The sequence below is a fragment of the Paraburkholderia sp. JHI869 genome, from assembly GCF_038900775.1.
GTDB lineage: Bacteria > Pseudomonadota > Gammaproteobacteria > Burkholderiales > Burkholderiaceae > Paraburkholderia.
In genome coordinates, this window is the sequence record NZ_JAYMSC010000007.1 from 230204 (window position 1) to 287088 (window position 56885).

At 62.2% G+C, this 56885-nt stretch carries 54 protein-coding genes (2 of these 54 running past the window's edge); 20 read left to right on the top strand and 34 right to left on the bottom strand.

What is annotated here, in order from left to right; genetic code table 11:
- From VSR72_RS15250 to VSR72_RS15265, 4 genes are all read left to right on the top strand, one after another.
- A protein-coding gene (locus VSR72_RS15250; protein ID WP_342953169.1) for an ABC transporter permease subunit crosses the window boundary here: on the top strand, window positions 1-677 show its 3' portion. The gene continues 256 nt to the left of window position 1, outside the view; only the last 677 of its 933 coding nucleotides appear in the window; the start codon falls outside the window, past its left edge; it ends in the stop codon at window positions 675-677.
- Window positions 674-1465 (top strand): ABC transporter permease, encoded by a 792-nt coding sequence (locus VSR72_RS15255; RefSeq protein ID WP_342953170.1) that lies wholly within the window; start codon window positions 674-676, stop codon window positions 1463-1465. Before VSR72_RS15250 ends, VSR72_RS15255 begins: the two co-directional genes overlap by 4 nt.
- An 18-nt stretch (window positions 1466-1483) precedes the next feature.
- A complete protein-coding gene (locus tag VSR72_RS15260) occupies window positions 1484-2551 on the top strand; it encodes an ABC transporter ATP-binding protein (RefSeq protein WP_342953171.1) in 1068 nt (355 codons plus the stop codon).
- 131 nt (window positions 2552-2682) lie between these two features.
- Window positions 2683-3276 carry a cytochrome c gene (locus VSR72_RS15265; protein ID WP_342953172.1) on the top strand — a complete coding sequence of 198 codons (594 nt, stop codon included), beginning with the start codon at window positions 2683-2685 and terminating at the stop codon, window positions 3274-3276.
- Between the two features lie 51 nt (window positions 3277-3327).
- Here the strand turns inward: VSR72_RS15265 and VSR72_RS15270 are convergent, their stop codons facing one another.
- Window positions 3328-4128: an NAD(P)-binding protein gene (locus tag VSR72_RS15270; RefSeq protein ID WP_342953173.1), complete on the bottom strand. Its 801-nt coding sequence runs from the start codon at window positions 4126-4128 to the stop codon at window positions 3328-3330.
- A 169-nt stretch (window positions 4129-4297) separates the two neighbouring features.
- Window positions 4298-4543, bottom strand: coding sequence for a hypothetical protein (locus tag VSR72_RS15275; RefSeq protein WP_342953174.1), 246 nt, complete (start codon window positions 4541-4543; stop codon window positions 4298-4300).
- 288 nt (window positions 4544-4831) lie between these two features.
- On the opposite strand from VSR72_RS15275, the gene VSR72_RS15280 reads away from it, so the two are divergent.
- The gene (locus tag VSR72_RS15280; protein ID WP_342953175.1) at window positions 4832-5137 is read left to right on the top strand and encodes a DUF4148 domain-containing protein; all 306 of its coding nucleotides are present in this window, start codon (window positions 4832-4834) and stop codon (window positions 5135-5137) included.
- Between the two features lie 285 nt (window positions 5138-5422).
- Window positions 5423-5797: a septal ring lytic transglycosylase RlpA family protein gene (locus VSR72_RS15285; RefSeq protein WP_342953176.1), complete on the top strand. Its 375-nt coding sequence runs from the start codon at window positions 5423-5425 to the stop codon at window positions 5795-5797.
- Window positions 5798-5882: 85 nt separating this feature from the next.
- On the opposite strand, the gene VSR72_RS15290 is transcribed toward VSR72_RS15285, so the two are convergent.
- The 6 genes from VSR72_RS15290 to VSR72_RS15315 form a co-directional block, all read right to left on the bottom strand.
- Window positions 5883-7184, bottom strand: coding sequence for an MFS transporter (locus tag VSR72_RS15290; RefSeq protein WP_342953177.1), 1302 nt, complete (start codon window positions 7182-7184; stop codon window positions 5883-5885).
- Between the two features lie 46 nt (window positions 7185-7230).
- Entirely contained in the window at window positions 7231-7830 is a 600-nt protein-coding gene (locus tag VSR72_RS15295) for a peroxidase-related enzyme (RefSeq protein WP_342953178.1), read from the bottom strand.
- Entirely contained in the window at window positions 7827-8342 is a 516-nt protein-coding gene (locus VSR72_RS15300; RefSeq protein WP_342953179.1) for a CMD domain protein, read from the bottom strand. The genes VSR72_RS15295 and VSR72_RS15300 overlap by 4 nt, the downstream gene beginning before the upstream one ends.
- A 95-nt stretch (window positions 8343-8437) precedes the next feature.
- Window positions 8438-9910 carry an NAD(P)/FAD-dependent oxidoreductase gene (locus tag VSR72_RS15305; protein ID WP_342953180.1) on the bottom strand — a complete coding sequence of 491 codons (1473 nt, stop codon included), beginning with the start codon at window positions 9908-9910 and terminating at the stop codon, window positions 8438-8440.
- Window positions 9910-10887 carry a LysR family transcriptional regulator gene (locus tag VSR72_RS15310; protein ID WP_342953236.1) on the bottom strand — a complete coding sequence of 326 codons (978 nt, stop codon included), beginning with the start codon at window positions 10885-10887 and terminating at the stop codon, window positions 9910-9912. The genes VSR72_RS15305 and VSR72_RS15310 overlap by 1 nt, the downstream gene beginning before the upstream one ends.
- A 479-nt stretch (window positions 10888-11366) precedes the next feature.
- Window positions 11367-11999, bottom strand: a complete 633-nt coding sequence (locus tag VSR72_RS15315) for an NAD(P)-binding domain-containing protein (protein WP_342953181.1) — start codon at window positions 11997-11999, stop codon at window positions 11367-11369.
- A gap of 160 nt (window positions 12000-12159) precedes the next feature.
- Between VSR72_RS15315 and VSR72_RS15320 the strand changes: the two genes are divergently transcribed.
- Window positions 12160-12609, top strand: coding sequence for a helix-turn-helix domain-containing protein (locus VSR72_RS15320; protein ID WP_342953182.1), 450 nt, complete (start codon window positions 12160-12162; stop codon window positions 12607-12609).
- Between the two features lie 93 nt (window positions 12610-12702).
- Window positions 12703-13320, top strand: coding sequence for a LysE family translocator (locus VSR72_RS15325; RefSeq protein WP_342953237.1), 618 nt, complete (start codon window positions 12703-12705; stop codon window positions 13318-13320).
- 200 nt (window positions 13321-13520) lie between these two features.
- Here VSR72_RS15325 and VSR72_RS15330 read toward each other — a convergent pair whose 3' ends face one another.
- On the bottom strand, window positions 13521-14366 hold the full coding sequence (locus VSR72_RS15330; protein ID WP_342953183.1) for a 3-keto-5-aminohexanoate cleavage protein: 846 nt from the start codon (window positions 14364-14366) through the stop codon (window positions 13521-13523).
- 330 nt (window positions 14367-14696) lie between these two features.
- Here VSR72_RS15330 and VSR72_RS15335 point away from each other — a divergent pair, with 330 nt between their 5' ends.
- From VSR72_RS15335 to VSR72_RS15345, 3 genes are all read left to right on the top strand, one after another.
- Complete coding sequence (locus VSR72_RS15335) at window positions 14697-17123, top strand: membrane-bound PQQ-dependent dehydrogenase, glucose/quinate/shikimate family (protein ID WP_342953184.1); 2427 nt, start codon at window positions 14697-14699, stop codon at window positions 17121-17123.
- A 180-nt stretch (window positions 17124-17303) separates the two neighbouring features.
- Window positions 17304-18344, top strand: coding sequence for a porin (locus VSR72_RS15340; protein ID WP_342953185.1), 1041 nt, complete (start codon window positions 17304-17306; stop codon window positions 18342-18344).
- 166 nt (window positions 18345-18510) lie between these two features.
- Window positions 18511-20052 carry a methyl-accepting chemotaxis protein gene (locus VSR72_RS15345; protein ID WP_342953186.1) on the top strand — a complete coding sequence of 514 codons (1542 nt, stop codon included), beginning with the start codon at window positions 18511-18513 and terminating at the stop codon, window positions 20050-20052.
- Window positions 20053-20085: 33 nt separating this feature from the next.
- Here the strand turns inward: VSR72_RS15345 and VSR72_RS15350 are convergent, their stop codons facing one another.
- The 6 genes from VSR72_RS15350 to VSR72_RS15375 form a co-directional block, all read right to left on the bottom strand.
- Complete coding sequence (locus tag VSR72_RS15350; RefSeq protein WP_342953187.1) at window positions 20086-20958, bottom strand: glyoxalase/bleomycin resistance/dioxygenase family protein; 873 nt, start codon at window positions 20956-20958, stop codon at window positions 20086-20088.
- 91 nt (window positions 20959-21049) lie between these two features.
- Window positions 21050-22207 carry an alpha-hydroxy acid oxidase gene (locus VSR72_RS15355; protein WP_342953238.1) on the bottom strand — a complete coding sequence of 386 codons (1158 nt, stop codon included), beginning with the start codon at window positions 22205-22207 and terminating at the stop codon, window positions 21050-21052.
- Window positions 22208-22356: 149 nt separating this feature from the next.
- On the bottom strand, window positions 22357-23280 hold the full coding sequence (locus VSR72_RS15360) for an SMP-30/gluconolactonase/LRE family protein (protein WP_342953188.1): 924 nt from the start codon (window positions 23278-23280) through the stop codon (window positions 22357-22359).
- Between the two features lie 11 nt (window positions 23281-23291).
- Window positions 23292-24794 (bottom strand): MFS transporter, encoded by a 1503-nt coding sequence (locus VSR72_RS15365; RefSeq protein WP_342953189.1) that lies wholly within the window; start codon window positions 24792-24794, stop codon window positions 23292-23294.
- 99 nt (window positions 24795-24893) lie between these two features.
- The gene (locus tag VSR72_RS15370) at window positions 24894-25595 is read right to left on the bottom strand and encodes an RraA family protein (protein ID WP_342953190.1); all 702 of its coding nucleotides are present in this window, start codon (window positions 25593-25595) and stop codon (window positions 24894-24896) included.
- Window positions 25592-26584 carry a hydroxyacid dehydrogenase gene (locus tag VSR72_RS15375; protein WP_342953191.1) on the bottom strand — a complete coding sequence of 331 codons (993 nt, stop codon included), beginning with the start codon at window positions 26582-26584 and terminating at the stop codon, window positions 25592-25594. The genes VSR72_RS15370 and VSR72_RS15375 overlap by 4 nt, the downstream gene beginning before the upstream one ends.
- A 127-nt stretch (window positions 26585-26711) precedes the next feature.
- On the opposite strand from VSR72_RS15375, the gene VSR72_RS15380 reads away from it, so the two are divergent.
- Window positions 26712-27677, top strand: a complete 966-nt coding sequence (locus VSR72_RS15380; RefSeq protein ID WP_342953192.1) for a LysR substrate-binding domain-containing protein — start codon at window positions 26712-26714, stop codon at window positions 27675-27677.
- Between the two features lie 30 nt (window positions 27678-27707).
- Here VSR72_RS15380 and VSR72_RS15385 read toward each other — a convergent pair whose 3' ends face one another.
- Both VSR72_RS15385 and bktB read right to left on the bottom strand, forming a co-directional pair.
- Window positions 27708-28559 carry a 3-hydroxybutyryl-CoA dehydrogenase gene (locus VSR72_RS15385; RefSeq protein WP_342953193.1) on the bottom strand — a complete coding sequence of 284 codons (852 nt, stop codon included), beginning with the start codon at window positions 28557-28559 and terminating at the stop codon, window positions 27708-27710.
- Window positions 28560-28593: 34 nt separating this feature from the next.
- Window positions 28594-29781 (bottom strand): beta-ketothiolase BktB, encoded by a 1188-nt coding sequence (gene bktB / locus VSR72_RS15390; protein ID WP_342953194.1) that lies wholly within the window; start codon window positions 29779-29781, stop codon window positions 28594-28596.
- Window positions 29782-30074: 293 nt separating this feature from the next.
- Here bktB and VSR72_RS15395 point away from each other — a divergent pair, with 293 nt between their 5' ends.
- Window positions 30075-30677 carry a phosphatase PAP2 family protein gene (locus VSR72_RS15395; protein ID WP_342953195.1) on the top strand — a complete coding sequence of 201 codons (603 nt, stop codon included), beginning with the start codon at window positions 30075-30077 and terminating at the stop codon, window positions 30675-30677.
- Window positions 30678-30695: 18 nt separating this feature from the next.
- Here VSR72_RS15395 and VSR72_RS15400 read toward each other — a convergent pair whose 3' ends face one another.
- Both VSR72_RS15400 and VSR72_RS15405 read right to left on the bottom strand, forming a co-directional pair.
- A complete protein-coding gene (locus tag VSR72_RS15400) occupies window positions 30696-31349 on the bottom strand; it encodes a response regulator transcription factor (RefSeq protein ID WP_342953196.1) in 654 nt (217 codons plus the stop codon).
- An 82-nt stretch (window positions 31350-31431) separates the two neighbouring features.
- Window positions 31432-32094 carry a response regulator gene (locus VSR72_RS15405; RefSeq protein WP_342953197.1) on the bottom strand — a complete coding sequence of 221 codons (663 nt, stop codon included), beginning with the start codon at window positions 32092-32094 and terminating at the stop codon, window positions 31432-31434.
- A 672-nt stretch (window positions 32095-32766) separates the two neighbouring features.
- Between VSR72_RS15405 and VSR72_RS15410 the strand changes: the two genes are divergently transcribed.
- The 4 genes from VSR72_RS15410 (at window position 32767) to VSR72_RS15425 (ending at window position 36790) form a co-directional block, all read left to right on the top strand.
- The gene (locus VSR72_RS15410; RefSeq protein WP_342953198.1) at window positions 32767-33915 is read left to right on the top strand and encodes a porin; all 1149 of its coding nucleotides are present in this window, start codon (window positions 32767-32769) and stop codon (window positions 33913-33915) included.
- 62 nt (window positions 33916-33977) lie between these two features.
- On the top strand, window positions 33978-34970 hold the full coding sequence (locus VSR72_RS15415; protein ID WP_342953199.1) for a hypothetical protein: 993 nt from the start codon (window positions 33978-33980) through the stop codon (window positions 34968-34970).
- 83 nt (window positions 34971-35053) lie between these two features.
- The gene (oxlT, locus tag VSR72_RS15420) at window positions 35054-36346 is read left to right on the top strand and encodes an oxalate/formate MFS antiporter (RefSeq protein WP_342953200.1); all 1293 of its coding nucleotides are present in this window, start codon (window positions 35054-35056) and stop codon (window positions 36344-36346) included.
- Between the two features lie 180 nt (window positions 36347-36526).
- Entirely contained in the window at window positions 36527-36790 is a 264-nt protein-coding gene (locus VSR72_RS15425) for a DUF4148 domain-containing protein (RefSeq protein WP_342953201.1), read from the top strand.
- 103 nt (window positions 36791-36893) lie between these two features.
- Here the strand turns inward: VSR72_RS15425 and VSR72_RS15430 are convergent, their stop codons facing one another.
- From VSR72_RS15430 to VSR72_RS15485, 12 genes are all read right to left on the bottom strand, one after another.
- The gene (locus VSR72_RS15430; RefSeq protein WP_342953202.1) at window positions 36894-38459 is read right to left on the bottom strand and encodes an alpha/beta hydrolase; all 1566 of its coding nucleotides are present in this window, start codon (window positions 38457-38459) and stop codon (window positions 36894-36896) included.
- A gap of 91 nt (window positions 38460-38550) precedes the next feature.
- Complete coding sequence (locus tag VSR72_RS15435) at window positions 38551-39297, bottom strand: carbonic anhydrase family protein (RefSeq protein WP_342953203.1); 747 nt, start codon at window positions 39295-39297, stop codon at window positions 38551-38553.
- 199 nt (window positions 39298-39496) lie between these two features.
- Window positions 39497-40558, bottom strand: a complete 1062-nt coding sequence (locus VSR72_RS15440; protein ID WP_342953204.1) for a maleylacetate reductase — start codon at window positions 40556-40558, stop codon at window positions 39497-39499.
- A gap of 37 nt (window positions 40559-40595) precedes the next feature.
- On the bottom strand, window positions 40596-40892 hold the full coding sequence (locus VSR72_RS15445) for a Dabb family protein (RefSeq protein ID WP_342953205.1): 297 nt from the start codon (window positions 40890-40892) through the stop codon (window positions 40596-40598).
- A gap of 88 nt (window positions 40893-40980) precedes the next feature.
- Window positions 40981-42189, bottom strand: coding sequence for a multiple monosaccharide ABC transporter permease (mmsB, locus tag VSR72_RS15450; protein ID WP_342953206.1), 1209 nt, complete (start codon window positions 42187-42189; stop codon window positions 40981-40983).
- 1 nt (window position 42190) lies between these two features.
- Window positions 42191-43720 carry a multiple monosaccharide ABC transporter ATP-binding protein gene (mmsA, locus tag VSR72_RS15455; RefSeq protein ID WP_342953207.1) on the bottom strand — a complete coding sequence of 510 codons (1530 nt, stop codon included), beginning with the start codon at window positions 43718-43720 and terminating at the stop codon, window positions 42191-42193.
- Between the two features lie 58 nt (window positions 43721-43778).
- Entirely contained in the window at window positions 43779-44849 is a 1071-nt protein-coding gene (gene chvE / locus VSR72_RS15460; protein ID WP_342953208.1) for a multiple monosaccharide ABC transporter substrate-binding protein, read from the bottom strand.
- An 87-nt stretch (window positions 44850-44936) separates the two neighbouring features.
- The gene (locus tag VSR72_RS15465) at window positions 44937-46025 is read right to left on the bottom strand and encodes a Gfo/Idh/MocA family oxidoreductase (protein WP_342953209.1); all 1089 of its coding nucleotides are present in this window, start codon (window positions 46023-46025) and stop codon (window positions 44937-44939) included.
- A 24-nt stretch (window positions 46026-46049) separates the two neighbouring features.
- Window positions 46050-47042, bottom strand: a complete 993-nt coding sequence (iolG, locus tag VSR72_RS15470) for an inositol 2-dehydrogenase (RefSeq protein WP_342953210.1) — start codon at window positions 47040-47042, stop codon at window positions 46050-46052.
- 39 nt (window positions 47043-47081) lie between these two features.
- Window positions 47082-47957, bottom strand: a complete 876-nt coding sequence (locus tag VSR72_RS15475) for a TIM barrel protein (RefSeq protein ID WP_342953211.1) — start codon at window positions 47955-47957, stop codon at window positions 47082-47084.
- A 23-nt stretch (window positions 47958-47980) separates the two neighbouring features.
- Window positions 47981-48904 (bottom strand): intradiol ring-cleavage dioxygenase, encoded by a 924-nt coding sequence (locus VSR72_RS15480; RefSeq protein WP_342953212.1) that lies wholly within the window; start codon window positions 48902-48904, stop codon window positions 47981-47983.
- A 143-nt stretch (window positions 48905-49047) separates the two neighbouring features.
- Complete coding sequence (locus tag VSR72_RS15485) at window positions 49048-49962, bottom strand: LysR family transcriptional regulator (protein ID WP_342953213.1); 915 nt, start codon at window positions 49960-49962, stop codon at window positions 49048-49050.
- Window positions 49963-50316: 354 nt separating this feature from the next.
- On the opposite strand from VSR72_RS15485, the gene VSR72_RS15490 reads away from it, so the two are divergent.
- A complete protein-coding gene (locus VSR72_RS15490; RefSeq protein ID WP_342953214.1) occupies window positions 50317-51360 on the top strand; it encodes a LacI family DNA-binding transcriptional regulator in 1044 nt (347 codons plus the stop codon).
- A gap of 85 nt (window positions 51361-51445) precedes the next feature.
- Here VSR72_RS15490 and VSR72_RS15495 read toward each other — a convergent pair whose 3' ends face one another.
- Window positions 51446-52708, bottom strand: a complete 1263-nt coding sequence (locus VSR72_RS15495) for a porin (protein ID WP_342953215.1) — start codon at window positions 52706-52708, stop codon at window positions 51446-51448.
- A gap of 288 nt (window positions 52709-52996) precedes the next feature.
- Between VSR72_RS15495 and VSR72_RS15500 the strand changes: the two genes are divergently transcribed.
- Window positions 52997-54703, top strand: a complete 1707-nt coding sequence (locus VSR72_RS15500; RefSeq protein WP_342953216.1) for a site-specific integrase — start codon at window positions 52997-52999, stop codon at window positions 54701-54703.
- Window positions 54704-54721: 18 nt separating this feature from the next.
- Here VSR72_RS15500 and bfr read toward each other — a convergent pair whose 3' ends face one another.
- On the bottom strand, window positions 54722-55198 hold the full coding sequence (gene bfr / locus VSR72_RS15505; protein WP_342953217.1) for a bacterioferritin: 477 nt from the start codon (window positions 55196-55198) through the stop codon (window positions 54722-54724).
- Between the two features lie 246 nt (window positions 55199-55444).
- Here bfr and chrA point away from each other — a divergent pair, with 246 nt between their 5' ends.
- Complete coding sequence (chrA, locus tag VSR72_RS15510; RefSeq protein ID WP_342953218.1) at window positions 55445-56680, top strand: chromate efflux transporter; 1236 nt, start codon at window positions 55445-55447, stop codon at window positions 56678-56680.
- Window positions 56681-56690: 10 nt separating this feature from the next.
- Here chrA and VSR72_RS15515 read toward each other — a convergent pair whose 3' ends face one another.
- A protein-coding gene (locus tag VSR72_RS15515) for a DAK2 domain-containing protein (protein WP_342953219.1) crosses the window boundary here: on the bottom strand, window positions 56691-56885 show its 3' end. It continues 429 nt past the right edge of the window; 195 of the gene's 624 nt are visible here — the last part of the coding sequence; its start codon lies beyond the right edge, outside the window; its stop codon occupies window positions 56691-56693.

Sequence of the window (56885 nt, forward strand, 5' to 3'; positions counted from 1 at the left end):
ACTGGATCAGCATCAAGGTGAGTACCGCGTCGGCGGCGGGTGGGGCTGTGCTCGGCCTACTGCTCGCGTGGGCTGCGGTGCTCGGCCGGCTGCCCGGCTGGATCCGCCCGACGCTGTTGACCTTCTCGGGCGTCGCGTCGAACTTCGCGGGCGTGCCGCTCGCGTTCGCGTTCATCTGCACGCTCGGGCGCGTCGGTCTCGTCACGATGCTGCTGCACCGTTACGCGCACGTGAATCTCTACGCGACGGGCTTCAGCATCCTGAGTTTCTGGGGGCTGACGCTCACCTACCTGTACTTCGAAATTCCGTTAATGGTCCTGATCATCACACCCGCGCTCGATGGTCTCAAGCGCGAGTGGCGCGAGGCATGCGACTGCCTGGGCGGCACCGCGTGGCACTACTGGCGCCTCATCGCGCTGCCGGTGCTGTGGCCGAGTGTGCTCGGTGGCACGTTGCTGCTGTTCGCCAACGCGTTCGGCGCGGTCGCCACCGCTTACGCATTGACCGGCAGCTCGCTCAACATCGTGACGATCCTCCTGTATGCGCAGGTGCGCGGCGACGTGCTGCACAACCAGAACCTCGGCTATGCGCTCGCGCTCGGCATGGTCGTGATCACGGGGCTCTCGAACGGCGGCTATATCTGGCTGCGCGCGCGCGCCGAAAGGGGGCGTCGATGAAAGCGCAATCGCGGCTGGGCGCGTGGATCGCGATTGTCGTTGGCGCGCTGTATTTCCTGATCCCGCTCTTCGCGACGTTCGAGTTCAGCCTGCGGATGCGGCGCGGCACGTACAGTTTCGACGCGTACAAAGTCGTGCTGAGCGACCCGAGCTTTCAGGCCTCGTTCGGCTATTCGGTGCTGATGGCGTTCGTGACGATCGCGATCGGCGTGCTGCTCGTCGTGCCGACTGCCTACTGGGTGCAACTGCGGCTGCCGAAGCTGCGGCCGGTGGTCGAATTCGTCACGCTGCTGCCGGTCGTGATTCCGGCGATCGTGATCGTGTTCGGCTATCTGCGCCTCTACAACAGCAGTTCGTGGCTGCCGATGACCGGCAACGAGCGCGCGACCGACCTGCTGCTCGCATTCGGCTACGTGACGCTGGCGCTGCCCTACATGTATCGCTCGGTCGATGCCGGCCTGCGCGCGGTGGACGTGCGCACGCTCACCGAAGCGGCGGAAGTGCTCGGCGCCGGCTGGCCGACGATCCTCTTCAAGGTGATCTTCCCGAATATCCGCTCGGGCATCCTGTCGGGCGCGTTCCTGACCTTCGCCATCGTGATCGGCGAGTTCACGATGGCGAGCCTGCTCGACCGCCCGGCGTTCGGTCCTTATCTACAGTTGATCGGCGCGAACCGCGCCTACGAACCATCCGCGCTCGCGATCATTGCGTTCGTCGTCACATGGGCATCGATGGGCCTGATCCAGGTCTTCGGCTCCGTGCGCGCGGCGGTGGCTCCCAAATCCTGATGTACCGAGGCGTCATTCATGGCATTCCTTGAGATTGAGAATCTGCACAAGTCGTTTGGCGCGCATACGGCGCTGCATCACTTCGACATCCAGATCGAGCGCGGCGAGTTCATCACGTTTCTTGGGCCCTCGGGCTGCGGCAAGACGACGGTGCTGCGCATGATCGCCGGCTTCGAGGAACCGACGCGCGGCGCGATCCGCATTGCGGGCAAGGACATCACGCGGTTGCGCACGCGTGCGCGCAACGTCGGCATGGTGTTCCAGTCCTATGCGCTGTTCCCGAACATGACGGTTGCGGACAACATCGGCTTCAGCCTGAAGGTCGCGGGCCACACGCCAGGCGCAATCAAAAAGCGCGTGGAAGCGATGCTGGAACTCATCAAGCTGCCGCTCTTCGGCGAGCGCTTCCCGTGGCAGCTTTCCGGTGGCCAGCAACAGCGTGTCGCGCTCGCGCGCGCGATTGCCGGCACGCCTGAGGTATTGCTGCTCGACGAGCCGCTTTCCGCGCTCGACGCGAAAATCCGCATTTCGCTGCGCCAGGATATTCGCATGCTGCAACGCGAACTCGGCATCACGTCGATCTTCGTCACGCACGACCAGGAGGAAGCGCTGTCGATCTCCGATCGCATCGTCGTGATGAACGAGGGGCGGGTGGAGCAGGTGGGTACGCCATCGGACATCTATAACTTCCCGCGCACGCGCTTCGTCGCGTCGTTCGTCGGCACGCTGAACCTGCTGCCGGGAACGATCGTCGACGCGACAACGGGGCGCATCGCGGTGGACGGCCAGGTGCTCACCACCTCGCAGCGACTGCCCGCCGACGATGCGGGCAAAGCGCGCCTGCTTGCCGTGCGGCCGGAAGCGATCCGCCTGGAAGCGCCGGCCGCGGGGCGCAACTCGCTCGCCGCGACCGTAGAGGAGATCGACTTTCTCGGCGCCGTAGTGCGCATCCGCGCGCGCGTGAAGGAGGCCGTCGTCTCGCTGGACATCTTCAACGACCCCAACCGCGCATTGCCGGAACGCGGCCAGAGCGTCGCGCTCGGGTTTTCGCATGAGAATCTGCTGGTGCTGGAAGAGGGCGCGTAAGTCATCCCGACGGCGCCAGGGCGGCTCACGAAAAGAAGCGGAAAGATTGCAAATCGGTAATCTCCGCGACATTTTCTGGCAAGCAAGGACGATAAAGAATGTGAGGACCTTGAACTCCCGCCCTGGCCATCATGTTCTCCACACAACCGCGAATTGGCGCCGTTATCGGAACGGCTGCTGCCGTGCTGGTATTGCTCGGCGTAGCTGGTACCGCCTACATGTATTCAGGGCTGTACGACGTTTCCGCAAGCTCGAAAGACAACCCGATCGTCGCGAAGATGTTGCATTCGACGTACGAGGCCTCGCTGCACCGGCATGGCGGAGCCGACGTTCCTCCCGCCGATCTTCTGTCGCTCGAGAACATTCGCGCAGGCGCGCGGACTTACGACGCAAGCTGTGCGCTTTGCCACGGTGCGCCTGATCGGCCATTGAGCGCGGTGGGCGAGGGCATTCAGCCAGGCGCGCCAAAGCTGCTGGCTGCAAGTCGCCGCAACCAGCCCCCGCTGATGTTCTGGGTGATCAAGCACGGCGTGAACATGACCGCCATGCCGTCATTCGGGAAAACACAATCGGACACGACACTCTGGCAGGTGGCCGCATTTCTCTACACGAAGCGCGGCATATCGAAGGGCGAATATGACCGGCTCGTACACGGCGCCGACGATGGACCCAACGCGGCGATTGCGGGTTCGGGAAGCGGCGCGGCCGCGGCAGGCGCCCATTGAGTCTACGAGTCGCGTCGATAGATTCAATTCACATGGGTCAGGCTACTGGCTTCATTTCGGTGTATCCAGCCGGTCTGCGAGCTTGCCGACCAGCGCATTCGCCACGAGCTCCTCGCCGATGACTACGCCGCGCGCGCCTGCGCTTTCGAATAGCTCTTTTCTCAGGGCATTTTCGCTGGGCACGACAATCGCAAGCGACGCGTTCAGCGTATGCGCCAGCAAGGTGATCGCCAGATTGTTATTGCTGTCGGGCGTTGTCACGACCATCGCCTTGGCGCTATCGAGCCGCGCACGCTTGAGCACGTCGTCGAACACGCCCGGCGAGCCAAGCACCACCATCAGGCCGCGATCCACCGCCCGGTGGGCCTGTTCCTGATCGCCCACGACGACGAGCACCGTTTGCCCCGCTTCACGTAAGCGGTTTGCGACCAGTTCACCCAGCGAATGAAATCCAACCAGCACGACGTGATTCGCCAGATGCTCGAGCTTGCGTTCCATAAGCCGGTTCTCCCGATAAATCATCACATCGTCGCTCGATAGCATGCCGGTGAGCCTTGAAATCGCGAATCCGCCAATCACCATGGTCGCGGACATGGCCAGCAGCATGAAGATCTTCTGACTCTGATTGAACGACGTAAAGTCACCGAGCGTCGTGACGAGATTGAATCCGTCCCAGAGGGCCGCAAATACTTTGTCGGAAACGGGTGTACTGGATTGATCGAGCAGGGCCAGCCCGCAGGCCGCGCCCGCGAGCAGCAGGACAAGAAGGGCAATTGTAAAGCGCGCCTGGCGGCGCCATTCCCGAATACGGACACCCCCGAGGCGGGGCTCTTGAACACGAAAGATCCACATCGTTACCTCCGACCCAGACGGAGACCGATTGGCGATTGTGCGTTGCACATGAGCGTGCTGCATGACAGCTAGCGTATCACTCGGCTGTCCGGGCCGATTTCCGCGTGGCGCCAACCGCCTGTCGGCGATTCCCCAACAGTGTTCAGCCAGGTGATGGTCGCGCCCAGACTCACATCATCGCGATGCGCGCCGGGATGCGCTTCGCGTGGATCGCGTCCGGATGGCATGACACCTGCATCGTGTGCCGCACGCCGCGATGGACGGCGGCGGTGCAACTGTGGAGGCTGACGTGGACCCAACGTGGCTGGGTATGGCTGCCGGCATGATCGTGCTTGTTATCGCCGTGGCTGGCGTGACGGCGCACTACCTCCGCGAGCGTCGGCGGGCCGATCTTCTGCGCAACTTCGATCACCATGAATGGTGGCAACGGACCCACGGCGCAGCCTCCACTGCAGGTGGATTCGGTGCAGGAAGCAGGGCCGTGCGAACGGGAACGTGGCGGACGCAACGAGTGGGGCCGCCGGAAAATTGAGTGAGAGCGTATAGAGCCTGCGCACAGGTTCAGTCCAGTCTTGCACGAAGCGAAGGTGCCCGCTTTGTGCAGGGCCTCGTTCGATACAGGAGACATGGAGCAAAGCGGCGTGTTTGTGCAGACAAGAAGGCTTGTCGCACCCTAAGTGGCAATTGTTAGAGGAAACTCATCATGAAATCCCTTGGTCAAACCTTCGTTATCCTTACCATCATGGCCGCACCGGTTGTCGCGTACGCACAATCGAACACCGCCGTGACTCCAGAGCAAGTCCGCGCCGAACTCATCCAGCTCGAGCAGGCTGGCTATCGCCCAGGCGACGGCGACAACACGAACTATCCAGCCGATATCCAGGCGGCCGAAGCACGCGTTGCCGCGCAGAACGGCGCGAGCAGTTACGGCGGAATGGTCGGCGGCGCGTCGGCGTCGGGTGCGCCCGCGGTGGGTGACGGCATGAAGCCGATGTACTTCGGTCAGTAAGCCGTTTGCGTCGACGAAGCCCTTCCTCCTGGCGGAGAAGGGCTCTTCCGGGCGCTGTAAAATGAGGGCCGGACTTTCAGGTCCGTCGTATGAAACCTATAATGCCGCCAGGACGTTGTGCCTTCCGGGCACGCGGTATGCTCGCCTTCTTTGAAAACGATTAACCACCGCTCATTGACTGACATGTGGTCTATGACGCTATCGCCCCGCTGTGTCGGGCTCTTTGCCATCTGCGCTTTACTTTCAGCGTGCGGACAGATTGCGTCCCGACATGCTGCATGCAGCGTGGATTCCTGCCACACGCGCCACGAAGCGGTGCAAACCGGCGAGGCGTCATGGTACGCGGAGAAGTTCCAGGGGCGTCAGACCGCCAATGGTGAACACTTCGATGCCGGCGCATTGACCGCTGCCCATCGCACCTTGCCGCTCGGCAGCTATGTGCGCGTCAGGTCGGTGGCGACCGGAAAGTCGGTTGTCGTGCGCATCAACGATCGCGGCCCCTACGTCAAAGGCCGGATCATCGATCTCTCTTATGCTGCGGCGAAGACCCTTGGTTTGACTGACGCACGGTCGATGCAAGTGCAGATCGAACGTGTGGAGCACACGTCTAACACGCAGACGGAGTCGGACGGCGGCGGAATCCTGACAACAGGAAGGTGACGCGAGGGCGCTCCACGCCACGCCACGCTTCAGCCGCAACATTCTCGGCCTCGCACCCTTCAAGCCGGCAACGCCCGCTGCATCGTCATGTGGTTTGAGCGGCGCTTGCGCTGCTGCGCCTGAAATGGCTCGGCTTCAGCGCCACGACGGCTACGAGACTGAGCGCGACGCCGATCATCACATAAAGCACCGGCGCGAGCGGCGAGCCCGTGAGTGCGATTAGCCAGGTCACAAAAGTCTGCGCAAAGCCGCCAAAGATCAGCACGACAACGTTATTGACCACGGCGAGCGACGTCGCGCGCGTACGCTTGGGGAACATCTCGGCAAGCGTCGTGCAATAGACGCCCAGAAAGGTCGCGCTCAGCACACCGATCACGATCTGCGCGACCAGCAGGCGCGAGACCGATGGCGCCGCCACGACCCACGCATAGAGCGGATAGATCGCAACGAGGTACGCGCCCAGCGAGCCGACCAGCAGCGTCTTGCGGTCGTAGCGGTCGGATAGCGCCCCGGCGATCGGCGTGACGATCAGCATGACGATGGCCGCGATCATCTGCACCATGAAGCTTTCCGAAACGGGCAGCTTGAGAACCTGCTTCGCATAGGTGACGGTGTAGCCGAACGTGACGTAGAACGTCACAGTGCTCGCCACCACCATGCCCATGCCGATCAGATAGTCGGGCAGTCCGCGCTTGACGGCGGCCGCCTCCGTTGCGCGCGTGTGCGGCGTTGCGTGGATGCGCGCATAAGTTTCGCTTGCGTGGCGGCGCAGGTAGACGGTGAGCGGCGCGATGAGCAGGCCCACCGCGAACGGAATGCGCCAGGCGCCCGCGAGCTGCTGCTCGGGCGTGAACGCTTGCGTGACCACCACACCGAGCGCGGCGCCCAGCAGCGTCGACATGAGTTGCCCGCTCATCTGCCACGATCCGTAAAAGCCGGTGCGGTTCGGCGGCGCCAGTTCGATCAGGAACGCCGTCGACGTGCCGAATTCACCGCCTATCGAAAAGCCTTGCAGAAGCCGGGCGAGGAGCATCAGGAGCGGCGCGGCGAGACCGGCCGTGGCATAGGTCGGCGCGAAAGTCATGATTGCGGCGGCCAGCGCCATGATGCCCATGCCGAGCGTCATGCCCGCCTTGCGGCCATACGTGTCGCCGTAGAGGCCGAGCAGCAGGCCGCCTACTGGCCGCATGAAAAAGCCCGCGCCGAAGAGGGCCGTGGTCAGCAGGATCGCGTTCAGCTCCGCGCCTGCCGCGCCGTTCGAGACCGGAAAGAACAGTTTGCTGATGATCGGCGTCATCGCGGCGAAAATGGTGAAATCGAACCACTCCATCGCGTTGGCCAGCACGGCGGCCGCGATGACGGGCTTGATGCCAGGTTGAGTGCCCATCGGCTATCCCCGGATTTTGGTTGAAGGTTGGTCCTGCACGGTTCGGTCAGGCGACGGGTACTGGCTCGGGAAACACGGGTTCGCCGAGATTGAGCATCAGCCGGTTCGCCCACGCGAAAATGGCGATTGAATGGATCAGGTCGAGCATTTCGGCGTCCGTCAGGCCGGCCTCGCGCAATGCGTGCAACTGGCCTGCGTCGATGTCGTCCGGGGACTCGGTCAGCGCGGCCGAGAAGCGCGCGATCGCCTCTTCGCGCTGTGTCGTGCCGGCGCTGCGAGGATCGGCGAACACCTGGCGGATGACATCGTTGCGCTTGGCGAGCTGCTCGAAACGCTGGGCGTGCACCGAAGCGCAATACACGCAACCGTTGATCCGCGAAACGACGGTGGTCGACAGTTCCCGTTCCGCGCGCGACAGGCCGCCGGGCGCGTACATGATCGCGTTGAACGCGGCGGAGCGCTGCCGCAGGATTTCAGGCTGATGAACCAGAAACCGGTAGTAGTCCGATACTTTTGCCTTGGGGTGGCTCTCTTCCAGCACGGCGATCTGTTCGACGGTGGCACGGTCGAGGTCGACAACGTCGAGCCACGCGTCCCACTCCAGCGATTCGTTCGTGAAGCCGTGGGAACGGATAATGTCGGTCATGACGCGCGCTCCAGTTGCTTGAGGGCTTGCAGACCCGCGAGGAGGCGCGTCTGGTACGACAAAAAGGCAATGAGCTGTGCGAGCGCAACGACAGCGGGCGTCGTGAGTCCGGAGGCGGGCAGCGTTTGCAGCGCGGCCTTGTCGCCAGCGACCGGATTCTCGATCAGCGTGCGCGTGAACGCGAGGATCGCGCGCAGCCGTGGCGCGGAGAGATCCTCGGGCGCACCCGCTTCCACGACCGCGAGCGTTGCCGCATCGACCTCGTGCGCGGCCAGTTCGGCGCGGTAGTGGGCAGCGAGCGCAGGCGAGGGCGTGAGGCGGCTCGCGTAGAGCGCGACGAGCAGCCGCTCGACCAGCGTGAGGCCCTCGAGCGCGGGATCGAACAACCCTTCGTAGCTGCCCTGGGTCGCTTCCACCACCTTGGCGCGTTGGTGCCGCAATGCATGAGTGACCGAGTCGGGCGCGAGGCCCGCGACGCGATCGATGATGTCGTCGTTAGTGTCGTATGTCATGTTCAAGTCCTGAAAACCGCAAATGGCCTGGGCCGTATGCTGTTGCCCCGGCTTGTGTCCGCGCCGAATGCGTCACGGGTTCATTTCACTTCGTTTCATTTCGCTTCGCGCTCGGCGAGTGCCGGGGGCGGTGGCGCAGGTGTCCATTCGTCGCCTTCGACTTCCGGCTCGGAGAAGGCGGCCATATTGGCGTAATGCAACTCGACATCCTCACGATAGAACGTCGCGGCGAGCCCCTTTGCGAGCCGCTTCGCACCTGCGCTAACGGCCGGGATATCGCCCGACAGCGCGCCATGAGAGAGCGTCGCCGGCGCGCAAAAGCAGTGGATGCGTTCGAGCCCGGGACACGCGCCGGGCGTCTTTTCCTGAAACTCGAACACTGGCCCGAGGTCTGGCGAATCGGCAAGCTCGATGTCGTCGTCGTCGCCTGCGGGCGGTGCGTAGCGGTCTTTCCACGCGCGCACGTGACGTGCGAACGGCGCGAACTCGGGACGGCTCGCCAGATCGATACGAAAGCCCGTTGCAAACACGAGGAAATCCAGGACGAAAACACCCTTCGGTGTGCTTACATACAGCTCGTCGTCCGCCACTTCGATACCGGTGATCGGCGCACCCAGGTTGAATCGCGCGTTGGCGTGCCCAGAAACGCGCAGCGTGCTGCCGCGCGGCGGCGGCACCTGCTGCACATTGATGTAGTGGCGGATCTGCCACTTCCAGTCGTCGGACAGCGCAACATGGCCGTGCGTGAGACCGGGATTGCCCGCGCCCTTGCCCTTGTTGATGCGCGGAATGTCCGCGCGGCGGATCAGCAGATCGACCGAGGCCGCGCCCGCTTCGAGCGCCGTGGCCGCGCTGTCCATCGCCGACGCACCCGCGCCGATCACGCCGACGCGCTTGCCGCGCAGCGTGCCGTAGTCCATCACATCGGACGAGTGGGCGTAGAAGCGGCGCGGCAGATCGCGCGCGAATGCGGGCACGGAGGGGCCGCCCAGGCCGTCGCGCCCCGTCGCGAGGACGACGTGGCGCGCAAGAACGGTCTCGTTGCCGGCGGCGCTCGTGACAAAAATCGCGACGCGGCCGTCCGCGCGTGGCGTAATCGCGGCGACCCGGTGCTCGTTGCGCACGTCGATATCGAGCACGTCGCGATACCAGCGCAGATAGTCCATCCACTGCAGGCGCGGGATCTTGTCGAGCGCGTCCCACGCCTGCGCGCCGAACTGCGCCTCGAACCACGCGCGGAACGTGAGCGCGGGCAGGCCGAGCGCGGGACCGGTGAGTTGTTTCGGAGAACGTAGTGTTTCCATGCGCGCCGTGGTCGCCCACGGACCTTCGAAGCCGCGCGGCGATTGATCGTAAATGACGGCGTCGATGCCGAGATGGCCGAGCGCGGCGGCCACCGCCAGTCCGGCCATACCGCCGCCCACGATCGCCACGTCGACAACGGGGCGGCCATCGAGGGTGCTTTCGGGTATCCAGCGCTTCGCCGGCAGTTCGAGCCACGCGAGATCCTCGCGCAGACGGGCTTCGAGCGCGGCAAGACCTGCGGACGATGGGGTGGTTGGATTCATTACGGCAAGGTTTCCTTGGTGGCAGGCAGATCGCCATACAGCGACTGCAGGACTTGGGCGTGCTCGGCGCTCGCGCGCAGCGCGAAATCGGGCAGAACGGCGCGGGCGGCGTCGGCGAGCGCGTCGATGAGCGTCGCGGCCACGGGGGGCAGCGCGATGGCATCGCGCGAGATCACGCCGAAGAAATACGGAATGTCGGCGTCGATCGGGCGGATCGCGACGCCGGCAAGCGGCATGCCGTAGGCCGTGACCGGCTCGAGCACCGAGATGCCCAGACCGGCGCGAACCGCGGTCAGCGCGTTCATCGACGAATTCGTTTCGATCAGACCGCCTGGCGAGACGTCCGCCTGCGCGAACGCATGGTCGAGCCGGCGGCGCAGGCGATACGGGTTCTGCATGGTGACGATGCGCCGGCCCTCGCAGGCCGACAGCGGCAGCCGGTCATGGCGCGCCAGCGGATCGTCGTCGCGCAGCGCCGCGACGCACGCGGATTGCCCGATCCAGTGCACGACCACGCCGCGGTGTTCGAGCGGCAGGCTCGCCACGCCAAGGTCGGCCGCGCCGCTGAGCACCTCGTGCACGACCTGCTCGGGGGGCAGGCTGCGCAGCTGGATCGACTGTGCAGCGCCAGTTACACCGGGTCGAGCAAGCGCGACGGGCACGAGGCCAGCGGCGAGCGCGGAGGTCGCGGCAATGCGCAGCGGCCGGCTTTCGCCGCGGCCAATTTCGCCGGCGCGCTTCTGGATCTGATGCAGGCCCGTCAGCACGTGCTCGACGTCCTCATAGAGCAGGATGCCTTGCTCGGTCGGCGTGACGCGCGGGCCGTTGCGCGTGAACAGCGGATAACCGACCTCGGCTTCCAGTTCCTGGATCAGGCGCGTGATGGCTGGCTGCGAGCGCCCCAGCAAGCGGCCGGCGGCGGTGACGCTACCGGTCGTGATCACTGCGGCGAAGGCTTCGAGCTGGCGTAGTTCCATCTTCTGGTTGTTGTCAGGGCTCAAGAATGCGGATTTCACATTCTGACGCGTTCAAAATGTGTTTTACAAATAATTGATCTTTATATCGATATTCCGGGGCGGCGAAAGAGGGGTTTGCCCGTAGGCGGGGCTTTTCTGGTGGCGGCGTGGGCAGCCAGCCGTGGCCATCACGGTGTGGGACTGGTCTTTGAGCGAGCGGAACCGGATGGCCCTCGGCCCGTCCGGCGCTTCGGTGGGAAAGGGACTGAGCGCCAGGCCTTCTGGCTCGAACGTCACATCGCGGTCAGTTGCGGTGGGACTTCATGGTTTCGAGGGACATGAGGCCCTCGGTCACGAAGGTGTGACAGGCGAGTACGTTCAAACTCATCTCAGTGCCTACGTTGGGCGACCTGTGCATCAGGAAGTGTGCGTGCAGGCCACCCAATGCTTGAACCCTCCGAAGTGTGCGAAGGGCGTCCGGGACGAGAATCCGCGAAACGTCACGCTTCCACCCGGTCGATCGCAGGAAGCACGAACCGTTCACTGAACGTAAGATTGACCCCGACGAGCGGTCCGCCGAGTTGCTGGAGTCGGCCGCCCTCTGCGAGGGAACCTAGATCGAGACTGTAGAAACCGATCTCCTCAATCAGCTTGCACACCACCTTTTTGGCGCCGGCGTCGTCCCCGGACACGAAGAACGCGGTCTTGCGCTTCGACGGCGAGAAATCCGGGATCCAGGACATCGGAATGGTGTTGAACGCCTTGACGACCTTCGCGCCAGGCGCGAGATCGGCGACGATCTCGCTCGAGGTTCGACCGGTTGTGTCGCCTAACGCCAAAGGCTCCAGGCTGGCAATGCGGTTGGTCGTATCCACGAGGATCCGGCCCGACCAGTCGCCGACCGAAAACAACGCCGCCTGCACGTTCCACCATTTGACGGCAAGTACGACGAGGTCCTGCTCTGCAGCCTCTTTCGCCGTTCCGGCGGCAGCGCCGGAACCCAACTCCGCCACAAGGGTGGCGAGCGACTCAGGCCCTCGCGAATTGCTAAGCACAACTTGATGCCCGTGCGCCAGGACGTGTTTGGCGATGGTTTGGGCAACAGGCCCGGCGCCGATAAAGCCGATTTTCATTTCGGATTTCCTTGCTGACATGGGGTTGATCATTCATGGGCAACTGGCGCGATCCCGTGACCGCGCTTGACGTACAAACCATGCTAGCCACATCACTTGCAAATTGCAAGTAAACGGCATAATTTTACTTGCAACATGCAAGCGATGTTAAGATCTGGCCATGAAGACGACGAGCAAAGAAGACGTTCGATCCCATTGCGCGGTGAACTACGGCGTGGAAATCTTTGGCGACCGGTGGTCGCTCCTGATCATTCGCGACATCGTTTTTGTCGGCAAGAAGACGTATGGCGAGTTCCTGAAATCGGAAGAGGGAATCGCGACCAATGTCCTGGCTTCCCGCCTTGCCTTTCTTGAGGAGCAGGGCATTCTCTCGAGGGCGCCCAGCCCCGACGACAGGCGCAAGGACTTCTACACGCTGACCGAGAAGGGCCTTGACCTCATTCCCATCGTGCTCAACGTAGTCCTTTGGAGCGCGAAGCACGATTCGAAGTCGTACGTGCGGCGCAGCAAGGCGTTCCTTGCTCGATTGAGTCAAAGCCCCGTCCAGGTGAGCGAAGAGGTGAAGGCGCTGGTCCGCAATGGCGGATGCATCTTTCCGATCGGGCAATAGCCGGCCAACAGCGGTCAGTCGTGAATTGCTTCAGAATACGGGTCGATGAAGCAACTCGACGTTTTGTGCAACCACAATTCACTGAGGCTACAAATGGTTGATTGGTCTGCGATTGCGACAGTCTTTTCTGTCTATGCGGCAGGTGCCGTCGTACCCGGGCCGAACTTCGTCGCAGTCACTCACAAAGCGGTCGCCGGCCGACGCTCCGATGCGCTCGCGCTTGTCGCCGGAATCGTGACGGTGAATCTGTTCTGGGCGACTTGCGCCATCCTTGGTATCGGAATGGTGTTCGCTATTTTCCCGTGGCTCGCTGTCGGCGTCAGGCTTGCTGGCGCGGCCTATCTGATCTGGTTCGGGCTGCGGCTCGTTGTATCGGCAGGGGCAACCCCCTCAGGAGCACGCCACCCTACGAAGGCGCCTCTGTTTCGTGGCGCGTTCCTGGAAGGTGTCGCGACAAATATCGCGAACCCGAAGTCCATCGCCTTTTATGCGGCGGTATTTTCCTCAGCGGTGCCCACCCACGTTTCCACGCCGACGTTCTTCGCGATGCTTGCTACTGTCGGCGCGTCGGCGACATGCTGGTATGGAGCCGTCGCGCTCGTTCTATCGCACGCGGCGATTGCGACGGCGTATCGTCGCGCGAAGGCATGGATCGACCTCACATGTGGAGGGCTCATGATTGCGCTGGGAATCAGGCAGGCTTTTCGTTAACCAGGCGCCCGGCGGAGCCTGCCTGGCGTGGCCTATGCCAACAGCCGCAAGGGCTTTGGGATTACGCGGCGAGCGAGTGGGTTCGCTCGCTCGTTGCCGCTTCATTTAACATAATGCAAATTATCGCAATTTGTATTATGTTCGCAAACATCAAACGCATCACATCTCGACGACGACCTTCAACGCCTCCAGCCGCCTGCTTACGCCACGGGTTTGAGCGCCAGAATTTCGCGAGCCTGTTTTGCTGTCGCGACCGGCCGGCCAAATTCGCCACACAGCGAGGCCACCCGTTCGACCAGCTGAGCATTGCTCTTCGCAAGCGTGTCCTTATCCCAGCGCACGTTGTCTTCCAGACCCGTGCGACAGTGGCCGCCCATTTCGAGCGTCCAGCGGTTGACTTCCAGCTGATGACGGCCAATACCGGCCGCAGTCCAGGTCGCTGTGGGCAGCAGCTTGTTCAGTTGCGCCACTTCGAATTCGAGAATCTCGCGTCGCGCTGGCAATGCGTTCTTCACGCCAAACACGAACTGCACGTGGACGGGTTCTTTCAGCAGACCTTGCTGAACGAGATCCACGGTGCTGTAGAGCATCGCCAGATCGAAGATTTCGATTTCGGGCTTCACGTCGAGGTCGAGCATCGTCTGTGCAAGCGAGCGCACGAAATCCGGCGGATTTTCGTAGACGATGGTCGGGAAGTTCACCGAGCCGGTTGCGAGCGATGCCATATCAGGCCGCAAATCGAGCATCGCGCCGCGCTGCTCGAACGACCGCCCACGCCCGCCAGTCGAGAACTGGATGACGATGTCCGGGCAGTGTTTGCGGATGCCTTCCTGAAGCGCTGCGAAGCGGCTGCGATCGGAACTGGAACGCTCCTCTTCGTCGCGCACATGCAGGTGCACGAGTGTCGCGCCCGCTTCGTAGGCCTCGTGCGTACTTTCGATCTGCTCGGGCACCGAGATCGGCACGGCCGGATTGTCCTTCTTGCGCGGTACGGAACCCGTAATGGCGACAGAGATGATGCAGGGCTGCTTCAAGGTCGAACTCATCGCGACACCTTCTTCAAAGTACAGACGTCAGGCTGTGTGCGTCGCGGCAAACCCCGAACACAAACAGCCCCACCGATTCGTCGCCCAAGAATAGGCGCACGCCGCTCAGACAGCAATATTTCGAATGGCGCTGACGCACGATAAGCGCACACACGCGTGCGATAAACGCGCACTTTCCGGGTTTGCACCGAGCGACGGCGTAGCGCCCTTCGCCCGGCCCCGATGCAAGTTCGCGGGCGCACTCGCCGATTTACTCGTAAAATGTACTATCTGGTTAATTTTGACACCTTACCGGGCTGCAAGACCCGGGGGCAAAAACGAAAAACAGGCATGTCCAAGCAATCGAACACAGAACCCCTCTGCGCTGCGGCCCGGATTGGCTTTACCCTGGCAGGTCTGATCGGCCTGCTTCTGGGGCTTTTCTTCGCCATCGGCGGCGGCATGCTCGTCGCGCGCGGCGGCAGCTGGTATTACCTCCTGGCGGGCTTTGCGCTCTGCGCAACCGGCGCGCAGCTCGCACGGCGCCGTTCCAGTGCGCTCGTCATCTACCTCGTCATGCTGATCGCCACGGCGCTGTGGGCCGTGTGGGAAGTCGGCTTCGACTTCTGGCCGCTGAACACGCGCATCTTCATGTTCTCGATGATCGGCATGCTGCTCGCGCCAGTCTGGCCCGTGCTGCGCCGGGGCGAAGGCAAGACACCCGCGCGCGGCGCGGCATGGGGCCTCGCCGCCGTGCTGCTCGTCTGCAACGCCGCGTTCGGCTACGGCATGTTCGTGCCGCACGGGAAGTTCGGCGCTGAAATGCCCACGCCCACGGCCAGCAACGCGGGCACCGAAGACTGGACCGCCTACGGCCACTCGGCGGGCGGCGACCGCTTCGCGGGCTACACGCAAATCAACCGCGACAACGTGAAGAACCTCCAGGTCGCGTGGACCTTCCATACCGGCGACACGCCGATGAGCCCCGATGGCGGAGGCTCCGAAGACCAGGAAACGCCGCTGCAGGTCGGCAAGACGCTGTTCCTGTGCTCGCCGCACAACACCGTGATCGCCGTCGACGCCGCCACAGGTACGGAAAAGTGGCGTCATGCCTTCCCGACCCAAACCACGGTCTGGGTGCGCTGCCGCGGCCTCGCCTACTTCGACGCGACCAAACCGCTCGTGCAGCCCACCGCCGTGGGTTCGACGCCGGTTTCGCCGATTACGGCTTCAAGCGATCCAGCCGCCTGCCGCCGTCGCATCTTCATGAACACGATCGATGCGAAGCTCGTCGCACTCGACGCCGACACCGGCAAGCTCTGCGACGATTTCGGCGACCACGGCATCATCGACCTGAAGGCAGGCCTCGGCAACGCGAAGAGCCCGCTGTACCAGCTCACCTCCGCGCCGACGGTCGCCGGCACGACCGTGGTCACGGGCGGCCGGGTCGCCGACAACGTCTCGCTCGACATGCCGGGCGGCGTGATCCGCGGCTTCGACGTGATGACCGGCAAGATGAAGTGGGCATTCGATCCGGGCAATCCGGACGACCACGCCCAGCCTGCGCAGGGCAAGCTCTTCACGCGTTCCACGCCGAACGTGTGGGCGCCGATGACCTATGACGCGACGTCGAACACCATTTACATGCCGGTGGGCAACGCGGCAATCGACCTGTGGGGCGTGAAGCGCACGGCGCTCGACGAGAAGTATGGCGCGTCGATTCTCGCGCTCGACGCCACCACGGGTGCCGAAAAGTGGCACTTCCAGACCGTTCACCACGATCTCTGGGATTACGACGTGCCGATGCAGCCGACGCTGATCGACTTCCCGATGCCGGACGGCAAGCGCGTGCCAGCTCTGATCGTCGGCACCAAGATGGGCCAGCTCTTCGTGCTCGACCGCCTGACGGGCAAACCGCTCACGAAGGTCATCGAGCATCCGGTCAAGCCCGCCACGATTCCCAACGAGCCGTACGCGAAGACGCAGCCGCTCTCCGTGGGCATGCCGCAGATCGGCGCCGAAGTGCTCAAGGATTCGGACATGTGGGGCGTCACGCCGATCGACCAGCTGATGTGCCGCGTGATCTTCCGCGGCATGCGCTATGACGGCCTCTTCACCGCGCCGGACACCGACCGCTCGCTCAGCTTCCCGGGCTCGCTCGGCGGCATGAACTGGGGCGGTCTCTCGTACGACCCGAACTCGGACATGATCTATGTGAACGACATGCGCCTCGGTCTCTGGGTCCATCTCGAGAAGGCGAAGAACCGCAGCGGCGCGTCGGACGGCAACGAAGCCGTGAACGCGGGCATGGGCGCGGTGCCGCTCGGCGGCACGCCGTACTCGGTGCTCAAGGACCGCTTCTTCTCGCCGCTCGGCATTCCGTGCCAGAAGCCGCCGTTCGGCAGCCTCACGGCCGTCGACCTGAAGACGCGCAGCATCGCATGGCAAGTGCCGCTTGGCACGGTGAAGGACACGCGCCTCTACGGCGTGCAGATGCATATGCCCTCGCCCATCGGCATGCCGACCATCGGCGGCTCGCTCACGACGGGCGGCGGCCTCGTCTTCTTCGCCGCGACGCAGGACTACTACCTGCGCGCGTTCGACAGCTCGACGGGCAAGGAAGTGTGGAAGGCACGGCTGCCCGTGGGCAGCCAGGGTACGCCGATGAGCTACACCGTCGACGGCAAGCAGTACATCGTCATCTCGGCGGGCGGCGCGCGCCAGGCGCCGGATCGCGGCGATTATGTGATTGCTTACGCGTTGCCCGATCAGAAGTAAGCGTCGAGTTCGACCAATTCTGGGGGCAAGCACATCGTTTGTCGGTGTGCCGCGCCCCTTTTCTTCGGGCATTTAGCGGCCGGTCGCACGCGCGACCGGCTTTTCGCTCCCGCGCAATCCGCAACGCCGCGATTGTCGCGATTGCAGCGTGGCCCGCCGCCCTGCTTTCCTGCTTTACCCATGCGTCATTCTTTTCTCGTACCCCGCGCGCTGCGCGCCGGAGTCGCTGCGACTTCGCTCGTCGCCCTCGCCTCCCCGGCCCACGCACAAAGCACCGTGACGCTTTATGGCTCGATCGACACGAGCATCGAAGTCACGAACCCTGGCGCCGGTTACGTCGCCCGCATGGATTCCGGTGCGTATCGCGGTTCGCGCATTGGCTTGCGCGGCGCCGAGGATATCGGCGACGGCGTCAAGATCCTGTTCGACCTTGAAAATGGCTTCAGCTCCGCCGACGGCACCTTCGCTGTCGCGAACACCCTGTTCAACCGCCAGGCATGGATAGGTGTGGGCACGCCCTATGGCACGCTGCGCATGGGCCGCCAATATTCGCCGATCTACATTCCGTTCAAAGGCCAACTGGATGCATTCGGTGCCGGCACGATCGCCTCGGGCCTGAACAATCTCTCGAAGATCACGCCCTACGCAAGCAATGCGCTCACGTATCTTTCGCCCGAAGTGCACGGCTTTTCCACCACCATCATGGCTTCGCTGCGCGACGCGACGGATGGCGACGGCAACGGACTCGCCGGCCACATCGAAACCTTCTCGTGGCACAACGGCCCATTGCGCCTTTCTTACGCGCACCAGCAAACCCACGGCAGCGGCGCACTACGCGCGAACCTGGGAGGCGTCTCCTATGCGTTCGGTCCAGTGACCGGATTTCTTTCGTATTTCAACGGGGATGGCGGCACGCCGCGATATCACAACGATGGCGTGTCCGCTTCCGCGCGCTATGCCGTGAGCGCGCGTTTTCGGGCGTCGCTAGGCTACACCTGGCTGCGTGACCGTTCAGGAGGCGACAACGATGCCGACCAGTTCAGCGCCGCCTGCGAATACGATCTTTCGAAGCGGGTCCTGCTCTATGCGAGCGCCGGTTGGCTTCGCAATCGTGGACAAGCGCAGTTCACGCTGAAAGGCGTCAACGTAACCGGCCTCACGCCTTCCTGGCCCGGTGCTTCCGTGCGAGGCATTCAGTTGGGGATGATCGACCGCTTCTGATTCGCGGTTTTCCGTATGGTTCGTTTTAACTATTCAGTATACAAATCGCGACACCATACATCCTGCATACCCAGGGATAGCGAGTATTAAAGTCGAGACATCCGGTGCCGATTACGTTAACCAATTGGTTAATTTATCCATTCGACACCGTCCCCGTTCGCCTGAAATGAAAGTCTCGACCAAGCTCGCACTACTCGTCGGCACCGCGCTCATCGGTTTGCTTTGCATCGCCGCCATCACGCTGACGCAACTGAAACAGGCACTCGTCGAGGGCCGGCAGGAGCAAATCCAGAATCTGCTGCTGAAGGCCGAGCACCTCGCCCTTTACTATCAGTCGGTGGAATCGCAGGGAAAGATGACACGCGCGGACGCACAGGCCGCGGCGAAAACCGCCATCGGGCAGTTGAATGCAAACAACAAGAGCTATTTCTGGGTAACGACCTCGGACAGCATCAACCTCGTCCATCCCGTAGCGGAGCTGATTGGCAAGAAGTCCGGCGGCAATCGCACCACCTCTGGAGATCTCACCGATACGCAGGCCTACGCCCAGGGGCTCGCCGTCAACCATATCGCGCTCGTCGACGTGCTGATCCACCGCACCCCAACGAGCCCGCTCGAGCCCAAATTGCAGGGCGTCGTGGCGATACCCGCATGGCAATGGTGGATCGGCACGGGGTTTTTCTATGACGACATCGACGCCGCTTTCTGGCGCGTTGCGCGGACCATGCTCGCCGTCTCCGCGCTCATCTTCGCGATGGTCGGCGTCATGGCCTGGTCGATGATGCGCGGCATTCGCCGCTCGCTGGGCGGCGAGCCTGTCGACGCCGCCGAATTCGCCGCGCAGATCGCAGCGGGCAATCTCGCTGCGCACATCGAACTTCGCTCGGGCGACAGGTCGAGTCTGCTCCACGCACTCAGCGAAATGCGCGGCAAGCTGCGTGAACTCGTTCAAGGCATTCAGCAATCGAGCGACTCGATTGCAACCGGCGCATCGGAGATCGCGCACGGCAATACCGATCTCTCGCAACGTACGGAAGAACAGGCGGCGTCGCTCGAGGAAACGGCGGCCAGCATGGAGCAGTTGACCGCCACGGTGAAGCAGAATGCCGAAAACGCCCGGCAGGCACGGCAACTCGCGGCACGCGCGTCGGATGCGACCGGCCGCGGCGGCTCCGCAGTCGACGAAGTCATTCAAACCATGCGCGGCATCGCCGAAGAGTCGAGAAAGATCGAAGAGATCATCGGCACGATCGAAGGCATTGCGTTCCAGACCAACATTCTCGCGCTCAATGCGGCCGTCGAGGCCGCGCGCGCCGGCGAGGAAGGTCGCGGGTTCGCGGTCGTCGCGGGAGAAGTCCGCGCGCTCGCGCAGCGCAGTGCGTCGGCTGCGAAGGATATCAAGGCGCTCATTGGTGCGTCGGTGGGACGCGTGGACGAAGGCACCGGCCAGGTCGCGCTCGCGGGCGAAAGAATGAAGGAGATCGTGCATTCGATCACGCGCGTGAGCGACATCATGGGCGAGATCGAATCGGCCTCCGTCGAGCAAAGCACGGGCATCGAGGAAGTGAATCGAGCCGTTTCGCAGATGGACGAGGTCACCCAGCAAAATGCGGCGCTCGTTGAAGAAGCGGCCGCGGCCGCCGCAGCGCTCGACGAGCAGGCGGCGCGGCTGCGCTCGACAGTCGGCGCGTTCAGGCTTGCATCGTAAGGCGTACGTGTACTCGATTCGTGCGGCGCAGCTTCAAAACGTGCCGCTGCGCGAATCGGCGCCCTGTTGATAGTGACGGTTGCTCTGATGCGGATTGCGGTTGACCAGGGGCCGCGCGTAAAGCGGATGATGCAAACTCCGCACTTCGTGCTCGAGTTCGAAGCAACGCGCGCCGGTTGCCGGGTTCACGATGTTGGCAAAGCGGAACTGGTGCGGCTCTTCGCCATAAACCACGCCGTGTTCGGCCAGACGCGCGTACGGCTCGGAAAAGCGCGCGGCGTAAATCGCGATGTGGTGCCCGTCGTATGCGGGAATCGCCTCCGGCGTTTCCGCGTACAGCAACTGCTGATGCGTCCCGACGTCGATCACCGCGCACTGCGACCCGTCCTGCTCTTTCACTTCAACGGGTGTGCGGAAAACATCCCGATAGAAGTCGGCGATCTGTGACGCACTACCGACCGGTACATCGAGCTTGACGTACGCCATGCCCAAATCGATTTTCGACCAGGGCGCCGAGTCCGGTCGTCGCTGGGGATCGAGGCAGTGGTAACGGTTCCCCCACGGACAGGTCACTTCCAGGTAGTCAGCGCGTTCGGCCCATCCGAACTGTGTGTCGCTGAGCAGCGGCGCGACCGCTTGCAGTCGCGTGACGAGCGCATCCAGTTCGCCGACGACGATACCGACGCTGCCTCGCAGAAGCTGTGCTTCACCGGTCGGCAAATGAACCTGCGATCGCCCGATATTGATCCACATATTGCCGACACCGGTCATCATGAACGGGTCCCGCGTGAGCCCGAGTCCGCTGACGTAAAAGGTGGTGGCGAGAAGCTGGTCCGGAACCCGAAGATTGACGTGCTCGAGCAGAATCAGATTACCTGTATCGTCGGCTGCGTAGATGTGTTCCATGGGGTCTGCGATTGCGATCGGGGGCTGTTAAAGGAACCGCCAGACTTCATGCGAAATGATGCCGCATCACGGGACAGGTTCCGCCTGCCGTTCAGGTTCGCATTTTTCCGTCGCCACGTCGAGTCAAACTGTCCGCGCCGAGTTCATCGGGCCGGCGCACGCCAAGAAGCGCCATGTTGCGCATCATCTCGGCAGCGACGATCGCGAACGCGTGGAGAATGCCCGAGCGCCCCGCCACGGCACCCGCATAGTTGAACGGCCTGCCGATGAAGACCGCCCGCGCGCCCAGCGCGAGCGCCATGAGCACGTCGCCGCCGCGCCGGAATCCGCTGTCGATCATCACGGGACAGCCGTCGTCGACAGCGGCCACCACAGCCGGCAGCGCGCGCAACGGCGCGATCGATCCGTCGAGCTGACGCCCGCCATGATTCGAGACGATCAGCCCGTCTGCCCCAAGCTCGCGCGCGTGGCGGCCATCGTCGGGATTCAGGATGCCCTTCACGACGAGCTTGCCTGGCCATTGCCGCCGGATCAGTTTCAAATGCTCCCAGTTCAGATGATCGCGCGCGCCGAAATCGCGCAGCACGTTCGACGAGAGAATGGGCGCCCCGCGCTCCGTGCGCGAGTTTTCGAAGTGCGGCATGCCGTGCCGCCACAACGTGCGCAACGCCGTGCCGAACAGCCAGCGCGGGTGCGTTGCGCCGTCCCATGCTAGCCGCAGCGTGGGCCGCAGCGGCGTTGAGAACCCAGCGCGCAGATTGTTCTCACGGTTACCCGACACGGGCACGTCGGCCGTCAGGACCAGCGTGCGAAAGCCCGCGTTCGCCACGCGTTCGAGCAGCGCGGAGATCTTGTCGGGTTCGCCGGGCACGTACATCTGGAACCACGCGTGGGGATTGGCCGCGCAGATCTCCTCCATGCGGATAAGCGACGACCCGCTCATGATCATCGGCACGTTGGCGAGCGCCGCCGCTTGCGCCTGGATCAGGTCGCCGCGGTACGCCGTCAGCGCGCTGATGCCCATGGGCGCGATGCCGAAAGGCGCCGCATAGGTGTGGCCGAACAGCGTCGTTTCCACCGTACGCTGCGACGTATCGACCAGCACGCGCGGCACCCAGTCGTAATCCTCGAAAGCGCTGCGATTTCCGCGCAGCGAACGGTCGGTCTCGCAGCCCCCGCTCACATAGGCGAAGATCGGCCGCGGCAGATGGCGGCGCGCCATGGCCTCGAAGTCGGCGAGCGACAACATGCGCGCGAGACGCCGCGGAATGTGCGGCGACGCTGCGGAGCGCGGCGCGGTGTGATTGGCGAGCGGATAGTCGCGCAGGTTGAACGTGTCTGACATGATTCCGGTGCGAGGTCGATCGGCAGTGATCCACGCGTGATGCGTGGCGGCGCTCAGGCGACGCGCGGCAGTGCGATGCCCGGTACGCCGACGTCGGCGACGAGTACGCTGCCGCTCTTCGATTCGGTGATGAAGATTTGCTCGCGCCGCGGCCCGCCAAAGGCGAGATTGGTCACGGTCTCGCCCGCGCACGACTTCACGCGCGCGATGCACTCGCCATTGGGCGCAAACACGAATACGTGCCCGAGCGACGCGTGCGCGACATACAGGTTGCCGGCTTCGTCCATCGCGAGGCCGTCGGGGCCGCTGGTGCCAAAGAGTGAACAGAAGCGCCCCACTTTCGCGGTGCCGCCGTTCGCTAGCAGCGGTACGCGCCAGACCGCGTTATCGCGCGTCATCGCGACGAACAGCACGCGGCCGGACGGGTCGAGCACGAGTCCGTTCGGGCTCACGCCGTTCGCAAGCAGGCAGTCGAGACGGCCGTCGGCGCTCAAGCGGTACACGCGGCCCGTCGGGTCCTGCAGGCCCGTTTGCCCCTGGTCCGTGAAATAGATGTCGCCGTTGGCGGCAATCGCAAGATCGTTGCAGCCCTTGAACGATTCACCGTTGCGCGAGGCCAGCAGCGGTTCCACGCGACCCGATTCCGGATCGAGCTGCATGATGCCGTTGCGATAGTCGGCAATCAGCATGCGGCCGTCCGGATGAAACTTGAGGCCGTTCGGCTCGCCGTCGTACTGCGCGATCAGCGACCAGTCGCCATCCTTGCCGATACGAAAGATCCTGCCGTAGGGAATATCCACCACGTATAGGCGCCCCTGCGCGTCGAACGACGGCCCCTCGAGGAAGCTGTCGACGCTCTGCCCCGCCTTGTTCGCGTTCGCCCACGCAGATGCAACACCGCTCTGGCGATAGAGTTCCGGCATAGAGGAATACACGCGCGTTTCGATGAGGCGCGGTGGTTGATCGAGATAGAACATGTCGTAACCCGTTATCCAGAGATCTGTTCGAGGCTCAGGCCGCGTGAGCGCGGACCGAAGAATCCAATCGTCAGGACGACTACGAACATCGACCCTGCAATGAGTGTGAACACGCCCGCCACCCCCATATGCCGCAGAAAGAAGCCGATCAGGAAGCCCGAAAGCATCGCGCTGATGCGGCTCGCCGAATACACGAGGCCGATAGCGCGCGCCCGCATGCGGGTGGGAAAGAGTTCGGCCTGGTAAGTGCGATACGAGAACGTCATGCAGTTGCCGGCGAGCGTCATCAAGAGGCCCATCGCGACGAGCAGCGCGGGATCGCGCTGCTGCGCGAAAATCACGCCGAGCACGGCCATGGCGGCGGCCGAGCCTACGATCAGCCACTTGCGCTCCACACGGTCGGCAATCAGCATGGAGAGCAGCGGCCCGATCGGGCTCGCAATGGCGATGAGAAACGAATACCAGAGGCTGTGCGTGAGCGTCACGCCCTTTTCCGCGAGCAGCGTGGGCACCCAGCTCGCGAAACCGTAGTAGCCGATCGACTGGAAGAAGTTGAACACGAGAAGCATCACCGTACGGCGGCGATAACGGTCGCTCCACGGGCTGTCGTTCGGCGCGGACGTGCTCGTTGCTGGCGCAACGTGATGCGCCGTCGCTGGTGCGCTCGCCGCAGCCGGCAGGGGCTTGCCCGTCGCGCGTTCGATGCGCCGTTCGAGCCGCGTGACGATTGCCTCGGCTTCGTCCATGCGGCCGTGCTGGATCAGCCAACGCGGGCTCTCGGGCAAGCCAAGCCGGATCAGCCACACGAACACCGCGCCGGAGCAGCCGATCCACACGACCCAGCGCCACCCGTCGTGGCCGAACGGCGCGATGGGCACCAGTTGCCACGACAGGAACGCGATCGTCGGAATCGACGTGTACTGGATCGCCTGCACGAACGCGAATGCGCGGCCACGCAGGCGCGCGGGCACGAACTCCGAGACATACGCGTCGATGGTCACGAGTTCCGCGCCTACGCCAATGCCCGCGACCACGCGCCAGAACACGACCCACACGGGATCGCTTTGCAGTGACATCACCACGGCGGCAAACGTGTAGCAGAGCAGCGCCCCCACGAACACGCGGCGGCGGCCCAGGCGGTCGGCGACGAACGCCACGCCGATCGTGCCGATGAAGAGCCCGAGAAAAAGCGCCGCGACGAAGGCGCCAAGGCCGCCCAGATCGAACAGCGACGCCGTTGTCTTCGTGAAGATGCCCGCCTTCACGAGTCCTGGCGCGATGTAGGCGGTGAGAAACATGTCGTAGATCTCGAACCAGCCCCCCAGCGCGAGCGCGGCGATCAACAGCCACACGGGCGCGCTGGGCGGCAGGCGGTCGAGGCGCGCCGAGATCTGGCGTGCATGGGCGTCGGGTGCGAGCGCCGAATGGGGGGCGGCGTGCGGTGCGAGCGCAGCGCCGTCATGATTCGCGCCCGCCACGTCGTGCGCGTCGGCAGTGTTTGAATAAGGATGCATGGCCTCGTCTCCTGATTGTTGTGCTGGCGATGCCGCCGCGGCCGGGGCGGCATCGGCGGCGTGCGCCGCGCGAAGGGTTCGCTCGTTGGCCTGTGGCGCTTACACCGGGCAGCCCTTCTTGCGCAGCAGCGCGTTGAAGCGCTCCGGGTCGGCCGTGCCCGCCGCGTTGCTCGCGCGGATCGCCGCTTCCTTGTCGGCGTGCGCGCGCACGAGCGGCAGCAGCGCATCGAGCCGATCCACCGGCACGGCGATCACGCCGTCGGCATCGCCCATCACCAGATCGCCGGGATTCACGACGAGGCCCGCGCAAGCGACTGGCACGTTGACCTCGCCCGGGCCCTCCTTGCTCGGCCCGCGGAACGTGTGGCCGCGCGCGTAGACCGGAATCACGCCCTCGGCCCATTCCGCGAGATCACGGATCGCGCCGTCGACCACGAAGCCGCCAATTTTCTTCGCGAGCGCCGACGTGCGCATGAGCCCGCCGATCAGCGCCTGGGTCAGGTCGCCGCCGCCGTCGATGACGATCACGTCGCCGGGCTGCGCGAGTTCGATCGCCTTGTGAATCATCATGTTGTCGCCGGGGCGCACGCGCACCGTGAGGGCCGGCCCGCACATCGTGAGCGAAAGCGAGTGGTGATAGGCGGTGAGGCCCATCGCGCCGACGCTGCGTCCGAGGCAGTCGCCCGCGTGCGCGACCGGCACGGTGCGAAACGCTTCGACCTGGGCGGGCGTGGGCAGCGACGCGCGTTGACCGACGAAGAAGCCTGCGGGCCAGCCGGCCCGATCCTGCGACATGTTCATGCGATGACCTTTTTTTCGGAGTGAAGGGCGTCGGGGTTCACGCAGCTTGCGGCGTTCACGGCCTCGCCGCGCAAATAACGCAAACAGGTTTCGGCGGCGCTCACGGCGACGGCGTCGAGCGCGTCGGGCGTCGAGCCGCCCACATGCGGCGTGAGCACCACGTTCGGCAGCGCGGCCAGCGGATCGTCCGCGCCGAGCGGTTCGTTGCGGAAGGTGTCGAGGCCCGCGGCGGCGAGCTTGCCGCTTTGGAGCGCCGCGACGAGCGCGGCTTCGTCGATCAGCTCGCCGCGCGCCGTGTTCACGACGATGGCGCCGTCGGGCAGCCGCGCGATGGCTTGCGCATCGAGCAGATTGCGCGTGTGCGCGTTGACCGGGCAATGCAGGCTCAGCACGTCCGCTTGCGCGAGCAGGTCCTCCACGGAGCGTTCGAGCGTGACGAACGGCTGCGCGCCAGCCTGCGCCGCGACGGGATCGAATGCGCGCACGCTCATGCCGAGTGCGTGCGCGATCGCCGCGACGCTGCGGCCGATCTGGCCGTAGCCAATGAGACCGAGCGTGCGGCCGTGCAACTGGCGGCCATCGCCCGTGCGCGTCCAGCGGCCCGCGCGCAATTCGCTGTCGTAGAAGTTGACCTTGCGCGCAGCGCCCAGCATGAGCGCTAGCGTCAATTCGGCTACGGAATGCGTGTTGGTCCCGGGCGTGGTGAAAACCGGGATGCCGTGGCGCGTGGCGGCTTCGACGTCGATGTTCGTCACGCCCACGCCGTGCTTGCAGATGACCCGCAGCGACGGACAGCTTGCGATGGCCGCGCCGGAAAGATCGACCGTGCGCGAAATCACGGCGTCGATGGGTTGCGTGGCGAGAATGTGGGCGACCTGGGCGGCGTTCTGCGCGTCGTCGATATAGACGACCTCGCACTGCGCCGCGGCCAGCACCCTTCGTCCGGCCTGCGCGAGACGCGGCGCCGTGACGAGAATTCGGTGGGACATGGGTGTCTCCTTCTGTCTGCATGAGGCTTCACGACATTGTTGACACCCCGACTCATAATGTCTATTTTCGTTTTTTCATCTTTTCATTCCTAATGGTTATGTATTCGTCCACTCAACGGGGCCGCCCATGGTGATGAACCTGCAGGTACGCGACCTGATGTACTTCGCGAAAGTCGCTGAACTGGGGCACCTCGGGCGCGCGTCGCAGGCGCTGCACATCACGCAGCCCGCGCTTTCCAAGTGTATCGACCGGCTCGAAGAGAACTATCGCGCGGCGCTCTTCGAGCGCAGTGGCCGCGGCATCCGCCTTACCGACGCGGGGCGGCTGCTGCAGGAGCGTGCGCGCCTCGTCGAGCGCACGCTGGACGAAACGCAGCGGGAGATCGCTTCGCTAGGCGTTGGGCTGGCGGGTCTCGTGAAGATTGGCGCGGCGGCCACCATCGCCGAATTCATCATGCCGACGGTGTGCCGCGTGTTGCAGGAGGAAGCGCCTGCCGTCGTCGTCGAATTGCAGATCGGCATGAACGACGTGTTGCAGGATGCGTTGCGCAAGCGGTTGCTCGACGTGGTGATCGGTCCGCTCGGCAGTCACGACGAAACGCTGGTGCAGATCCCCATCGTCGCGGACCATGTCGTGGTAGCCGCAAGCGCCACGCATCCGCTTGCGGGCAAGCGCGCGACGCTCGAAGCCATGTCCCGCTACGGCTGGGTGTTGCCCGCGCAGTCGGTGGCGACGCGCCAGTGGCTCGAACATGCGTTCGCCTCGCGCGGGCTGCCGTTGCCGCGCGCGGCCGTGATGACGAGCTCGATCGCCGCGGTGCCGCGGTTGATCGCCGAAACGGGCCTGCTGAGTTTTATTTCTCGCCGCAACCTCGAAGCGGGCCGGTTCACGCCCGCTCTGGTCGAGCTACCGAATCCCGACACGACGATGACGCGTCAATTCGGGGTCGTGCATCGCAATGACGGGTATGTGTCGCCCGCCGCGCGCAGGGTCATCGATATCGTGCGTGAGCAGAACGAAACGGCAGAAGCGCCGGCGGCGCGGCGCAAATCCATTCCCGCCGGGAATCGGAAGATGAAGAAGACCCCATAGGTTCGATACGGAGTCCTCTACACACTCCGCTTAGGCGTAACTGTAGACTCCGTGCCCGGTCTTGCGGCCCAGACGTCCTGCGGCCACGAGTTCACGAAGCAGCGGGCACGCGCGGTATTTCGAATCGCCGAAGTCCTTGTAAAAAACGTCCAGGACCGAAAGCACCACGTCGAGTCCAACGAGGTCGGCCAGCGCCAGCGGCCCAATCGGTTGATTTGCGCCGAGACGCATGCCGGTGTCGATATCTTCGGCCGGCGCGACGCCTTCGGCTAACAGGAAGAACGCCTCGTTGATCATCGGCACGAGAATGCGGTTGACCACGAAGCCCGGCGAATTGCGCACGCTGATCGGCGACTTGCCGAGCCGCACCGTCAGTTCGCGCACAGCCTCAGCGGCAGCGCTGCCGGTTTCGAGGCCTCGGATGATTTCAACGAGCGGCATCAACGGCACCGGGTTGAAGAAGTGCATGCCGACGAGGCGCGACGGATCGGCAAGCGCAGCGCCGAGCGTGGTGATCGAGATTGAAGACGTATTGGAAGCGAGAATGGCGTCGGGACGCGCGACCGCTTCGATCTGCTTCAAGATGCGCAGCTTCAGATCGAGGTTTTCGGTGGCGGCTTCGATAACCAGTCCGGCAGCGCCGAGTCGCTGATAGTCCGTGGACGTTTCGATGCGCGCGAGCGCGGCGTCGCTTGCCGCCGCGTCCAGCTTGTCTTTCGCCACGAGCCGGTCGAGGCTTCCCTTCACTGCCGTGAGACCCCGGTCGAGTGCCGCGTCGCTGACGTCGACCACGATCACGCGCAGGCCTGCGAGCGCCGCGACCTGCGCGATGCCGGAGCCCATCGTCCCGGCACCGACGATTCCCAATGTTTCGATTTGCATGGCTTGTTATCGCGCGCCCGTAGGCGCACCTAATTTACTGGACGTTTTCGAAAATGGCGGCGATACCCTGCCCACCACCAATGCACATCGTGACGAGCGCGTAGCGGCCGCCAATGCGCTTGAGTTCGTGCAGCGCCTTCACGGCAATCAGTGCGCCAGTCGCGCCAATGGGATGACCAAGTGAAATGCCCGAACCATTCGGGTTCACCTTTTCTGGGTCGAGCCCCAGTTCTTGCGTGACCGCGCATGCCTGGGCGGCAAAGGCCTCGTTCGATTCGATCACGTCGAGATCCGCAACGGACAGTCCCGCGCGCTGCAACGCGAGACGCGTAGCCGGCACCGGGCCAATGCCCATATAGAGCGGATCCACGCCAGCGTGCGCGTAGGCCACGAGTTTCGCCATCGGTGCGAGGCCGCGCGCTTCGGCGGCTTCGCGCGACATCAACAGAACGGCTGCGGCTGCGTCGTTGATGCCGGAAGCGTTGCCCGCCGTGACCGTACCGTTCTCTTTCGCGAAGACGGGCTTGAGCTTCGAGAAGTCGTCCATCGTTGCGTCGTGGCGCAGATGCTCGTCGGTGTCGAAGACCGTCTCGCGCCCTTTCACCGTGCGCTTGACCGGCACGATCTGGCCGGCGAAGCGGCCTTCGGCGATGGCTCGCGCAGCGCGGCGATGCGACTCGAGCGCCAGGTTGTCCTGTCGCTCGCGCGTAATGCCGTAACGGCCCGCGACGTTTTCGGCCGTCACGCCCATCGGCACCGTGTGGAAAGGATCATTGAGCGCGCCCAGCATCATGTCGATGAGGCGCGCGTCGCCCATACGTGCGCCGAAACGCGCCTCGGTGGTGATGTACGGCGCGCGGCTCATGTTTTCGGCGCCGGCGCCGATCGCCACTTCGGCGTCGCCGAGCAGAATGGTCTGCGCGGCGGAGACGATCGCCTGCAGGCCCGAACCGCACAGCCGGTTGACGTTGAACGCAGGCGTCGATTCCGGAATGCCGGCGTTGATGGCGGCGACGCGAGAGAGGTAAAAGTCCCGCGGCTCAGTGGCGATCACATTGCCGAACACCACATGACCCACGTCCTTTGCTTCGACGTGGCTGCGCGCGAGCAGTTCGCGCACGACGAGTGCACCGAGTTCGGTCGGCGGCACATCTTTCAGGCTCCCGCCGAACTTGCCGATTGCGGTCCGCACACCGCCCACCACCACGACTTCCCTGCTCATATGGATTCCTTAATTATCTGTTTGCTGCCTGTGAAGCGCTGGCGCAGCCTGCTTCTGAGGCTGGTCCCGACCTTTATGGAAGTGACCAGGGCGCGCCAGCCAATCCTAGCGTCAACAGGCGTCGAGCAGATTGATGAAACAGGCCGACATACTGACAAAACTGGCCATGCCGTGCATGAACATCCTGATCTGGACCTTTTGTTACTGGCGCTGCGCCGGCCTCCCCATCCCGTTAAGGTTTCGTTAAGGGCGCCGCGCGTAGAATCGTTTGCACATAAAAGCAGAGAGCCCTTATGGATGCAGTCGAAACATTGAACCGAACCATTTTTCTCGCACTCAATGCCACACCCGCAACGCCGCATTGGCTCATCACTTCGGGCACGCTGCTCGCGGACTATGCGATCCTGCTGGTCCCGGCCATGCTGGTGGCATTGTGGCTGACGGGCGCAGACGAGCGGCGCGCGTTGGCCGTGCGCGCCTGTTTTGCCGGCTTGCTGGCCCTCGGCATCAACCAGCTGATCGGTTTGGCCTGGTATCACCCTCGCCCTTTCGCTATCGCGACGGGACATACGTTCATCGCCCATGCGCCAGATTCTTCGTTTCCTAGCGATCATGTGACGCTGCTTTCCGCAATCTCGTTCACGTTCCTGTACGGCGGGAGGCGAGGAATCGGCTTGCTTGCCTTGTTCGTCGATCTCGCCGTTGCCTGGGCTCGCATATTCGTCGGTGTGCACTGGCCATTCGACATGATCGGCGCGGCCATCGTCGCCTGGCTGGCCTGTGTGGTTGGCAGCCCGTTCTGGCGACTCGGGGGCATGGCAGCGACCCGCGTTCTGATCGCGCTGTACAGGAAGGTTCTCGCTGTGCCGATTGGCCTGCGGTGGCTACGGCCGTAGTGAAGCGAATGGATTGCGTCACGCGGTCTGGCGCATCCGATAGCCAACGCCTCGTATCGTCACGATCTTTTCCGAGCCTAGCTTGCGCCGCAACCCGTGCACGACGACATCGACAGCGCTGCCCGAAGCCGCGCGTGTGCGGCCAAAGAGATGCAACGCCAGTTCCGTACGCGTGAAGACTCGCATGGGCTCGTTGACCAGTGCAGTCAACAACCGGTATTCGCTCGGCCTCAATGTCACCGGCATGTCGTCGAGCAGTACCAGATAATCGAGCTGGTTCACCGTCAAATTTCCCAGCACCACCGGACCTTGCACGCGATGCGGCCGCCGCATCAGCACGCGGACCCTCGACCTCAGGTCTTCGAGGTCGAAAGGCGTGATCAGATAATCGTCGGCCCCGCCGTCCAGGACGACCATAGGACTCGCCAGGAGACCACGTGGAAACAGCGCGACGACCGCTGCATTCCCGCCAAGCCTGCGATAGCGGCGCAACAGTTCGAACGCATCCACGCCAGACTCGCCGAAATCGAGCAGCACGATGTCGTGGCAGCGATACCGCAAACTCAGTTCTGCTTCATATTCGCTGCTCGCCCAATCGACCTCGTACCCCGCGAGGTGCATTTGCGTTACGACCTGCAGCGCGATTGAATCGTCCTCATGGACCAGTAACATCCTCACATGGGTCTCCAGCCACCGAGATGGCGTTGTCACTGCGCTATGTGCAACCGGCTTTCCAGATCACCGCGCGCCTGCCTCACGCGAGTGTCCCGATGCGATACCCCACGCCGCGCACGTTGAGGATGGCGTCCCCTCCCAGTTTGCGGCGCAGATTGTGGATGTGAACCTGGATGGCGTTGCTCTCGATTTCCTCGTTCCATCCGTACAGGCGTTCTTCGAGCTGCGCGGGCGTGACGACGATCTCCGGTTCGCACATCAATTCATGAAGCAGCGCGAACTCTCGCGTCGTCACCGATACCTCCTTGTCACGCAACCACACACGGTGTTGCGCAGGATCGAGCCGTAGCGCGCCAACCTGCAGTGACGATTGCACACGCCCCGTTTGATGGCGACTCAAAGCGCGCATGCGCGCGAGCAGTTCATCGAGTGCAAACGGTTTGACGAGGTAGTCGTCAGCGCCCGAGTCGAGGCCGGCGACTGCGTCCGGACCGGCGTCGCGCGCTATCATCACGATCACGGGCGTCGCATCGTTTCGCCGCCGCAATCTTGCGAGCAGGGTTAGTCCGTGGTTTCCGGACGAGCCGATATCGAGCAACACCAGACCGTACGAGGTCGTTCGCAGCGCAAGCATGGCCGTTTCGACATCATTCGCCCAATCGACGGCGAATCCCTCCTTGCGCAACCCGCGTTTCAATCCACCGTCTATAGAGGCGTCGTCTCCCACTACCAGTATGCGCATGGCGCTCCCCGTTTTTCACACTTTCCGTATTCGTTCGGTGTAGCGAGTAAACCCGCGTGCGCCGCACCGGCTGCGCATAAAGTGGGAGAGGCTAACGCCGCCAACCTTAAGGGATGGTTAACGCTCTCGCTCACAACATTCTTGAGCAACAGTAGGCGCTCAGTGAATTCCCTGACCATTGCTCCCTTCCGGAAAATCGAACGGCGAGCCCCTCTCCTTTCTCTTTACGTTTTCCTTCTACCGCTTCTTTCGCAAGTCCATGCCGTGCGTTGGCAGACGCGGACACTGCGAACGGGCGTCAGCCTTTCCCACGGCGCTTTCCGGCGTTCAGCCATGCAGGTCTTGTCAGGAAATGGACAGGTTCAAGGCAGCTGGCCCGCAGCCTACGATCATTTAAACGGCTTTCAGACATAACGAACCTTCTATCGTGCACATAAAATTATTCGATTATCCGAATGCCGGACGCGCCGTCAAAGTTCGACCCGGGACAGCTGATGCCCGCCTCGCATCCCCGGTGGACAGAACGTACTGCAGCGCACCAAATGTGCCGCCAGACATGGTGACCCGCGTGGATCTGGAGGCCGCCGCCCCACCCTCAAGCATCGGCCCTAAGCACTGGATTCTTCATTTCTAGCTTCGCACTACCAAATATTACTAATGAAAGGAGAGGTTGTGAGACATTTCAGGTTAGGTGTTATTTGTGTCGGAGTCCTTACCGCTTTCACGGCAGTTGCGGCACATGCACAGAGCAGCGTCACCTTATACGGTTCGCTCGACGAAGCCGTCGCCTGGTACAACAACACCGGCGGTCATTCTCTCGTAGCCATGCAAAACGGCGACAACGCCGCCACGTATTGGGGCCTCAAGGGCAAGGAAGAACTCGGCGGCGGTCTGAACGCGATCTTCACTCTGGAAAGCTCGTTCGACATCACGCATGGTTCGCTCTCGAACGGCCGTCTTTTCGGCCACCAGGCCACCGTGGGTCTTTCCGACGATGCGTACGGCACGGTAACGATGGGACGCCAGTTCGACCCCACAGTCGACCTGATCCAGCCGATCACCGGCGACAACTTTGCGGGCCCGGTTTTCACCACGCCCGGCGACGCCGACAACAACGACAACTCGGCGTGGATCAATAGCTCGATCAAATACGCGAGCCCGACTTACGCCGGCTTCCAGTACGAGTTGATGTATGGCGTTGGCGGTATTGCCGGCAATGCAACCGGCGGCCACGCGTATGGCGCCGCCGCCGCGTACAACAACGGCGGCCTGACGCTTGCCACCGGCTATCTGTTCATGAAGAACGACCAGAACGGCAACGGCGCGGCGGACCTCGTTCAGAACAACTCGGTGACGCCGCTTTTCGGCGCGACACCGTTGTTCGGTTCGCGGCAGATCTTTCAGGTCGCTGCTCAGTACGTGATCGGCAACCTGACCGGCAACATCCGTTACAGCAACGCGCAGTACAAGCCGTATATGAATTACGGTGCGTTCAACCGCACGCAGATCTTCAATGTTGGCGGCGCGGCGCTGCAGTACCAGTTCAATCCTGAAGTGACTGCCGCGCTCAACTACGTGTACACGCACTCGAGCGGTGCTTCTTCAGCGACGTACAACAACTTCGGCGTGAACGCCACCTACGCGTTGAGCAAGCGCACGAGCTTCTATGCGGCCGTGGCCTATTCCCATGCGAGCGGCACGACGTTCAGCGAAGACGGCTCCGAAATCGTCGCCGCGGGCGGCACGGTGGGCGATCTTGCGGCGAGTTCGAGCACACGCTCGCAAGTCGTGACGATCGTCGGCATCACGCATAAGTTCTGAGCTCGAATTCAAGCCAGTCGATAAAACCAGCTACAAGCGCATTCATTTCCTATGGAGGCAACATGGCTTTTCTCACGCACAAAGCATTGACGATTTGTCTGGCAGCAATGGGAGTGTGCTCATTCGCAGCCCACGCGCAAACGTCGCAATATCAACTCGTCAAGACGATCGATTTGCCGGGAACCAAGGGCGGTCATGGTGACTGGGTCACCTATGACAAGGACACCCACGCAGTCTGGATCTCCCAGTCGCCCAATCACAACGTCGTCGTGATCGACGCGAACAGCATGGCGATAAAGAAAACGCTGACGGGCGTCGACTCCGGCAACGGCATCGACTTCGACGCAGACCATGCGTATGTCACGGACGCGACGACTGGCAAGCTGATTGTCTATGACAAGCACTCGTTCGACCGCATCGCCGCCGTCGACAGTGGCGGCAAAACCCCCGACGGCGTGAACGTCGACACGAAAACGGGCGCGATTCTGCTCGCGAATGACGACAGCAACAACGAAGCCGTTTTCGAGCCGAAGTCGCCGTACAAGCTCACCGCAACGTTCAAGCTGAAGCCCGAAGACGACAAGGACGGCCCGGACGTCGCGCTGTATGTGGCTGCCACCGACCGCCTGTATCAACCGGTCGGCGGCAAGATCGACGTGATCAATCCGAACACGCACGAGATCGAAGCGGTGTGGGACTTCGGCTTGAAGGAGGACGCCAAGGGCGGCGTCTACGACAGCAAGACCCATCATCTGATCTTCGGCACCAGCGACAAGAAGATGCTCGTCGTGGACCCGGCAACGGGCAAGCTGGTCACGACCATCGCCGTTGCCGGCGCGGTTGACCAGACCGCGATCGACACCGACAAGCGCCGCGCATTCATCGGCGACAAGACCGGCAATCTCGAAGTGATCGATCTGGACTCCAATCAAATCGTCGACCACATTCATACCGAGCCCAAGGTCCACACCCTGACGGTCGACACGACCACCCATCGCGTCTACGTCTATCTCAACGAAAGCAACAAGGTTGGGGTGTACGAGCAGAAGTCCTGATATCGCAGGCAATACGCTATGGCGCGCGCGTGGCGCGGCCCCTCGCGCCGTAGTCCGAACTTCAATTCGTGGGAGAAGTCGTCATGTCATCCGCTGCCTCGCCGGCAGGCAATGCATTCCTCAGAAACCGGTGGACCCAACTTTCCATCGGAATTGCCTGCATGGCACTCGTCGCCAACTTGCAGTATGCGTGGACACTCTTCGTGATCCCGATGAAAACGGAGAACCTTTGGACTGGTGCCTCGGTCCAGCTCGCATTTTCCATCTTCATTCTGGTCGAAACCTGGCTCGTACCGGTCGAAGGTTGGCTCGTCGACCGTTTCGGCCCGCGCCCCGTCGTCATGTGCGGCGCGGCATTCGTCGCGCTGAGCTGGGTGCTCGATTCGTTCGCCACGACTTTGCCCATGCTCTACACCGCTTCGGTGATCGCGGGGCTCGGAGCGGGCTGCGTCTATGGCACCTGCGTCGGCAACGCACTCAAATGGTTCCCCGACCGTCGCGGCCTCGCCGCGGGCCTGACCGCCGCGGGTTTCGGCGCCGGGGCCGCGCTGACGGTCATTCCGATTGCCGACATGATTCACAACTCGGGGTATCGGCAAACTTTCTTCGTGTTCGGCGTGATCCAGGGCGTCGCCATCTTCATCCTGAGCATCGCGTTGGTTCGCCCGAATCCGGGGCCCGGCATCAAGCCGGTGGCGCGTGTCGTGACGAGCAAAGTCGACTACACGCCGCGGCAGATGGTCAAGACGCCGCTCTTCTGGATGATTTATCTGCTATTCGTGCTCGTCGCCGCCGGCGGCCTGATCGCTACCGCTCAACTCGGTCCGATTGCGAAGTCGTTCGGCTTTGCGAAGCTCCCCGTACAGTTCTTTGGCGCGACGCTGCCGCTGCTGACGCTCGCGCTATCGATCGACAATCTGCTCAACGGGCTGACGCGGCCCATTTGCGGCCTCCTCTCCGACAAGATCGGGCGCGAAAACACCATGCTGATCGTGTTCGTTGGCGAGGGGCTGGCATTGCTAGGAATGAATGCATATGGCCACGATCCTTACGCATTCCTGATCTTTGCGCCGCTGATATTCCTGTGCTGGGGCGAAATCTTTTCGATCTTCCCGGCAATCTGCGCAGATACGTTCGGCAGCAAGTACGCGGCGTCGAACGCAGGCACGCTCTATACCGCCAAGGGTACGGCGTCGCTGCTCGTCCCGATTGCATCGTTGCTGGCTGCCGGCGGCTCGTGGGAGCATGTCCTGATCGGTTCGGCCGTCGTGTCGATCGTCGCAGGGTTGTCGGCCAAGTTCATTCTCGCGCCTATGAGAAAGCACCGGTTCGCAGCCATGGCCGACGAGGTAGCGCCGGCCATGCAAACTCAATGAGGGGTTGGCGGTAGCAGATAGCGCATTGTCGGGCGTCTGTAAGTCACGCTAATTATGCGGAGCTTACAGATTGCCCGCCCGCCGTTAACTATTCCTTAAGTCTGCCGCGTCAAGCTAGCAGTGTCAGCTATCGCCCTATCCCGGGGCCGCAATGCTGACACCTGGCTGGAGGCACAGACCATGAACCGGACACTTAAACTGGCCGCGCTTGCGGCCACCCTGTTGGTACCGGCCCTTTCTTTCGCTCAACCTTCGAATGGATCGCCCACGCGTGCCCAAGTTCGCGAGGAACTGGCCCAGCTCGTGCGAGCCGGCTACAAACCGACCGGACGCGACAACAAATATCCTTCCGACCTGCATGCGGCTCAGGCGCGCGTTGCGGCTGCAGCCGCTGCAGGACAGCAATCCGCACCCGCGACCGCCCCGAATGGGCAAAACAATTGATGCGCTGTTGCACGGTGGTTCCGATCGCGCTTGATGAGCATTCAATGTTCATCAAGCGCGTTTTCATGCGCGCCGCGTAGCTAATCCTTCGAAGCGCTTGAGTCTAAGGCTCATCGGCCCCGACCTGGTCGAGTGCATTCAGATCGTCGGAGAAATTGTCAGGCTGCCCAGCGGCGGTTTCATGGGTGCGCGGCGGAGACTCGGCGCTCGGCGGCGGAATCTCGCCCATGTGTTCGTCGATACGTTGCAGCAGATAAGGGAAGAACGGATTCGACGCGATGCGGAACATCGAATCGAGCGTCAGAATCAGGGTGCCGCGCTCGCCGCGCGGCGCAAGCGTGCCGAGATGCTCATTGAAGTTTTCGGAATCGTCGGGTGCAATGCCGTACAGCGTGTCCGTGATCGGGAACGGAATCGCGACGTGGGATAGCGAAAAAATCTCCGAGGGATAATCGATATCCAGTGGTTTGATTCTCGTCTGCACTTCACCCGCATCGATGCTGCGCTCCACGGTATGCGGCGAGTCTGACGAGGCATTGGCAATCACCGTTGTCCGATAGTTCTGCGGACCGGTACGCAGCAGCCGCGAAATCGCCGTGTAGGAAGCGACGCGCAGGAAAGTGCTGAAACGCACGCTGCGGTTCACGTCGAATAACACCACTTCACTGCCGTTCTCGGGAAGCTTGTCGTAGAGCGACGACATGATGGCCGGCGTGCTGACCGTGAAGTCGGTCACCGACTGGAACGTCAGGATGGGCGGCAGCGTGTTGAGCCGGTTCTCACGCTCGAGTCGCGCCATTTGCTCCTGGATCGCGGTGGTAAGCAGGTACGATTGGCGCGCGCCATTCACCGGGAACGAGTTGTATTTGAACGGATTGAATTCCGGAATGACGCCAAGCCATGCGGCGCGTGCGAACACGGGCAATATCGCGGGCAATCCGGCGAGGCCGGCAAAACGCGCGTAACGCGTTACGCCGATCATCGGCGAAATCAGCACGATTCGGCTAGGACGCGTCAGCGCTGGATTTTCGATGGCGTCGAGCGCATATTGCAGCGCCAGCGCCCCGCCGTTCGAGAAACCCACCACTTCCAGCGGCTTGTCCGGTCCCACACGCCTGCGCGCTTCCCGTATGGCGAGCCGGGTGGCCGCAGCCCAGTCCTGCCAGTGGACGTCAGCCAGCCCGGCTGGCACCGTTCCGTGCCCCGGCAAGCGAATGCCGATTGCCACAAAGCCGCGATCGCGATAGTGGCGCGCGATGTGCCGCAAACTGAACGGCGAATCCGTCATGCCATGCAACAGCACCACTGCGCCAACGGGCGGCCCCTGCGGTTCGAGAATGTACGAACGGTTCCAGTCCTGCGCGAAGTGTCCCGGGTAGATCGGCGCCCCTTCGTAGTAGCGGTTCGTTGGAATGCGCTGGGACGGCTGCAATTTCTCGACGACGTTGACGCGAACTTCCTCGAAAATCCGCGCTTCCGCCTTCATGTAGGCGTTCCAGTCTCCCGCATCCATTTCCTCGACGGTCATTTCGCGCGGCACGTAGGTGTGCCAGACAGCGAGATCGGGACTGCGCTGCGAATACCAGGCGCGCAGACCGAACGCGAGTATCACCAGCAGGACTACAACCCATGCACCTATCTTTATTACCTTCAGTGAGGTGCGTACCATTGTCGTTCTCGTATGTTATCGATATCGGGAAATCAAAAAATACGCGCACCTCACATTAGCCGCGAATCGCGCTCGAGTCGGCCTCGAATGCTCATAGGAACGTCAGCTTGCCGTTCCTGATGTCATACATCGATCCCGCCATCTTTACGTTACCCTTATTCTCCAGATCGGACAAAATCTGGCTTCCACTGCGGATAGCGGCTATCGCGCCCTGAACGTTCGATCGCGCCACAGCATCGACAAACTCATCGTTTTTACTGGTTCGCTCTCCAGAAAATTGCGTTGCCGCGATCGCAGGCTGGATCTTCTGAAGCAAACCCGTCAAATTTCCCAACTGGACATTGTCAATCGCCCCTTTTATCGCCCCGCATGCCGTATGCCCCATCACCAGAATCACTTTTGCGCCCGCAACGGCACACGCAAACTCCATACTCCCGAGTATGTCCTGATTTGCGATGTTTCCCGCGATACGTGCGTTGAACGTATCGCCGATTCCCATATCCAGAATGATCTCGGCCGGCGCGCGCGAGTCGATACAACTGAGGACAATGGCCGCCGGGTACTGGCCGGCAGCGCTCGCCCTCTTCTGCGCGAGAAAATCCTGCTTTTTCATTTTGCCGGTGCGAAACCGCTCGTTGCCGGCTTTCATCATTTCGATGATTTGATCGGGAGTCAGCGCATTGCGCTGCGACTCGGTCAATGCCGCCGCCTGTGAATCTCCCACGGCGAGCGGTGCACCTGCAACGACCGTAGCCACGCTGATGCCGGCCTTGATCCACCTGCGTCTGCCGCCATCCGCCGGGTCTCCGGGCGCATCGATCGCCTTGTTTGCAGACATGGGAAATCTCCTCTCATTGCCGAGGTCGAACGCTGACCCGGAGGGTGGTCTTGATCGATGTTCGCTAACAGCCTCGAATCAGCACGAAGGAAATGTGAAGAAGGCTAGTCGGAGTATAGGCGGCGTTTCGAATCGCGATATCCAGGCGCGCCACATTCGCCTTCGGCGGCCGCCAGGCGACACGCGCAATGCCTGGCCACTACGCCACCGGTCGCGCGCCCTCCCACGCACGCTGCAGGAGTGCTCTAAGCGGCTTCCCCTCTACCGGTCGCGGATTCCAGTAAGGGTTTGACAATGCCACCTCGCAGGCATGATCGAGATCGGTTTGCTTCAACCCGATATCGCGAAGGCCTCGCGGCACCCCGAGTTCCCGGTTTAGCTCATAGAGACCGTCCGGGGCGCAATCCACATTCAGTGCCCTGGCGATTCGACCCATGGCCTCATGGGCAACGGGGCTGTTGTACGCGAGCGCGTGGGGCAAAACGATCGCATGCGTCTCTGCGTGCGGAAGGTTGAACGTCCCCCCCAGCGTGTGGCAAAGCTTGTGATGAAGCGCCATGCCAACGTTGCCGAGCACCATTCCACAGAGCCACGCACCATAGAGGCAGTCGCCGCGCGCCGATACATCCTTGCTGTTCTTTCTCACGGCACGAAGGCCGTCCGCGAGCGAACGAATGCCCTCCTCGGCCATCAACGACATCACGGGATTGCCGTCTTTTGCGTATATTCCCTCGGCAGCGTGAGCGATCGCATTCAGGCCGCTCACAATCGAGAGTTGAACGGGGAGCCCGATGGTCAACTCCGGGTCGTACAAAACGGTCTTCGGCAATACCCTGGCGTCGCGCCCGGTTCGCTTCAGGCCGTCTTCGGTAATGCCGAATATGGGGGTCATCTCCGACCCGGCGTACGTCGTCGGTATCGCGATGATCGGCAAGGACGATTCGAGCGCGATCGCCTTGCCGAGTCCAATCGTCGAACCCCCGCCAATTGCAACCGCACAGTCCGCTTCCACCAACTTCGCGTGTTCTCGCGCGCGGCGTGCGTTCTCGATGGGAACGTGCATTTGCGCACCGTCGAAAACGCCCGCGCTAGATGGCCCGAGCAGCGATGAAATCACCTCGGCCTGCGCTTTCTGCTCGGGGGTACACAGCACCAAAGCGCGGCGGGCACCCAGCGTCTCGACTTCCTGCTGAATCAGCTTCATGCTTCCAGCGCCGAATACGACTCTCGACGCCTGGGTCGTATAGGTGAACTCGTACATGAGATCTTCTTCCCTTGTGGCCGGACAGCAAGCCCGCTTAAATGTAGTCGACCTGGTGGCGAGCGACGCGAACATCGCCCAACGCCTGCTTCACGCGCAGATGCTCGGGATGCGACGCATACGCCTCGAGCGACGCCCGGCAATCGAACTCCGTGTACAGCACAACGTCGCATGCATAGTCAACGGCGCTGACATCGAGGCCGACCTCGAGCTTCGTGAGCCCGGGAATCTTCCCGCTCAGGCTCTCGAACGCGTTCTTGACGAAGTTCGCCGTTGCCTTCTTTTCCTCGTGCGTCTCGCCGCGAACGTTCCACATCACGATATGCTTGATCATATTCATTTCCATTAATACTACTTACGAACTGAAACACTGTTCGGGCCACCATCCCGTACCGCGAGCAGCGATTCGCAGTAGAAAGTCGTTATGCTTTATTTTTGTTGTACACGTCCACGAATACGGCTGCGAGCAGCACGACGCCTTTGATTACCTGCTGATAGTCGACGCCGATACCCATGATGGACATGCCATTGTTCATCACCCCCATGATGAACGCGCCCACAACGGCCCCAACAACCTTGCCCACGCCACCCGACGCCGATGCACCGCCGATAAAGCATGCGGCAATCACGTCCAGTTCGAAACCCGTGCCGGCCTTCGGCGTACCGCTATTCAGACGCGCGGCGAAAATAATGCCGGCGAGCGCTGCAAGAACGCCCATGTTGACGAACGTGAGAAAACTCACAGCAGGCACGCTAACGCCAGACAGCCGTGCGGCTTTCGCATTGCCACCGACCGCATACACGCGACGCCCAATGGTCGTGCGGTTCATGACAAAGGTGTACAGCCCGATCAGCACGCCCATGATGACGAGCACCGTCGGCAACCCACGGTAGGACGCGAGCAGGTAGCAAAAATAGACGATCAAGCCGGTCAGCACGACGTTCTTTGCCACGAACATCGGGAACGAACCCTTATCCACCCCATGCTTCGCTGCACTCGCGCGATGACGAAGCTCAATGACGAAAAATGCGGCGCCGACCAGGACGCCAAGCACGATCGACGTAATATGAAGGTCCTGCCCGCGGAACACGTCCGGAATGAAGCCCGAGCTGACCGCGGCGAAGCTGTCCGGGAACGGACCGATCGACTGCCCCTGAAGAACCAGATTGGTCAGCCCGCGAAACACCAGCATTCCGGCCAGCGTGACGATGAACGACGGCATACGCCAGAACGCAATCCAGTAGCCCTGCACTGCGCCAATCAGCGCGCCAGTGGCGATACAGATGATGGTGGCCACCACGTATTTGACGTTGAACTGCACCATCAACACGGCAGCGAGCGCGCCCACGAGTCCGGCCGTCGAGCCAATCGACAGGTCGATATGACCGGCCACGATCACCATCAGCATGCCAAGGGCCATGATGACGATGTAGCTGTTCTGCAGCACGAGATTCGTCAGGTTCAACGGCTCCATGAGCACGCCGCCAGTCGCAAACTGGAAGAAAACCATGATGACGATAAGCGAGAACAGCAACCCGTATTCGCTGGCGCCGCGCTTGATCATACCGATGATTTCACCGTTCTTTACCTCGGCTTCCTGAGGAGCCGTCGGCGAGAGAGCTTTACGCATTTCAGATGCCTCCATTTCGCATGATTGCCCGCATGATTTTTTCCTGCGAGACTTCTTCGGACGTGAACTCGCCGACGAATCGGCCCTCGTTCATGACATAGACACGGTCGCACATGCCAAGAAGCTCAGGCATCTCCGAAGAAATCATGACCACGCACTTACCCGCGGCAACCGCTTGATTAATGATGCTGTAGATTTCGTACTTCGCGCCCACGTCAATTCCGCGCGTGGGCTCATCGAGAATGAGGACGTCGGGCTCGGAGAACAACCACTTGCTCAACACGACCTTCTGCTGATTGCCGCCTGAGAGGTTGCCCACCACGTGCGATACGCCTTGCGCCCGGATGCGCAACTTCTTCAGGAAGCCAGACGCAACGGTCATTTCCTCGTGCTCGTTCACGACGCCGTATTTCGACACGCCCGCGAGATTCGCCAGAGAAATATTTGTCTGGATATCGTCATCGAGAAGCAGCCCATTGCCTTTACGGTCCTCGGTGACATACGCGAGCCCCGCGTTGATGGCCTTCTTGACCGAAGATACGTCGGCCGGTTTTCCGTGAAGACGTACCGAGCCGCTGATGTCCTGCCCGTACGTGCCTCCAAATACGCTCATGGCAAGTTCAGTGCGCCCCGAACCCATCAAACCGGCAATGCCGACGATTTCACCCGCACGCGCATTCAGGTTGACACCCTTGATGACCTCACGGTCGCGCTGCGTGGGATGTCGAACACGCCAGTCCTTAACCTCGAAGATCACCTCGCCGATATTCGGTGTGCGCCGCGGATAGCGGTCGGACATCTCGCGACCGACCATGGCCTTGATGATGCGGTCTTCGCTCACGGTTTGAGCGCGGCAATCCAGTTCGTCAACGGTCGAACCGTCGCGAATGACCGTAATGCTGTCTGCGACCCGCGATATTTCATTGAGCTTGTGCGAGATGATGATCGAGGTGACGCCACGCTCTTTAAGGTCCAGCAGCAGTTTGAGCAGTGTGTCGCTGTCTTTCTCGTTCAGGCTCGCCGTGGGCTCGTCCAGAATGAGCAGGCGCACCTCCTTGGACAACGCCTTGGCAATTTCCACGAGCTGCTGCTTACCGATGCCGAGCGTGCCAACTGGCGTATCCGGGGAGTCGTTCAGTCCAACCTTTTCCAGCAACGCCTTCGCTCGGGCCCGGGAACCTTGCCAGTCGATCACGCCGCGACGGGACTGCTCGTTGCCCAGAAAGATGTTCTCGGTAATGGACAGCATGGGAACCAGCGCGAGTTCCTGATGGATGATGATGATGCCCACCTCTTCGCTGTCCGTGATGTCGGAGAACGTGCGCTCCGCGCCCTCGTACACTACGGAACCGGCGTACGAACCGTGCGCATAGACGCCGCTCAGAATCTTCATCAGCGTCGACTTGCCCGCGCCGTTTTCACCGCAGATGGCATGAATCTCGCCCTTTCCGACTTTCAGATTGACGTTATTCAAGGCCTTCACCTGGCCGAATGCCTTCTGGATGCCATTCATTTCCAGAATCGTATCCATCTCCGTATCCTCGTATCGCTCTGCTAGATGCTCGCGAGTCGTGACTTGTCGCGCGCGGTTACTTGATTTGCGCCGGGGTGTAGTAGCCGCTGTTCACGAGCAACGGCTGGACGCTTTCCTTGTCGACGAGCACTGGCTTCACCAGATACGTGGGCACGATCTTCGCGCCGTTGTTGTAGCTCTTCGTGTCGTTCACGGGAACCGTCTTGCCGGTGAGCGCGTCGTCCACCATGTCGGCGGTAATGCTCGCGAGCTTGCGCGTGTCCTTGAACACGGTCGTCGTCTGGTCACCCCGAACAATGGCCTTGATGTTCTGGATGTCGGCATCCTGGCCTGTCACCACGGGCATCGGCGCCTGTGCTGAGCCGTAGCCCACGCCCTTGAGGGACGAAATCACGCCGATGGCGATTGCGTCATTCGGGGTCCAGACGGCGTCGAGATGCTCCTTGCCATAGAAGGCGCTCAGCAGGTTGTCCATCCGCGACTGCGCGGTCGCACCGTCCCAGTTGCGCGTCGCGATCTTTTCGAACGCTTCCTGCTTGCTGCGGATCACGAATTTGCCGCTGTCGATATAAGGCTTGAGCACCGACATACCGCCGGCATAAATCATGTGGGCGTTGTTGTCGTCCGACGAGCCGCCAAAGACCTCGATGTTATAGGGCGTCTTGCTGCCCTTCTTTTTCCACGCGTCGACGATGCTTTGCGCCTGGAGCACGCCGACGCCGTAGTTGTCGAACGTCGCGTAGTAATCGACATCCTTCGTCTGGCTGATCAAGCGGTCATACGAAATGACCTTGATGTGCTTCTTCTGTGCATAGGCCAGTGCGTCGGAAAAGGTCTTGCCGTCGATCGGCGCGATCACCAGCGCCTTCACGCCTTTCGCCAGCATGTTCTCGACCTGATTGACCTGGGTCGGAACGTCGTAGTTCGCATATTGCAGGTCGGCCGTGTAGCCTTTCGCTTTCAATGCATCGACCATGCTCTTGCCGTCGGTCAGCCAACGCGATTCTGTCTTGTCCGGCAGCGAGATGCCGATGACTCCCTTGTCCTCGGCGTACGAGGACGTCGAGATCGCAGCGAAACCGATGCTGAACGTGACCGCAACCACAACACGCTTGATGATGTTCATCTTTCGTCTCCTGACTTAGTACTGCGTAGTTATTTGGCAAGCTCGATTCATGTGAAAACCGGCCTCGAGCGCGAGGCCAGCCGCGCCTTACCCGATAAAAACTTCTGCCCCAGCCTGCTTCGATGAGGCGAACATGGCCTCGATGACACGGCTGATGTTGTAGGCCTGCGTAGCGGGCACGACAGAAGGCGTGCCGTTGCGCAGCGCGCCGAAGAACGCGTTCGATTCCCGGTCGAAGTAAACCGGGTTGCCGATTTCAGCAATGTCCGGCGAGTACTCGGTCTTCTTCGTGGCCCAGATTTCGGGGAAACTCGTTTCCTGCCACTCGGTCCAGCCTTCCGGGTGGGCGCCCTTGCCTGCGTCGTAGATCTTGTAGCTTGCCGGCAGCGAGCGCGAAGACATGATCCCTTCGGTGCCGTAGGCCGTGATGTCCCAGCTTTCCGTCCACGGCAGCACGTCCCACGACATGAAGTCGATGGTCACGATCTTGTCTTCGTAGTTGAGCACCGCGCCGGCCGCATCTTCACGCGACTCGTCGCCATGAAAATTCGGGAACTTCGTGATGCGCGCATTGACCGACCGGGGCGTGCCGAAGTGGAGAAGAATGCGGTCGACGAGGTGGCAGCCAATCACGAACACCGCGCCGCCGATATCGCCGGGCTGCGTCATGTGTGCGGTGCCAGCTTCATCGTGCGAGCAGCCGCCGTGCGCGCGCACTTGTACGACCTTGCCCAGGCGCCCGCTCTTCAGCGCTGCCTGCATGGCGTCGACCGACGGCGCGAAACGCCAGCAGTAGCCAACCTGAAAGAGTCCGCCCGTGCGCTCGACGGCCTGCACGATGCGCCGCGCGTCTTCCGAGCTGCGGCCCGCCGGCTTTTCGCATAGCACAGCCTTGCCGGCTTCGAGTGCCTCGATGGCGAGGTCTGCCATCTTGTCGCTCTTCGAGTGCACGAAGACCACGTGCACGTTCTCGTCGGCCAGAATGTCCTCTTTCGTGCGAGCCTCCAGTCCGAGCGCATCGACGAACGGCTTCAGCAACGGGCTCGTGTCCCAGGCACCAAGCATCTTCGCATCGGCTCGACGTTGAATCGCTTTCACGCGCCCCGACGTGTGCGGGTGCGTGATACCCAGGCATGCGACGCCTACCGTTTCTCCAGGGCCAATTTTTCGCGCCATGACCAATCTCCTCCAGCAGTATCGTTAGACCTTGACCGCTTTACCCGACGTCGCGGACTCGAGCGCGCATTCCGCGAGGCGCAACGCCTTGAGGCCGTCGTGGACCGACGTTGGCAGCGGCGTGTTGTTGTTCAGTGCGTCGACGAACGCCTGCAACTCGCCCTTGTAGGCCTCCACGTAGCGCTCGAGGAAGAAGTTGAGCAGCGGCTCGCGCACGTCGGTGGCTTCCTTCGTCCAGCGGCGGATCGTCGAAGGGCGCAGGTTTTCCTGCAGGAGCATGCCCCTGGAACCCGACACTTCCATGCGCTGGTCGTACCCGTAGACGGCTTCGCGGCAGCAGTTGATATGGCATTGCTTGCCGGACGCCGTACGCAGTTGCACCATGACAGTGTCGAAGTCGCCCAGCTCGGACAGAGACGTGTCGACGAGGCGGCTCGCCAGTGCCATCACTTCCACTGGCTCCTCGCCGAGCAGCCAGCGGGCCATGTCGAGGTCATGAATCACCATGTCGCGGAAAATGCCGCCCGAATGTTCGACGTAATCGCGCGGGGGCATGCCCGGATCGCGGCTCGAGATGATGACCTGGCGGACTTCGCCCACTTCGCCCGCGTCGATCGCCTTGCGAAAGGCCTGCGAGGTCGGGTCGAAGCGGCGATTGAAAGCCAGCATCACACGGCCGCGCTGACGCTCGACTTCGCGTGCCGCGGCCAGCGACTTCTCCATGTCCAGGTCGATGGGCTTTTCGCAGAGCACGGCCTTGCCGCGCGCCACGGCTTCCAGCATGAACGTGATGTGCGTATCGGTCGGCGTGCCGATCACCACGGCGTCGATATCGCTGCGTTGCAGAACGGCCATGCAGTCGGTCGATGCTTCGCAGCCCAGGCGTTCGGCGAGCGAATTGGCCGCCGCCACAACGGGGTCCGCGACGACGACGAGCCTGGCGTTCGCCATGGCGGCTGCATTGCCTGCGTGAATGCGGCCAATCCGGCCCGCGCCGAGAACAGCGATACGAATCATGTTTGTCTCCAGAGATATGAGGTGTGAGCGATGGTTTCTTTAAGCCGCCGCGCCGGCCGTGGTCGAAAACTGGGCGATGGTGGTGTCGTAAGCGCGCCTCGCCATCTGATCGAGCGGCAATTTTCGGAACGGCTCGGAAATCAGTTCGACGCCGTAATACGGCAGGTCGCAACCCGCTTGCTCGAGCGCCTCGACAAACGCGCGGCAGTCGGCGGCCCCTTCACCGCACAGCTTGCGATTGAAGGTCGAGTCGTCCAGCAATGTCCCTTGAATCTGCGCGGCGACATCGTCCAGTTCCACGCCCTTGATGAAGCGCATCGGGATTTGGGCGACCTCGCTATAAGGGCTGCCAAAGCGGGCAACGTGCCAGTGGTCAACCATCAAACCACCATTCGGCTGGTTGGCGCCTTCGGCAATTTTCAGCGCATCTCCAATATTTCGGATCACTGAGAAAGGCATGAACTCGATCGCCACCGTCGCGCCCACCTTCGCCACGTCTTCGCACAGCCGCGCGAACTCGTCGGTCATGCGCGGGAAATCGGCCGGCGTTTTATCGAATGGATTGGCTCCAATCTTCAGGTTACGCATGCCTAGCTCGGCGCCCAGTTCGATCACACGGTGTCGGAAACGGTCCGATTTAACGCGCGCTTCGCCGTCGAGATACCAGTCCATCAGGATTTCGAGCTCGAAGTACTTCATTCCCGTATCGTCGAGAATCTTCTTCACGCCAGCGACGCCGTACTGTTCGACGCTGTATTCCAGGTCGTCGAGGATGAGGCCCACGCCATTCCAGCCTGCGCGCGAAGCAGCCTCCGCGCGCTCACGCAGCGGATACGGACTGATCTCCGTCGGCGCGCCGGGGTAGACATCGCCAGCAAGCGTCCAGTAAGCGGCCAGCAGCTCTTTGGTTTTCATGCTCATTTCCAGTGTCCAATAAATTACGCAATAACGCGTGAGGGCTTCGTCGAAGGTGCGAGCGCGAAGTCCCATGTCACCGACCAGAATGGGGCCTCAAGCCCAACTTTCTGTGCGGCTTCGCGGTCGTCGATCTTCCTGAAATCGGCGATGAGGTCACTCTTGACGCCGAACACGGCGTCTTCGGGGAGATACGGGCAATCCCGCGTGAAGATGTGCGTAATGACAGGCTCGTAGCCGGGCGCGGTCACGATGAAATGCAAATGGGCTGCGCGGTTCGGGTGACGCCCCATCGCGCCGAGGAGCTTGCCGACCGGGCCATCGGAAGGAATGGGATAGTGGCGCGGCTTGACCGACTTGAAGGAATAGGCGCCGTCGTTATCCGATGTGAACACGCCGCGCAAGTTCGAATCCGGCTGGATGCCCTTTTGCTGGACATCGTAGAAGCCGTCGTCGTTCGTCTGCCAGACTTCGAGCTTTGCATTCGGAATCGCCTTGCCGGCAAGATCGGTCACCCGCCCGGCAACGACAAGCGGTTCGCCCTTTCCATCGAGGCAAATGTTCGCCCCGTTCTCGTATTCCGGTGCATTCGCCACATAGAACGGTCCGAGTATCGTGTTGGGCGTCGCGCCGCTCAGCCGGCGGTGGTTGATCGCATCAACCAGCATCGAGACACCGAGAATATCGGACAGCAGAATGTACTCTTGCCGCCATTCGTTGCACATCTGTCCGGTCGCGGTGAGAAAGCGAACCGCTGCAAACCATTCCTCGTGCGTCGGCTCGATTTCCTTCACTGCGGCGTGAAGATGCTTGACCAGCACGGACATGACCTGCTTGAGCCGCGGATCGATGCCCTGCCCCATACGGCCATTCACGACGTCTGCAGATTGCACTTCGTCGAAGTACGCAAAGGGGGAATGCGAAACGGTGGATATTGCCTCGTGCATCAAATGTCTCCTTCAATGTTTCTGTACTGCTTTGAAGGAAGTCTATATTCGCTAATGGCGGTAAAACAGAGATGAAAAGGGAATCTCTTTCGCGCTCGATGGGAAACTGCGTCGTAGGGCAGCGTCCCTATGAGGCGCAATCGCTACTCGGTCCACAGCCGCTCGAATTCGTGCTTTTTGAAGCGCTCCGCAAGCGCCTCAATGAAAAGGCGGACCTTGACCGGCATGTGCGAACGCGTCTGGAAAGCAATGTTCATCGTGAGGCGGGGCAAGTCCCAGTCATCGAGAACCGGCACGAGACGACCGGACTTGATGTCGTCGTAGATGATGTATTTCGGCTGGACGAGTATGCCCATGCCGTCGAGCGCGGCGACGCGCAATATCTGACCATCGTTCGATTCGAGCAAGGGCTTCACGTGGACACAAACGCACTCGCCATCGCGTTGAAACGAGAGGTCGCGAGGATTGTCGGCCAGCCCGTAGTTCAGCACCTTGTGTTTTCCGAGCTCCGCAGGAAAGCGCGGCGCGCCGTTCGCCGCAATGTAATCGGGCGCTGCTGCTAACACCCGGCGTGTCGCCGCAAGGCGGCGCACCGTGATGTTGCTGTCTGGCTCGAGAACCTTGGTTCGAATAGCGACGTCGATGCCGTTTTCAATGATGTCGTAGTAGCGGTTCGCCGCGACCACGTCGACCGTGATGTCCGGATAGCGCGCCGTGAATTCCGGCAGCATGGGTGCGATATGCAGCATGCAAAAAGATAGCGATGCGGTCACCCTCAACAGGCCGCTCGGGCGAGCCGTCGCATCCTTGACGACCAGCTCAGCTTCGCCAAGATCCGCCAGGATCGATTTGCAGCGTCGATGGAACTCGGCGCCCGCTTCCGTGAGGAAGAGATTGCGCGTCGTCCTTCGTACGAGTTGCACGCCGAGGCGAGCCTCGAGCGAGATGAGATACCGACTCGCGGCAGATATCGACAGCTCGACCGCCTCCGCCGCCCGACTGATACTGCCGGTCTCGGCGACCTCGACGAACAGCTGGACTTCCTTAAACTGGTCCATCTTCCCACACCATCCAGGATGGCATTAGTGTTCAGCGAGGTTTTACGCGCGCGAACTCGAGTTGCTGGACGCTCGCCTCGCTTGCGCCATTCGTGACCAAAGGATAGGGCACGCGACCTATCTGCGATGCTGCAAAAATCCATCAGAAATCCATCAAAATCAGGGATAACCCCAAACGAAGAAACTGGCACTTAAGGACGCCGCTTCGCGCTATTCTGTGAATTGACAGCCCACATTGGCTTCATTCGTAACAAGATTTCCTCTACTCGTGCGGCGGTCGACGCCACAAATTGCTGACGATGCGTGCGCGTATCCGAAAGGCATCAGAAAGACATCATCTGCGAGACCTCTGCCGTGACCCACCGCTTTCTCATCAAGGAAATCGCCCTTCAGGCCGGCGTCGGCGTGGCCACCGTTGACCGTGTCGTCAACAATCGCGGCAGTGTCCGCGAGCAAACAAAAAAGCGCGTAGAACAAGCCATCAAGGAGCTCGAGAAACAGGAGCTCTATTCGCTGCCAGCCGGAAGAAAGCTGATCGTCGACGTCGTCGTCGAAGCACCCAATCGTTTCGCCGATGAAATCAGGGAGGCGCTGGAGGCAGAAATACCGACGCTGCATCCCGCGATCTTCCGCCCGCGCTTTCAGATGCAGGAGACGATGACGACGCTAGAGGTCGTGGAGACGCTTCGTTCTATTGCGCATCGTGGCAGCCACGGGGTCTTCCTGAAGGCACGCGACGTACCGGAAATCTCGGACGCCATTGCCGACCTCAAACGATCCGGCATTCCAGTTGTCACGACGTTCACCGATATTCCGCTCTCGGGCCGCATTGCGTACGCTGGCCTCGATAACCGGGTGGCTGGCGCTACCGCAGCCTACCTCCTCGTCCAGTGGCTTGGCACACAGTCCGGGAACGTTTTGATAACGATGAGCGACGAGCGCTTCAGAGGTGAAGAGGAGCGCGAAATAAGCTTTCGCCGTGCGTTGCGAATTCATCATCCCAAGTTGTCGCTGATCGATGCTAGCGGTGGCCACGGCCTCGACACGCAAACAGAGAAGCGGGTCAAGACTGCGCTTGCCGGGAAATCCGCCGTTCTGGCGGTTTACTCAATGGGCGGCGGAAATCGTGCGATTCTGCGGGCTCTCGAGGCCCAAGGCATGGCACCAAAGTGTTTTATCGGCCACGACATCGACCGGGATAACGTCGAACTGCTACGCGCGGGCAAGATTCAGGCGATTCTGCATCACGAACTCCGGCAAGACATGCGGTCGGCTTGCCAACACATCATGCACTTCCACAAAATGTTGCCTGCGACGGCCGTCTCGCAGTCGTCGTCGGTCGTCGTTGTCACGCCCGAAAACATTCCTGCGCATATTGCAGCGCGATTCCGGCAATAGAAAATCTGCGTTTTCGCTATCGTCTCTCGCGCCTGGCAGGTGAACGAGCCGAACGCGAGACGGTTCGGCCCCTTCTCGCCCGTTTTTAGAATTGAGTGGCGAGGCCAGCAATCACGCCAAACTGGCTCTTCCCATAGTCCGGGTTGGTCGTCGACGCGGCGCTGCTCACGGGGTCAAAGTTCGTGTTTGCACCATAGAGGCCGCTATTGAGTCCAAGGTTCGACGTCGAGCTGTTTCGCACGTAGCCGAGTTCGGTATAGAGCAGCGTGCGTTTCGACAGTGAGTAATTCGCTCCCAACGTGAATAGCGTCGCGTTGCCATTTCCATGGTTGGCGTTTGCGTGGTACACCGCGCCCGAAATGGCCAGCGCCGGCGTGCTGTTCCAGATCGCACCAATCCATTCGTGGTTCACCGCGGTTGGCAATGACGTGCCAGCCGGCAGTGCCGTGGGCTGGGCGCTGCCGAAATAGCCCTCGTTCGAGGCATCGGGCGCACTGAGATGCTGGTAGCCGACGTACGCCACGATCGGCCCGAACGCGTATGTCGCGCCAGTGAGAATGGAACGCGACGTAAGGTACACGTTGCTGAACTGGCCGTTGGGGTCACGGACCTCATCGTAGGTCGCTTGCCAGAACAGCCCGCCTCGCTGATACGACAACTTGATGCCATCCGAGCGGCCCTGCGCGCTGCCCAGCCCCGTTGATGTTCCCAGTTGGCCTGGCGCGCTCCCGGGATTACCTTCGTTCCATTTCGACGAGTTGGTCAGGTCGTACTGCCCCTGAAGGATGAAGCCTGCAATCTTCGGCGACAGATACTCGACGCCATTGGCCGCCTGAGAGAAAATCCGCCCGCGCACCAGCGTGCCGATCGAATACTTCTTGGTCTGCTGCGGGTCGACGTCGCCAGAATACTGGCTCAGCTCGGCCGAACCCATGTTCCCGAGCTTCACCTGCCCCCATGTGTCGTTCTGCATACCCACGGTCGCCTGCCCCTCGAAGAAACTGCCGTTCGCGAAGCTGCCGTTTTGCGTATTCAGCCGCGACTCCAGCTGGAAGATCGCCCGCGTACCGCCGCCAATATCCTCGGCACCCTTCAGCCCGAAACGCGATTGCGCCCAACCGCCGCTTTGCGCGCCAAACGTATTGCCTTTTGGCAGCCCGGTCTCATACACGATGCCATTGTCGACAATCCCATATAGCGTCACGCTGCTTTGGGCGCTTGCCGATACCGCCGCCGTGGCCGCCACGATCCCCAACAAAGCCTTTTTCATCTCGTCTCCTATAAATTGATTTGTCACGTTTTTATGTTCTGAAGCAGCGCCGACAGTCCCTGCTTCCTGCAGTTCCAAAATGATTCAAGCGATACTTTGATATGGCATCCTGATTAATAGACTGCGTCCGCAGCCGGTGGCGCGACGGTCTTCGATTCAGATTTCGGCTGAGTGTAAATTCGGCGGGCGCTCTGAGACAGAGCCAAAAGAGAAATCTATTTCCCGGAAACCGGGAAAATGCGGGTTTGGGAGATCAGGCTCGCGGGAGCGTCTCTCCTTTGTCACGGATATTTCGTTTCGTCTACATAACCATAAAGATAATCCTTCTTATCACAAGATATCCATTTATCAGCTAAACTCTGAAACATGAAAACGCGCCACACGCCCCTGCCAGCCCCCGCTCCCAGCGAACCGCACGGATTCCCCGATGCCGACGAACTCGCCATGCTGCGCGCGTGGTATGCGGGCCTCGCCGTGCGGCCAGCCGTCGAGCGCTATCTGCCTTCGGCGCTCGGCGACGGGAAGTCGGCGCGTGGCGTGCTCGGGCGCATCCGGCGCAGGCTCGTTGCCATCGCGCGCGCGGCGCATCGCGACGACCTGGTGGCGCTGTTCGAGCATCCGGTGGATGAACGCGAGCGGCACGCCAAGGCTGTCGCGCAAGCGATCGACAGCCTGCGCACCGCGCGCGCACCCGAACCCCAGATCGCCGACGACGTCGCACAGTGGTTCGCTCCGCGCGCCGTCCGGGTGCTGTACGCGCAGGGCATTACCACGCTCGCCGACCTCACCGTGCGCATTCCGCGGCGTCGCCAGTGGTGGAAGGCTGTACCGGGGCTAGGCATGGCGAGCGCCCGCGCCATCGAGGCGTTCTTTGCGGAGTGGCCCGCACTCACGGAAAAGGCGCGCGCGCTCATCGTGGCGAGCCAGCGCGGTGACATCGCGCCGTGGGAGTCCCTGAAGCTGCCGCACGAAGTCGACGGCTCCGAAGGCACGTTCCGCGCGCCGCGCGCGACCTGCACGCTGGACGCGTCAAACGACTATGAAGCCGTGAAGACCTGGCTCGCGCTGCACGAATCGCCGGCCACGCAGCGCACCTACCGGAAGGAAGCCGAGCGCCTCATTCTTTGGGCGATCGTCGAGCGCGGCCGCGCGCTCTCGTCGCTCACGACCGAAGATGCCATCGCCTACCGCGCATTCCTGCGCCACCCCTCGCCGCGCGGCCGCTGGGTCGGGCCCGTGCGAGCGCGCACCTCGCCGGACTGGCGGCCGTTCAACGGCAGCCTCTCGGCGCGCTCGGTTGCCCACGCGCTGTCGATCCTCGGCGCGCTGTTCCGCTGGCTCATCGAACAGCGCTACGTGCTCGCCAATCCGTTTTCCGGCGTGAAAGTGCGTGGCGCGAGTGGCGCGCAGGTGCTCGATACCTCGCACGCATTCAGCGAAGGCGAATGGGCGCTCGCGCGCACGATCGCAGACGGCCTCGAGTGGTCGTATGGCTGGTCGGCACCGGCGGCACAGCGGCTGCGCTTCCTGCTGGACTTCGGCTATGCGACCGGCCTGCGCGCGAGCGAACTGGTTGGGGCGACGCTCGGCCACGTCGAAACGGACGCACGCGGCGATCACTGGCTGCGCGTGACGGGCAAGGGCAAGAAGCTTGCGCGCGTCGCCTTGCCCCCGCTCGCATGGGAGGCGCTCGCGCACTATCTGGCCGAACGCGACCTGCCGATCGTGCCCGTGCGCTGGAATCCGGCAACGCCGGTCATCGGCAGTCTCGAGGCCGACAGCGACGCCACGATCAGCAGCGCGCGTTTGTGGGGTGTGCTGCGGCGCTTCTTCCTGCTGGCCGCCAAGGCCATCGAGGCCGATCATGCGCCGCTTGCGGAAAAGCTACGCCGCGCGAGTCCGCACTGGATGCGCCACACGCATGCCACGCATGCGCTCGGGCGCGGCGCGGAACTCACCACGGTGCGCGACAACTTGCGACACGCTTCGGTCTCGACCACTTCGATCTATCTGCACAGCGACGAGGTCAAACGCGCACGGCAAATCGCCGACGCATTTGCCAAGCCCAAGTGAGCGCAACCCGCGCCGGATTCAGCTAACCGACCCCATCGCCGATTGCTGATAGTTTTCCAGGCCGATCTTGCCGATCAACTCAAGCTGGATTTCCAGCCAGTCGATGTGATCTTCCGTGTCGTCGAGGATTTCGACGAAGATTTCTCTCGACACGAAATCGCGCACGGATTCGCAGTACGGAATCGCTTCCTTGAGCTGCGCCTGCGCAATGCGTTCGAGCTTGAGGTCGCACTCGAGCACCTCGCGCACATCCTCGCCAATCAGAAGTTTGCTAAGGTCCTGCAAATTGGGCAGGCCGTCGAGCATGAGAATGCGCTCGATCAGTTTGTCGGCATGCTTCATCTCCTCGATCGACTCGTCATATTCATGTTTGCCGAGTCCTGCGAGACCCCAGTGTCCGTATAGCCGCGCGTGCAGAAAATACTGGTTAATCGCCGTCAGCTCGTTCTTCAGTTCCGCATTGAGATATTCGATAACTTTCGGATCGGATTGCATGACTCCCTCCAGGCTGCTGCATCGTTTCTGCTTCGGGGCAATTACAGGAGCATAGACACTTGTCGTGCTCAGCGCACGAACGAGTGCGTCAATGAGAAGGATTCTGCGTTTTATCTGCGCGATTTATGCAGAGGAATGACGCTTTAACCCGCTTCTACTCGTCGATTGCTATAGACTGGCGACCCAATGCGGGGTAGCTGAAACTGTCTGGAGAAAAGCCTTGTTCTCGCACGAAACTGAATAGCCATGGAAACAGGTATGTCGACGTCACAGCCGGCCCGCACAGGGTCCGTGATTGAAGTCCTGCTGGTCTTTCTGAAACTTGGCCTGACGTCCTTTGGCGGTCCCATCGCCCATATCGGCTACTTTCGTCGCGAGTTCGTCGAGCGGCGCCGCTGGCTCGACGACGCAACCTTCACGGATCTGGTCGGCCTGTGCCAGTTTCTCCCGGGTCCCGCCAGTAGCCAGACCGGCTTTTCGATCGGTCTGCTGCGCGCCGGCTGGCTCGGCGGGCTGGCGGCCTGGTGCGGCTTCACGTTGCCTTCCGTCGCTCTGCTGATCGCCTTTGCCGTCGTCGCGCCCGAACTCGGCGGCCCGGCGGGAAGCGGGCTCATTCATGGACTGAAACTCGTTGCTGTTGCGGTCGTTGCGCAAGCCGTTTGGGACATGGCGCGCCGCCTATGCCCCGACCACCGCCGCGCCGGCATTGCGCTCGCTGCGGTCGCGCTACTCGCTGTGATGACTACGGCGTATGCCCAGTTGATCGTCATCGTGCTCGGCGCGGTGCTCGGTATCGTCCTGTGCCGGTCCGATCCATCGGAAAGCATGGCCGGTGCGCGACAGCATGCGAATGAGTTTCGCGTGTCGCGTACTGCCGGCGCGTTCGCGCTTGCTCTCTTTTGCGCCCTTCTCTTCGCGCTTCCTGCGCTGGCCGAATTCGACACGACTCACACCATCCGCGTGTTCGACGCCTTCTATCGCTCCGGCGCGCTCGTCTTCGGCGGCGGTCACGTGGTGCTGCCACTGCTGCAGCGCGAGACGGTGGCGACCGGCTGGGTATCGCCCAACGATTTTCTCGCTGGCTACGGCGCCGCCCAGGCCGTGCCCGGCCCGCTCTTCACGTTTGCCGCATTCCTTGGCTGGATCATGAGCGGTCCGTCCAGTCATGCGGTGGGCGCCCTGGTGGCGCTGGCAGGCATCTTTTTGCCAGGCCTTCTTCTCGTGCTCGCGGCATTGCCCTACTGGCAAGCGCTTCGCGCGCATCCCTCCATGGCGGCCATGCTTGCGGGCGTGAATGCGGCCGTGGTCGGACTGCTCGCCATGGCGCTCTATTCGCCGGTATGGACCAGCGCCGTCCAGGCGCCGATCGATTTTGCGGTCGCGACCATCGGCTTCATTTTGCTCACACGCTGGAAAGCGCCGCCGCTCGCTGTCGTCATACTTTCGGCGGCGGCTGGCGTCGCAGAGATGCTTTTTCGCTGAGCGGCAACACTTACCCGCGCCAGGCTTGAAGGAACCGGAGCCACGCAGTCGCGCCCGGATCGGCATGACCGATGCTGCGTTCCTGCACCCATGCCGCACGCCCTTTCTTCGACTGCAACGCGGCGGTGGCGCGAACCTGGCGCTCCGCCGTGTCGATCATCGCATCGAGGATGGCCCGCTCGTTACCGCTGCCGGGTTCGAACGC

Bases quoted from the DNA above. Each gene is read 5' to 3' on its own strand.
- VSR72_RS15480 (WP_342953212.1), bottom strand. From the start codon at position 48,904: ATGCACGAGGCAATATCCACCGTTTCGCATTCCCCCTTTGCGTACTTC.
- VSR72_RS15335 (WP_342953184.1), top strand. From the start codon at position 14,697: ATGTCCAAGCAATCGAACACAGAACCCCTCTGCGCTGCGGCCCGGATT.
- VSR72_RS15430 (WP_342953202.1), bottom strand. From the start codon at position 38,459: ATGGTACGCACCTCACTGAAGGTAATAAAGATAGGTGCATGGGTTGTA.
- VSR72_RS15440 (WP_342953204.1), bottom strand. From the start codon at position 40,558: ATGTACGAGTTCACCTATACGACCCAGGCGTCGAGAGTCGTATTCGGC.
- VSR72_RS15425 (WP_342953201.1), top strand. From the start codon at position 36,527: ATGAACCGGACACTTAAACTGGCCGCGCTTGCGGCCACCCTGTTGGTA.
- iolG (WP_342953210.1), bottom strand. From the start codon at position 47,042: ATGATTCGTATCGCTGTTCTCGGCGCGGGCCGGATTGGCCGCATTCAC.
- VSR72_RS15405 (WP_342953197.1), bottom strand. From the start codon at position 32,094: ATGCGCATACTGGTAGTGGGAGACGACGCCTCTATAGACGGTGGATTG.
- VSR72_RS15310 (WP_342953236.1), bottom strand. From the start codon at position 10,887: ATGGAACTACGCCAGCTCGAAGCCTTCGCCGCAGTGATCACGACCGGT.
- mmsB (WP_342953206.1), bottom strand. From the start codon at position 42,189: ATGCGTAAAGCTCTCTCGCCGACGGCTCCTCAGGAAGCCGAGGTAAAG.
- chvE (WP_342953208.1), bottom strand. From the start codon at position 44,849: ATGAACATCATCAAGCGTGTTGTGGTTGCGGTCACGTTCAGCATCGGT.
- VSR72_RS15355 (WP_342953238.1), bottom strand. From the start codon at position 22,207: ATGTTGTCGCTCGCCGACTTCGAGGCCATGGCGCGCCGCCATCTGCCG.
- VSR72_RS15260 (WP_342953171.1), top strand. From the start codon at position 1,484: ATGGCATTCCTTGAGATTGAGAATCTGCACAAGTCGTTTGGCGCGCAT.
- VSR72_RS15370 (WP_342953190.1), bottom strand. From the start codon at position 25,595: ATGAACATGTCGCAGGATCGGGCCGGCTGGCCCGCAGGCTTCTTCGTC.
- bfr (WP_342953217.1), bottom strand. From the start codon at position 55,198: ATGCAATCCGATCCGAAAGTTATCGAATATCTCAATGCGGAACTGAAG.
- VSR72_RS15475 (WP_342953211.1), bottom strand. From the start codon at position 47,957: ATGAAAACCAAAGAGCTGCTGGCCGCTTACTGGACGCTTGCTGGCGAT.
- VSR72_RS15300 (WP_342953179.1), bottom strand. From the start codon at position 8,342: ATGACATACGACACTAACGACGACATCATCGATCGCGTCGCGGGCCTC.
- VSR72_RS15325 (WP_342953237.1), top strand. From the start codon at position 12,703: ATGGTTGATTGGTCTGCGATTGCGACAGTCTTTTCTGTCTATGCGGCA.
- VSR72_RS15485 (WP_342953213.1), bottom strand. From the start codon at position 49,962: ATGGACCAGTTTAAGGAAGTCCAGCTGTTCGTCGAGGTCGCCGAGACC.
- VSR72_RS15270 (WP_342953173.1), bottom strand. From the start codon at position 4,128: ATGTGGATCTTTCGTGTTCAAGAGCCCCGCCTCGGGGGTGTCCGTATT.
- VSR72_RS15400 (WP_342953196.1), bottom strand. From the start codon at position 31,349: ATGTTACTGGTCCATGAGGACGATTCAATCGCGCTGCAGGTCGTAACG.
- VSR72_RS15315 (WP_342953181.1), bottom strand. From the start codon at position 11,999: ATGAAAATCGGCTTTATCGGCGCCGGGCCTGTTGCCCAAACCATCGCC.
- VSR72_RS15385 (WP_342953193.1), bottom strand. From the start codon at position 28,559: ATGCAAATCGAAACATTGGGAATCGTCGGTGCCGGGACGATGGGCTCC.
- VSR72_RS15375 (WP_342953191.1), bottom strand. From the start codon at position 26,584: ATGTCCCACCGAATTCTCGTCACGGCGCCGCGTCTCGCGCAGGCCGGA.
- VSR72_RS15290 (WP_342953177.1), bottom strand. From the start codon at position 7,184: ATGGGCACTCAACCTGGCATCAAGCCCGTCATCGCGGCCGCCGTGCTG.
- VSR72_RS15305 (WP_342953180.1), bottom strand. From the start codon at position 9,910: ATGAATCCAACCACCCCATCGTCCGCAGGTCTTGCCGCGCTCGAAGCC.
- VSR72_RS15360 (WP_342953188.1), bottom strand. From the start codon at position 23,280: ATGTTCTATCTCGATCAACCACCGCGCCTCATCGAAACGCGCGTGTAT.
- VSR72_RS15435 (WP_342953203.1), bottom strand. From the start codon at position 39,297: ATGTCTGCAAACAAGGCGATCGATGCGCCCGGAGACCCGGCGGATGGC.
- VSR72_RS15255 (WP_342953170.1), top strand. From the start codon at position 674: ATGAAAGCGCAATCGCGGCTGGGCGCGTGGATCGCGATTGTCGTTGGC.
- VSR72_RS15380 (WP_342953192.1), top strand. From the start codon at position 26,712: ATGGTGATGAACCTGCAGGTACGCGACCTGATGTACTTCGCGAAAGTC.
- VSR72_RS15465 (WP_342953209.1), bottom strand. From the start codon at position 46,025: ATGGCGCGAAAAATTGGCCCTGGAGAAACGGTAGGCGTCGCATGCCTG.
- VSR72_RS15415 (WP_342953199.1), top strand. From the start codon at position 33,978: ATGGCTTTTCTCACGCACAAAGCATTGACGATTTGTCTGGCAGCAATG.
- VSR72_RS15365 (WP_342953189.1), bottom strand. From the start codon at position 24,794: ATGCATCCTTATTCAAACACTGCCGACGCGCACGACGTGGCGGGCGCG.
- VSR72_RS15295 (WP_342953178.1), bottom strand. From the start codon at position 7,830: ATGACCGACATTATCCGTTCCCACGGCTTCACGAACGAATCGCTGGAG.
- VSR72_RS15500 (WP_342953216.1), top strand. From the start codon at position 52,997: ATGAAAACGCGCCACACGCCCCTGCCAGCCCCCGCTCCCAGCGAACCG.
- VSR72_RS15350 (WP_342953187.1), bottom strand. From the start codon at position 20,958: ATGGAACACATCTACGCAGCCGACGATACAGGTAATCTGATTCTGCTC.
- VSR72_RS15395 (WP_342953195.1), top strand. From the start codon at position 30,075: ATGGATGCAGTCGAAACATTGAACCGAACCATTTTTCTCGCACTCAAT.
- chrA (WP_342953218.1), top strand. From the start codon at position 55,445: ATGGAAACAGGTATGTCGACGTCACAGCCGGCCCGCACAGGGTCCGTG.
- VSR72_RS15345 (WP_342953186.1), top strand. From the start codon at position 18,511: ATGAAAGTCTCGACCAAGCTCGCACTACTCGTCGGCACCGCGCTCATC.
- VSR72_RS15340 (WP_342953185.1), top strand. From the start codon at position 17,304: ATGCGTCATTCTTTTCTCGTACCCCGCGCGCTGCGCGCCGGAGTCGCT.
- mmsA (WP_342953207.1), bottom strand. From the start codon at position 43,720: ATGGATACGATTCTGGAAATGAATGGCATCCAGAAGGCATTCGGCCAG.
- VSR72_RS15265 (WP_342953172.1), top strand. From the start codon at position 2,683: ATGTTCTCCACACAACCGCGAATTGGCGCCGTTATCGGAACGGCTGCT.
- oxlT (WP_342953200.1), top strand. From the start codon at position 35,054: ATGTCATCCGCTGCCTCGCCGGCAGGCAATGCATTCCTCAGAAACCGG.
- VSR72_RS15275 (WP_342953174.1), bottom strand. From the start codon at position 4,543: ATGGTGATCGAAGTTGCGCAGAAGATCGGCCCGCCGACGCTCGCGGAG.
- VSR72_RS15320 (WP_342953182.1), top strand. From the start codon at position 12,160: ATGAAGACGACGAGCAAAGAAGACGTTCGATCCCATTGCGCGGTGAAC.
- VSR72_RS15280 (WP_342953175.1), top strand. From the start codon at position 4,832: ATGAAATCCCTTGGTCAAACCTTCGTTATCCTTACCATCATGGCCGCA.
- VSR72_RS15330 (WP_342953183.1), bottom strand. From the start codon at position 14,366: ATGAGTTCGACCTTGAAGCAGCCCTGCATCATCTCTGTCGCCATTACG.
- bktB (WP_342953194.1), bottom strand. From the start codon at position 29,781: ATGAGCAGGGAAGTCGTGGTGGTGGGCGGTGTGCGGACCGCAATCGGC.
- VSR72_RS15445 (WP_342953205.1), bottom strand. From the start codon at position 40,892: ATGATCAAGCATATCGTGATGTGGAACGTTCGCGGCGAGACGCACGAG.